The organism is Acidovorax kalamii (genome assembly GCF_002245625.1).
Lineage (GTDB): Bacteria > Pseudomonadota > Gammaproteobacteria > Burkholderiales > Burkholderiaceae_C > Acidovorax > Acidovorax kalamii.
In genome coordinates this window covers 1-57671 of sequence record NZ_NOIG01000010.1, presented here as the reverse complement: position 1 = coordinate 57671, position 57671 = coordinate 1, and the positions used below count along the sequence as shown (strand labels likewise).

The following is a 57671-nucleotide window of genomic DNA, read 5'->3' as shown; positions in this document are numbered from 1 at the left end:
ATGTTCTGCTCGGGCGGCAACCTGCAGCGGCTGCTGGCCAACCGCCAGCAGCCGCACGAGGTGCAGGCCCAAAGTATCGAAGGGCTGCACAACTGGATCGAGACCATCCGCACCTACCCCAAGCCGGTGATTGCGGCGGTGGAAGGCGCGGCGGCCGGCGCGGGTTTTTCGCTGGCGCTGGCCTGCGACTTCATCGTGGCGGCACGCAATGCCGTGTTCGTGATGGCCTACAGCAACGTGGCGCTGTCGCCCGATGGGGGGGCGAGCTGGAGCCTGTCGCAGGCACTGCCCCGCCAGATTGCCACCGAGATACTCATGTGCGGTGACCGCATTGGTGCAGAGCGCCTGCATGCCCTGGGCCTGGTCAACCGCGTGGCCGAGGCGGGCTCTGCACTGGATGCTGCGCTCGCCCTGGCCGAACAGCTCAACGCCAAGGCCCCCAACGCCCTGGCCAGCATCAAGGAGCTGCTGAACGAAGCGCCCCACGCCAGCCTGACTCAGCACCTGGGCCATGAACGCGACCACTTCGTGAAGAACCTGCACCACGCCAACGGTGGCGCAGGCATTTCCGCCTTTCTCGAAAAACGCGTGCCGCGCTACGAGTAAGCCGCTACCCATTCACCCTCCCAAGCCCCTGGCAGTCGAACCGGCCGCCAGGGGCTTTTTGCTGAGCGGCTGCGCAGACGCGCAGGTGACAACCCTGACGCTTTGCGCAGGTCCCTCACGCGACAATGGGCCCGTTACCAGTCACGCAAAAGACAGACCATGGACGACCCGATTCTTACTATCGAAGAACGTGAAGCGATCAACTCCGGTCGCTGGTTTTCTTCCCTCTCACCTTCGCTACGCCACGACATCCTCCGATGTGCATACGTCAAACGTTTCAAGGACGGCGCCCTGATCTGCGCACGCGGCGATCCACCCGAGGAGTGGATTGCCTGCGCACGCGGTGCGGTGCGGGTGAGCTCCACCTCCATCTCGGGCAAGCAGATCACGCTGACTTACGTGGAGCCGGGCATCTGGTTCGGCGATGTGGCGATCTTCGACGGGGACCGGCGCACGCACGACGCGTATGCGCACGGCGACACCACGATCCTGTGCGTGGCCAAGTCCGACTTCAAGAAGATCCTGGCCTCGCACGTGGAGTTCTACGAAGCCATGCTGCGCCTGCACGCGCGGCGCATTCGCCAGCTCTACGGCCTGGTGGAAGACCTCAACACCCTGCCCCTGCGCGCGCGGCTGGCCAAGCAGCTGGTGCACCTGGTGCGCAGCTACGGCATTCCCAGCCTGTCGGACGGCAGCGAGATGCGCATCGGGCTGCAATTGGCGCAGGAAGAGCTGGCACAGCTGCTGGGCGCATCGCGCCAGCGCGTGAATCAGGAGCTGAAAGCCATGGAGCGCGAGGATGCCATCCGCATCGAGCCGGGCGGCCTGGTGGTGCGCGACCGCGAGGCACTCATGCGCATTGCGGAAACCGACAACTGAAGAGCAACAACAACAAACTCTCCGCCCTCTCATGAGCAACTTTGACCACTTCGTGGGCACCCGGCCCGTTTCCGAGCAGCACGCGTTCGACACCGCCGCGCTAAGCACCTGGCTCTCGCAGAACATGAAGGGCTTTGCGGGCCCCCTGACGGTGGAGATGTTCAAGGGCGGGCAGTCCAACCCCACCTACAAGCTCATCACGCCCACCACCAGCTATGTGATGCGCGCCAAGCCCGGGCCCGTGGCCAAGCTGCTGCCTTCGGCCCACGCCATCGAGCGCGAATTTGCGGTGATGAGCGGCCTGTACGGCACCGATGTGCCCGTGGCGCGCATGTTCGTGCTGTGCGAGGACGAGTCTGTGATCGGCCGCGCCTTCTACGTGATGGAGTGCATGCAGGGCCGCGTGCTGTGGGACCAGTCCCTGCCCGGCATGTCGCAGGCTGAGCGCGGCGCCATCTACAACGAGATGAATCGCGTGATTGCCGCGCTGCACACCGTGAAGTTTGCCGAACGGGGCCTGGCCAGCTACGGCAAGCCTGGCAACTACTTCGAGCGCCAGATCGGCCGCTGGAGCAAGCAGTACGTGGCTTCCATCACGCAGCCCATTCCCGAAATGGACAAGCTCATGGAATGGCTGCCCGCCCACATGCCCGCCAGCGCGCGGGATGAAAGCCAGGTGTCCATCGTGCATGGCGACTACCGGCTGGACAACCTCATGTTCCACCCCACCGAGCCGCGCGTGATCGCCGTGCTCGACTGGGAGCTGTCCACCCTGGGCCACCCGCTGGCCGACTTCAGCTACCACTGCATGAGCTGGCACATCCCCGCCGCCATGGGCCGGGGCATTGCGGGCCAGGACCTGGCCGCGCTCGGCATCCCCAGCGAAGACAGCTACATCCGCCTGTATTGCGAACGCACCGGCATCGCCACGCCCGAGGCGCTGCGCGCCGACTGGAACTTTTACCTCGCCTACAACATGTTCCGCATCGCGGCCATCCTGCAGGGCATTGCCAAGCGCGTCGAAGCGGGCACCGCGTCCAGCGCGCAGGCCAAGGCCTCGGGGGACACCGCACGGCCCATGGCCGAGCTGGCCTGGTCGTTTGCACAGCGCGGCTGAGAAGAACAACACAGGCAGAAGAACAGGCGCCGCCCCACGATTACCAACGGAGAAGAAACCCATGGACTTTGACTACTCGCCCAAAACCAAGGAACTGCAGGCCAAGCTGCTCCAGTTCATGGACGACCACATCTACCCGAACGAAGCCACCTACACCGCTGAACTGGCGGCCAACACGGCAGCGGGCAAACGCTGGAGCGCGCTCAAGACCATCGAAGACCTCAAGCCCAAAGCCCAGGCCGCCGGTTTGTGGAACCTGTTCCTGCCAGTGGACAGTGCCGCCGCCTCGGGCTACGAAGGCGCGGGCCTCACCAACCAGGAGTACGCGCCCCTTGCCGAAATCATGGGCCGCGTGCAATGGGCCAGCGAAGTGTTCAACTGCTCGGCCCCCGACACGGGCAACATGGAAACCATCGCCCGCTACGGCGACGAGGCCAACAAGGCCCGCTGGCTCAAGCCCCTGCTCGAAGGCAAGATCCGCTCGGCCTTCGCCATGACCGAGCCCGATGTGGCATCGAGCGACGCCACCAACATCGAGACGCGCATCGAGCGCCAGGGCGACGAGTACGTGATCAATGGCCGCAAGTGGTGGATCTCCGGCGCGGCCGACCCGCGCTGCGCCGTGTTCGTCACCATGGGCAAGACCGACCCCGAGGCGCCCAAGCACTCGCAGCAAAGCATGGTGCTGGTGCCCGCCGACACCAAGGGCATCACCATCATCCGCCCGCTGAACGTGATGGGCTATGACGACGCCCCCCACGGCCACGTGGAGATGACTTTCGAGAACGTGCGCGTGCCCGTCTCCAACATCCTGCTGGGCGAAGGCCGTGGCTTCGAGATCGCACAAGGGCGCCTGGGCCCCGGTCGCATCCACCACTGCATGCGCCTCATCGGCCTGGCCGAACGCGCGCTGGAGCTGATGTGCAAGCGCGCCTCCTCACGCACCGCCTTTGGCAAGACCGTGGCGCAGCAGACCGTGACGCAAGAGCGCATTGCCGAAGCCCGCTGCAAGATCGACATGGCCCGCCTGCTCACCCTCAAGGCCGCCTGGCTGATGGACGTGGCTGGCAACAAGGTCGCCAAGACCGAAATCGCCATGATCAAGGTCGTCGCCCCCAGCATGGCCTGCCAGGTCATCGACTGGGCCATGCAGGTGCACGGCGGCGGCGGCATGTGCGACGACTTCCCGCTGGCCTATGCCTACGCCGGTGCACGCACGCTGCGTTTTGCCGACGGTCCTGACGAAGTGCACCGCAACGCGATCGCCAAGTGGGAGCTGGGCAAGTACGGCACCTACGGCCGCGATGCGGGGGTGCCGATCACGCGCGGGGCTTGATCGCACGGGCAACACAATGAACAACGGGGCCACAGGCCCCGTTTGCTTTTTGGGTCGGCATGGCGAGGGGGTTTACCGCTCCAGATTCGGTAAATCATCCGGCCCCGCCACCGACATGGGCGGCAGGTTCTGCATCGCGGCCTGGGCGCCTATCAGCAGCATCTGGGTGGCGTGTTCAATTTCGGGCAGGCTGCGCTCGGTGTGTTCCATGCGCAGGTAGACCTTGCCGCGCACCAGCATCAGCACCAGGGGAGACTGCGCACGCGCGGCGCTGTGTTCGCCTTCCAGGAAGTTGAGCAGCTGCGACACCACGGGCGCGTGGATCCAGCGCTGGGCCACCTCGATGCGCTCGGCAATCACCGCGAAATGCTGGCGGAAGGACGCGGGCAGGCCGGGCCAGGTCATCTCTTCGTACATGGCCAGCCAGCGCATTTCTTCGGGCAGGTTGGTGTTCACCGTGGTCTGCAGCGTGTCGGTGATGGCGTTGTAGGCGCTGCCCTCCAGTGCCTCGTGCAAGGAGCGGTTGAGCACCATCACGGCGGCGTCCGGGTCGGCGCCCACGTCGGCGCGACCGCGCAGCTCCAGGCCCCGCACATAGTCGCGTGTGGGGGCACCACATTCCAGGCGCCAGGGGTGGCCGCCCACGTCGCCCCCCAGGTCGAAGTGCCCCTCGGTGGCCGACGGCACGATGGCCAGCTGTTGCGACGCGGCCCAGCGGGCCACTTCCTTGTTGGTGACGGGCCGGGCGGCGGAGCCGCTGGACGGGCTGAAGGCTTTGCGCAGGCGATCGAACATGGCCAGGGGGAAGCGGAGTGCTTCGCAAGAGTCACGGGTACGGGCATTATTGGGGGCATTCGCTGCCGGAGAAAGCCCCCCGAGGGAAAAGCCGCCCTGAGTCGCCTGCGGCGCCCTCCCCGAAGGGGGACGCACCCGGTGGCCCGACACAGCAAGCCCCACGGGTGCACTGGCCTTGCGCCGCGCCGGTTTCGTCGGCCGTGGATGGGGCACAGCGTTTGGCTCACTTGCATGTTTTCACCATGAACCGCCGTCTTGCCTTTTCCGCCCTGGGTTGCACGCTGGCCTCGGCGCCGCTGGTCGCCCTGGCGCTGCCCGCCGATGCCTCGGCCACGGCACGGCAGCTGGTGCGCTGGGCCACGGAGACGGGCGACCACCAGCGCTTGCCTTTTGCGGTGATTGACAAGCCCTGGGCCCGCATCCATGTGTTTTCGGCCCAAGGGCAGTGGCTGGGCAGTGCGCCGGTGCTGCTGGGCGCGGCACGGGGCGACCGGTCGGCGCCCGACCTGGGCACGCGGCCGCTGGCGCAGATCCGGCCGGAGGAGCGCACCACGCCCGCAGGCCGTTTTGTGACCGAACCGGGCCGCAACCTGCGCGGGGAAGACATTGTGTGGATCGACTACGACTCGGCCGTGTCGCTGCACCGGGTGCGCAGCGTCAGCGCCTCGGAACGCCGCCACCAGCGCCTGGCCAGCGGCAGCACACGCGACAAGCGCATCAGTTATGGCTGCGTGAATGCGCCCGAGGCGTTCTACAACAAGCACATCGCCCCGCTGTTCGGGCAGGGGCCCGGCGTGGTCTATGTGCTGCCAGACACGGAATCATTTGCTACATTTTTTATAGCTGCAAGCGCTTATCCTTAGCGCGGAGACGGCACTTTTTACTCAAATTCTTGCCCCCTCCCGGGCCCCGAGGGGCCTCAGCCCGTCTTCTGCAGCCTGAACACCGCGCGGCGCCCGCCCACCGTGAGCCCTCGGGCGTTGACGATGTGCGCAGAGCGCCGCCGCGCCAGGGCCTCGCGCTGGCCAGCATCCAGCCAGTCGAGCTGGTCCATCACTTCCACGGCGGCAGCCACCTGGGCGACCATGTTGCCGTCCATGATCTTGAGCGCAAAGGCCTCGCCCCGGCTGCGGCTACCCACCACCTGCACACCGTCAGCGCCCGTCTTGGACACCCAGTCGCCCTGCCCCACCTGCATGAACTCCAGGTCGTGCCGCCCTGTGCCTGAGCCCAGCTCGGGCCGCGCCACCATGGCGTCGGCCAGCGTGGTCAGGCTTTCGTGCAGGTCGGTGTCGGGCGCGCCACCCGCCAGCCGGGCATAGCCCCGCGCCAGGTGCGCCAGCGGCATGGCGTAGTTGGGCGCCGAGCAACCGTCGATGCCCATGGCCAGTTGATCGGGAGCGAGCCCCACCGCCTGCGCCACGTGGTCGCGGATGGCCACCTGCAGCGGATGGGCGGGGTCCAGGTGATCCTCCAGCGGCAGCCCCTGCTGCACACAATGGGCGACAAAACCCGCGTGTTTGCCGCTGCAGTTGTTGTGGCGTTCGTCGGGCACAAAACCCGGGGGCAATGTGCCCAGGCCCAGCTCGGCGAACAGGGGGCGGTGGCAGCCGCAGCGCAGCGCGTGGTAGTCCTGCCCCACGCTGGCCAGCATGCGGCTGGCCTGTTCCACATGCATGGGCTCGCCGTTGTGGCTGGCGCACAGCAGCGCCAGTTCGCCCGGCCCCCAGCCCAGCGCGCGGGCCCCGCCCGACTGCATGAAGGGCAGCGCCTGAAACGCCTTGATGGTGGAGCGGGTGAAGGTGACCGTATAGGGATCTCCCACCTGCGCCAGCACCTGGCCCTGGCGGTTGGCCACAGCCACGGCGCCCCAGTGCTGGCACTCGGGCAAGCCGCCCCGGCTGACTTCGATCAACGGAACAAAACCCATGGCGATGATTCCTGGCAGCGGCCTTAGCGTGCGGTGGTGGGAGGGGTTACGGGGGCCAGCGTCAGGCTGTGGGCCCAGCGCGCGGGCTGGCGCTGCAGGGCGCGGTAGCCGGTGTCGGCCCAGGTGGTGCTCATGTCGCGGTAGCGCGGCGAAAACACCAGGCCGCTCTGGCCCGTCTGGTAGATGAAGCGTGACTGCTCCAGGTCCGCCAGGTCATACACCGCGCGCAGAGAGGCGGCATGGCGGTTCACATACGGCCCCTTGGCCTCGCCGGCGTTGTACTGGCCCACGTTCACGGTGTACGAGTCTCCGTGCGATGGCACGCTCACGTCAAAGAAGCGCGCCAGCGCGGGCACATTGCCAAAAGGCCGGTGCACGCTGAGCGCGGGGTGGGCTGCGCCCCAGCGCCACTGGGCAGGGTCTGCGCCGTAGGTGGCCTGCAGGCGGTCGAGCGCGCGCCCCAGGGCGGCGGCGGATTGCTCGGCGCAGGTCGCGGGCTGGCACCACCAGTTGTCGTTGCGCTCCAGGATGCCTTCGATGGCCGCACGGTAATCGCGCTTGCCATAGGTGGCCTTGAAGCGGCCCTCGCCAATGCGCGGGATGATGAGGCCCCGCGCCAGCTCGTCCGTCCAGGCCACAAAAATCAGCGGCGCAGCGCGGCCCGCGTCCATCACGCCGTCAAAGCCCTGCAGCTCTTTCTGCGCCGCAGCGGCGAGCGGGTGCGCGGACTGCGCCTGCTGCAGGTGCGGCAGCAGGCGCCGCGTGGCGAGCGAGGCCACGTCGCGGTGGATGGCCTGCATGCTGGCCGCGTCGTGCTTGGGGGTGGCTTCGATGAGCTGAGCGATGCGTTCGTAGCGGTACGGCAAGGCCCAGTCCTGCGTGAGGAAGTGCGGGTAGCCGGGTGCCGTCACGCGCTGGTTGGCGGTGGCCACCCAGCCCTTGTTGCCATCGTCCTGCGGGGTCTGTTCGTAGGGCAGCCAGCCCTTCCAGTCGTAGCGTGCGTCCCAGCCGGGTGATGGCGCCACGCCCCGGATGTCGTTGGCCGCATCGCGCACTGGCACCCGGCCAGCGGCCTTGAAACGGATGTTGCCCTGGTCGTCGGCCGCCACCACGCTCTGCATGGGTGAGTGGTAGTGGGCCAGGCCTGCAAAGAGCTCGTCCACGCTCTTGGCCTGGTTGGTCTTGAAGCCTGCCAGCACCGTCTGGTTGTCGTCGTCCAGCGCGCTCCAGCGCAGCGCCAGCACGTACTTGCCCAGGTCCAGCACCTCGGCGTGCGACTTCTGCACGTCGCTCAGCACCGGTCCGTGGCGGGTGCTGCGCAGCTGCAGCACCACGTCGGCCTCGCCCTTGACGCGGATGGTCTCCTTGCGCATGGTGAACGGCGCCCAGCCCTCGGGCGTGCGGTACTGCGTGGCGTCGGCCGGGTTGATCTGCTCCAGGTACAGGTCCTGCACATCCGGGCCGGTGTTGGTAAAGCCCCAGGTCACCTTGTCGGTGCGGCCCAACACCACAAAGGGCAGACCTGGCAAGGTGGCGCCCACGGCGTCGATGGCAGCAATGGGCGTGCCGTCCGAGGCCTGCCCTGCGGGCGCCTGCAGCCCGGCGAAGTACCAGATGGCCGGGGCCGACAGGCCCAGGTGCGGGTCGTTGGCGAGCAGGGGTTTGCCGCTCACGGTGCGCGAGCCCGCCAGCACCCAGTTGTTGCTGCCCTTGCCTTCGTTGGTGCCCGCGTTGCGGGTCAGCTCGTCGGCCCAGGCCAGCATGCCGGTGCTGATCTGCCGGGCCAGCGGGCCTTCCGACTTGCGGCTGACCGCGTCCGCCGCACTGCCCTGCGCCGCCGCAGTGGAGCCCGCATCGGCCGCGCGGTACACGCCCAGCTGCCGGTACAGCGCTGCCAGGTCGGCCGTGGCGGCAGGCTTTTCGCCCGGATAAGGCGGCATCAGCTGCCAGAGGCGGTCGGTGTCGAGCGTGCGCGCCACCGACAGGCGCGCAAATTCGGTGCCCCAGTTGCCACCCAGGTCCAGCGCCATCATCAGCGCCCACCCCACGCTGTCTTCGGGCTCCCACACCGTGCCCTGCGCGCCGCCGGGCTGCACTCCCAGCACATGGAACTCGGGCGGCAGCGCCTGCGGGCGGTTTTTGTGGAAGGCGTGGATGCCCTGGCTGTAGGCCTGCAGCGCGTCCTTGGCGTACTGGGGCAGCCCTGCATACTGGCGCTTGGCCACGCCCGCAATGTCGAGCGCGCGCATGAGCTTGTCGGTCTCGACCGTGGCGGGGCCAAATACCTCGGACAACTCGCCGTGCATGACCCGGCGGTTGAATTCGAGCTGCCAGGTGCGCTCCTGCGCATGCACGTAGCCCATGGCAAACCAGGCGTCCTGCGGGGTCTGTGCGTGCACATGGGTCACGTCCGATGGGTCTCGCTGCACACGCACGGCTTCGCGCAGCCCCGGCACCTGCAGCGTGCCATCCACCACCGCAAAGCTGCGCTGCACATACACCGCCGCGCCCGTGCCCGCCAGCAACGCCGCCACCACCAGCCCGACGGCCGTCCGCTTCATCCACGCCATGTCTTGTCTCTCCTGCTGTTGTGTTGTGTCATCTGAGTGTTTAGCCGCACGTCCCTTGGCACGCCTGCAGGCCAGCAGCCTGCGGCATCGAACCTGCAGTGGGCAAAACGATCAGCCCAGGTGCACGCTGGTGCCCACCACCTGGAAGCTCATGACCGGCGCGCTGGGTTCTGTAAAAGGCACGCCCAGCGCTATCTGCCCATTGCCGTGCAGGATGCAGGCATCGCGGCGCAGCCGCACGGGCGAATCGCTGCCTTCAAACCGCACCCAGGTGCCAAAGCTGCTCATGTCGGTGAGCACAAAACCGCTGTTGCGCCAGTCGATGCGTGCATGCAGGCGCGACACCCGGGGATCATTGATGCACAGCTGCGCATGGTTGGCGCGCCCCACATGCACGGGGGCGTCCGACGAGGTGAACGACATGTTCACCCCATGCCACGAAAACTGGATTTCCCCCAGGATCGGGTCCACCGGGGCAAAGCTGCTGGCCAGCGCCGCCTGCATGGTGAGGGAGTCGGGTTCCTCGTTCTCGCGCCACTCCACCTGGTAGAGCATGAGGAGTTCGGCCTTGCCCCGGATCTCCATGTGGCCGAGCTTGCGGTACCAGGCATCGGGCGCCGAGCCAGCGAGCAGCACGGTGGTCTCGGTGGCCCAGATTTCGGCGGGCCCGGCCCGCTCGCACAGGCGGGAGGCCACGTTGACCGCGTCGCCATAACAATCGCCATCCACATCCACCACCTCGCCACTGGCCACGCCCACGCGGATGTCCATGCGCAGCGGCTGCGGCCAGCGGCCCAGCCGCTCCTGGTGCTGGCGCAGCATGGTGGCGGTGGCCGAGACGGCCCCGGCCGCGTCGCCAAACACGCACAACACGCCGTCGCCCAGCTTTTTGACCACCCGCCCCCCGTGGGTTTCGATGGTGTCGGCAATCCACTGGGTGACCTGCGTCACGGCTTCCGTGGCACGCTCGTTGCCCAGCGTTTCGTACAACGAGGTACTGCCCGAAATGTCCGCGAAGACCACCGTTGACAGCACGCTCATGAACGGTGGCCTATTAGTAACATCATGTGAATCAGTTTAGTGCAAGCTCAACGAAGACGCACCCACCCAAGCGTCAACAATCCTGAGCCGGGTGTGGCGCCTCCACCAGCGCGCTCCAGGCCACCCACCTCCGGGCACCTGGCCAGGGGCAAAAGGGAACGCATGCACCTTCAAGCCCCACCCACACACCATTCAGTACATGGCATGCCCAAGCGGTGTCAGGGCATTGCAAGCAACTGCGCGAAATACGTAAAAGTTCGCAACAAACGGGGTTGGCGTGTTGTCTTTATACAAAAACAGGAGCACCACCCTTGCGTCAATCCTCGCTCCCGCTTAATTTGACCGACCCTGTTACAAAAACCGTTGTGCGCCCTGCCCATGCGCTGGAACAAACCCAATCTCCGCAACAACCTGCACGACCTGCTTGGCCGTGACAAGCCGTCTTCGACGGCCTGGGTGCGCGACCAGGGGCTGGAGGAAGTGCGCAAGGCGATGCTGCAAGGCCTGATGGGCGTATCGGGCTGCGAAGTGGCGCGCATGAACATGCGGCTGCGGTATGCGGGCGACATCGAAGCGCTGTGGTATCTGCGCATCGATCTGTTTGACACCCTGGTGCCCTTGCGGGGCGAGGCCGTCGCCCAGAAGGTGCTGGACCACGTCACCCCCTTGTTCCAGGGTCAATTGCCGCTGTCCCTGCGCACCCCCCAGGCACCACAGGAACCCCGGTTCCGGAATTTCTAAGCCAGCCTAGCGGCCCCTTGGGCCACACTCTCCGGCCCGGTCCACTTGCCTCAGTGGCCTCAGTGCTGGTGCCCCCAGTAGATCAGCGCATCACGCGCCTCCACCGACAGCGACACCGTGGCCCCCACCGGCAGCAGCACCTTGGTCTCGACATGCCCGAACGGCAGGTTTGTGAGCACCGGCGCCTTGATCTGGCTGCGCAGCCAGTCCACCACCGACTGCAGCTTGTAGCCCTTGTCGTGCGGCGCCAGCTTGAAGTTGGTGAACTGCCCCAGCACCACGGCCTTTTGCTGGGCGAGCACACCAGCGTGCAGCAACTGGGTGAGCATGCGCTCGATGCGGTAGGGGTGCTCGTGCACGTCCTCGATGAACAGCACCCCGCCCTTGATCTGCGGCAGATACGGCGTGCCCACCAGCGCAGCCAGCACCGACAGGTTGCCGCCCCACAGCGTGCCGCTTTTCACATACACATTGGGCACGGCAGGCTTGCCCGTGGTGGCATTGGGCTTCTCGTTGTGCATGCGCCAGCCCGTGCCTTCACCGTGGCCGGTGAGCAGGTCGTCAAAGCAGGCTTCCATGATGTCGTCGGGCTCGCCCGCCACGCCAAAATCCGCACCCAGCGAGGGGCCAGCCCAGGTGGTGGCGCCGGTCTTGGCCAGCACTGCAAGCTGGAAGGCGGTGAAGTCGCTCACCCCCACAAAGTGCATGCCCTTGTCGATGGCCTTGGCTACGGCCTTGTAGCGGATACCCGGCAGGATGCGGGTGAGGCCATAGCCCCCGCGCGAGATCAGCGCCACGTCGGCCCCGCTGGCGGCAGCGCGGTGGATGGCGGCCAGCCGCGTCTCGTCGTCGCCTGCAAAACGCGTGTGGGTGACCAGCGCATCGGCGTCCACCTCGACCTCGTGGCCCAGGGCCTTGAGCCGCGCAATGCCGCGCTTGAAGGCCGCCTTGTCGCGCACGGCGCTGGAGGGCGAATAGATGTAGATGTGCTTGGGACCGTGGTCGTGGTGGCACTGGGAATGGTCGTGATCGTGGTCGTGCAAAGCGCTCAGACCCGCCGAGGGCCTGCTCCGTCAAAAAGAGAGGTCTGGCGCTGTGTCAGCCGTTAGAGCTGCCAGTGCCAGGAAACGAGAAGTATTCCACAGCCCGTGCGGCGATCACCTCGCCATGCTCCTGCACAAAGTGGCCCGCATCCGGCAGCACCACGGGCTCGGGGCAGCCCTGGATGGTTTGCTGCAGGGCCCGCATGGTGGGCAGGCCCAGCACCGGGTCTTGGGCACCCACCACCATCAGGCTCTGGCCTTGCCACTGGTGCTGCCAGAAATCGCGGGCCGCGCGCGACAAGGCCGCGCCCGGGTCTTCGGTGGCGGCGGGCACGCGTTCGGGGAACGCGCGCAGCGCGGCACGGTAGCCTTTGTCGGGGAACGGCGCATCGTAGGCTGCGCATTCGGCGGGGCTCAGGTGTGGGTTGCCACGCGCCAGCAGGCGCCCTACCCCATACAGCGGCTTGCCGCGACACATCGCACGCCAGTCTACAAAACCCTTTGGCAGGGGCGCGTCGCCCGTGGCCAGCAAGGTGTTCATCACCAGCACACCGTTGAACCGCTCGGGCATCGCCATGGGCAGCGTCAAGCCCAGAATGCCGCCCCAGTCCTGCACCACCAGCACCACGTTGCGCAAATCGAGCCTTTCAATCAACTCCAGCAGCACCTGACGGTGCCATTCGAACTGGTGGGCGCCCTCCTTCTTGGGCTTGTCGCTTTTGCCAAAGCCGATCAGGTCGGGCGTCACCACGCGGTCGCCTGCAGCCAGAAAGGCGGGCAGCATGCGGCGGTACAGGTAGCTCCAGGCCGGGTTGCCGTGCAGGCACAGCCAGGTGCGAGGCGCCATCGCCGGGTCTGGCGGGCCTTCGTCCAGATAGTGCAAACGCAGGCCCGCCAGGCTGGGCAGGTCGCTGATGTACTTCGGCGCCCACGGGTAACCGGGCAAATCGGCAAACGCTGCATCGGGCGTGCGCAGTGCATCGTCGCGCAGCGGGTGGCGGGCCAGCGCTTCGGCGCGCTGCTGGCGGCGGCGCTCTACAAAAAAGCCGCTCAGCAGGCTGCCACATTCGTCGGCCAGCACGCTGCCCAGTACCTCGGTCTGGTGGTTGATCTCGGCGTGAGCGAACAGGTTGAGCACTGAGCCAGCGGCGCCCGTCTTGGGTTCCTCCGCGCCATAGACCACGCGGGCCAGGCGCGCATGCAGCATGGCGCCGCTGCACATGGCGCAGGGCTCCAGCGTCACATACAGGCTGCAGCCGTCGAGCCGGTAGTTGCCCAGCTGCTGGGCTGCGGCGCGCAGCGCCACGATTTCGGCGTGGGCTGTGGGGTCGTGGGCCTGCACTGGGGCATTGCGGCCCGTGGCAATCACCTTGCCGTCCTTCACCACGATGGCGCCCACAGGCACCTCGCCCGCCTGCGCGGCCGCCTGCGCCTCGGCCAGGGCCAGGCGCATCCAGTGGGTGTCGTCGGGGTTTTTGCCTATCATTTCAATATTAATAGCAATAAAATGAATACAGCCGCGCGGAAGCGGCCATTTTTATTCATTATTTGGCGGCATCCTCGGGCATGGGGCGCGCCTGCTGCATCAGGCCTTCCATTTGCTGCTTGACCTGTTGCTGCACCTGCTGGCTTTGCTCGCGCACGGTGGCCGGGGGTGCCGATGCGGGTGCGGCTCCCGGGGCCGTCTGCAGCGCGGGCACCGGGGCGCGCGTGGCCGACAACTGCTTTTTGGCCAGCAGGCCCACGATGGCCAGCACCACAACCAGCCCCACCAATCCAAACACTGCACGCATAAGACCGCTCCTTGCCGGGCACCAGCCGCCCGTTGGCTCAGCGACCGACTGTAAATGCAAACCCCGCACGCAAAAACGGCCGCACGCGGCGGCCGTTGAAGGTGTCGCTAACGCAGCGGGCCTCAGTTCAGCGCCACGCGGCTGCCGTCCTTGAAGGTATAGAGCGTCACTGCGGGCGTCGTCAGCTCGCCCTTGGCGGTGAAGGCGATGTTGGCCGTCACGCCCTTGTACTCGGTCTTGGCGAGGAAGGGGGTGAACACCTTGGGGTCCACCGAGTTGGCGCGTTTCATCGCGTCGGCCAACACCATGGCGGCGTCATAGGCATAGGGGCTGTAGATCTGGAACTGGCCGGGGAACTTGGCGTCGTAGCGCTTCTTCCAGTCGGCGCCGCCCTGCATCTTGTCCACCGATGCGCCGCCCGTGGCGCAGGTCACGTTCTTCAGCGCGGGGGTCTTGCCCGACAGTTCGGGCAGCTTCTCGGTGCACAGCGCGTCGCCACCAAAATACTTCACGTTGCCCAGGCCCAGCTGCTCCATCTGGCGCAGCATGGGGCCGGCTTGCGCGTCCAGGCCGCCGTAGAAGATCGCGTCGGGCTTCTTGTTCTTGATGGCGGTGAGGATGGCCATGAAGTCGGTGGCCTTGTCGTTGGTGAACTCCTCCGCCACCACCTTCAGACCCTTTTGTTGGGCCGTGGCCTTGAACACCGAGGCCACCCCCTGGCCGTAGGCCGTGCGGTCGTCGATGATGGCCACACTCTTGAGCTTCTGGTGGTCGGCACCGAACAACGCCAGCGCTGCGCCCAGCGCGTTGTCGTTGGCGATCAGGCGGAAGGTAGTCTTGTGGCCGGGCTTGGTCAGGTCGGGGTTGGAGGCCGAGGCCGTGATGTGGGGCAGGTCGCACTTGGCATAGATCGCCGATGCAGGGATGGACGTGCCCGACTGCAGGTGCCCCACCACGCCCGCCACCTTCTGGTCGCACAGTTTTTGCGCCACGGCGGTGGCCTGGCGTGGGTCGCCTGCGTCGTCTTCGGCCGCAATTTCAAACTTGATCTTCTTGCCGCCGATGACGAGGTTCTGGGCGTTCAGGTCGTCAATGGCCAGGCGCACGCCGTTTTCAGTGTCTTTGCCAATGTGGGCAATGCCACCCGACACAGGGCCCGCGTGGGCGATCTTGACGGTTTGCACGTCTTGCGCAGAGGCCACGCTGGCGGCCAGCGCAACAGCAGTCAGGGCAGAAATGCGGAACAGGGGCGAGGAAGCAGAAGCGGGGCAAAACACGGTACGAGGTCTCCAGAATCATTCAATGCGGGCTTGTTGTGCACCGATCTTGTACACAACAAGCCCCGCATCCTAGCCATGCCAGCGGCCATTTGCCGCATTTGCTATGCAAACTTAGCAATTTGCTCCGGCATTAACCACGCTAATGAGGCCGGCGCCCACCGCCCGGCAAGGCACGCTGGGATAATCACGTCCCATGTCTCTCCTGCCCCACCAGCTCGAACTGCTCTCCCCCGCGCGCGATGCCGACATTGGCATCGAAGCCGTCAACCACGGTGCCGATGCCGTCTACATCGGCGGCCCCGCGTTTGGCGCACGCGCCAGCGCGGGCAATGACATCCGCGACATCGAGCGCCTGGTGAAACACGCGCACCGCTTCAACAGCCGCATCTTCATCACGCTCAACACCATCCTGCGCGACGATGAACTGGAGGCCGCGCGCCAGATGGCCTGGCAGGTGTACGAGGCGGGCGCTGACGCGCTCATCATCCAGGACATGGGCCTGCTCGAAATCGACCTGCCCCCCATCCAGCTGCATGCCAGCACCCAGACCGACATCCGCACGCCCGAGAAGGCGCGTTTTCTGCAGGACGTTGGCCTCTCGCAAATCGTGCTGGCACGCGAGCTGACGGTGCAGCAGATTGCGGCCGTGCACAAGGCGCTGGGCCCGGTGGATGCGCCGGGCCGCGCCAACATCGAGTTCTTCATCCACGGTGCGCTGTGCGTGGCCTACAGCGGCCAGTGCAACATCAGCCATGCGCAGACGGGCCGTAGCGCCAACCGCGGCGACTGCAGCCAGGCCTGCCGCCTGCCCTACCAGGTGACAGATGCGCAGGGCCGCTTCATTGCGCACGACAAGCATGTGCTCAGCATGAAGGACAACAACCAGAGCGACAACCTGCGCGCCCTCATCGACGCGGGCGTGCGCAGCTTCAAGATCGAAGGGCGCTACAAGGACATGGGCTATGTGAAGAACATCACCGCCCACTACCGCACGCTCATCGACGAGATCCTGGAAGAGCGTGAAAGCGCGAGCCGGCCGCTGTCGCGCTCGTCCAGCGGCGCCACTACCTTCACCTTCACGCCCGACCCGCTACAGAATTTCAACCGCGAGTTCACCGACTACTTCGTGACCGGCCGCAAGGAGGACATCGGCGCCTTCGACAGCCCCAAGAACCCCGGCCAGGCCATTGGCTGGGTGACCAAGGTGGGGCCCGACTTTGTGGAGCTGGAAGTGAGCGACCCCGCCACCGTGCTCCACAACGGCGACGGCCTGTGCTACTACGACCTGCACAAGGAGCTGGTGGGCATGGCCATCAACGTGGCCGAGCCCGTGTCGGCACGCAGCGTGGGCCAGTGGCGCGTGTATCCGAAAGACCCGATGGAAGGCTTCAAGGATCTGCGCAAAGGCACCGAGATCAACCGCAACCGCGACATGGACTGGGTGCGCACGCTGGAGAAAAAGTCCAGCGACCGCCGCATCGGCCTGTGGGCGCACCTGAGCGAGACACCTTCCGGCTTCAGCCTGATGCTGACCGACGAAGACGGCAACGTGGGCTGTGCCGAAGTGCAGCAGCCGCACCAACCCGCCACCGACGCAGCCAAGGCCGAAGCCAGCCTGCGCGAGCAACTGGGCCGTTTTGGCGCCACCGTTTTTGCGGTGCACGACATTGCGCTGCAGCTTTCGCAGACGTGGTTTGTGCCCGCCTCGGTGCTCAACGCGCTGCGCCGCGATGCGCTTGCCGACCTGGAAGCCAGCCGCGCCCACAACTTCACGCGCCTGCAGCGCGCCACGCCGGTGGAGCCCCCCGCGCCCTACCCTGAGGACACGCTCTCGTTCCTCGGCAATGTGTTCAACCACAAGGCGCACGACTTCTACGTACGCCACGGTGTGAAGGTGATCGACGCGGCCTACGAGGCGCATGAAGAGGAAGGCGAAGTCAGCCTCATGATCACCAAGCACTGCGTGCGCTTCTCCATGAGCCTGTGCCCCAAGCAGGCCAAGGGCGTGACGGGTGTCCAGGGCACCATCAAGGCAGAACCCTTGATGCTGATCAATGGAAAGGAAAAGCTGACCTTGCGCTTTGACTGCAAACCCTGTGAAATGCACGTGGTGGGCAAGATCAAGCGCCAGGTGCTGAACCAGGTGCCGGAAGCCCCGCTCCAGTTCTACAAAGCCCGGCCGCAGAACGCGCATTGATCCCCCGGCATGCGGCCTCTGTCCAGATTGCCGCATGCCCCCTACCCAAGCCCCCCACCTGCATCCCGCCGAGGCTGTGGCCCAGGCCCATGGCGTCAACCCGGACGCAGGCCTGCATGCTGACGAGGCCCGGCGCCGCAGTGCCACCCATGGCGCCAACGAACTGGCCGCATCGCAAGACCGCCCCTGGTGGCGCCTGCTGGCCGACCAGTTCAAGGACTTCATGGTGCTGGTGCTGCTGGGCGCGGCCGTCATCTCGGGGCTGGTGGGTGAGGTCACCGACACGCTGGTGATCCTCGTCATCGTGGTGCTCAATGCTGTCATCGGCTTCGTGCAGGCATGGCGCGCCGACCAGGCCATGGCTGCATTGCGGCAACTGGCGGCTGCGCACGCCACCGTGCTGCGCAGCGGTGCGGTGCAGGTGGTGCCTGCCACCGTGCTCGTGCCCGGCGACATCGTGCTGCTGGAGGCAGGCAACCAGATCCCCGCCGACCTGCGGCTCATCGAGATCGCGCAGCTGCAGGTGGATGAATCGGCCCTCACGGGCGAATCCGTCACCGTGGCCAAGCAGACCGAGGCCCTGGCGGCCGAAGATGTGGGCGCACTGGGCGACCGCACCAACATGGCCTTCAAGGGCACCACGGCCACGCATGGCCGGGCGCGCGGGCTGGTGGTGGCCACCGGCATGCACACCGAGCTGGGCAAGGTGGCCACGTTGCTTGACACCGGCGACCGCAGCACGCCGCTGCAACTGCGCCTGGCGGCGTTTGGCAAGCGCCTGGCGATTGCGGTTCTGGGCATCTGCGCGGTGATCTTTGTGGTGGGCGTTCTGCGCGGCGAGGCACCGCTGCTGATGGCCCTCACGGCCATCAGCCTGGCCGTGGCAGCCATCCCCGAGGCGCTGCCCGCCGTGGTGACCGTGCTGCTGGCCCTGGGCGCACGCCGCATGGTGGCCGTGCATGCGCTGGTGCGGCGGCTGCCGTCGGTCGAGACGCTGGGCTCGGTCACCACCATCTGCTCCGACAAGACGGGCACCCTGACCCAAAACCGCATGCATGCCGAGCTGCTGCTGGCCCAGGGCATGCGCTGGGTGCCCGGCGACCCCCTGCCCGGCCCCGCCCATGCCGAAGCCCTGCGCGCCGCCGCGCTGTGCAACGACGCCACGCGGCAGGCGCAAGGCGACGGCGACGCCCCAGGCACGCAGTGGCTGGGCGACCCCACCGAAACTGCGCTGGTGCTGGCCGCCCACGCGGGCGGGCTGGACAAGGCTCAGCTCGACACTGCCAGCCCCCGCGTGCAGGAGCAGCCCTTTGACTCCGACCGCAAGTGCATGACCACCTTCCACCGCGATGCGCACGGGTTTGTGGCCTACACCAAGGGCGCGCCGGAATCGCTCTTGCCCCGCTGCACCGCCCACTGGACACCCGACGGCGCTGCCGCACTCGACACCGCCAAGGTCCTCGCCACTGCCCAGCAACTCGCCGCCCAGGGCCTGCGGGTGCTCACCCTCGCCCGCCGCAGCCACGCCCGCCTGCCGGACACCAACGATATCGACGCGGTGGAAAACCAGCTGGAACTGCTGGGCCTCATCGCCCTCATCGATCCGCCCCGCGCCGAGGCGCAGGCGGCAGTGCGCGACTGCCTCAGCGCCGGCATCACGCCGGTGATGATCACGGGCGACCACCCCGCCACCGCGCGCGCGATTGCGCACCGCCTGGGCATCGTCGACAACGCCGATGCGCCGGTGCTGACCGGCGCCGACCTGGCCACGCTGGACGATGCCGAGCTGCAGGCGAAGGTGGAGCAGGTGCAGGTCTACGCCCGCGTGGACCCGGCGCAGAAGATCCGCATCGTCGAGGCGTTGCAGGCCCGGGGCCACTTCGTGGCGATGACGGGTGACGGTGTGAACGACGCTCCGGCCCTCAAACGCGCAGATATCGGCGTAGCCATGGGCCAGGGTGGCACCGACGTGGCGCGCGAGGCATCCAGCCTGGTGCTGCTGGACGACAACTTCGCCACCATCGTCGCGGCGGTGCGCGAAGGCCGCCGCATCTACGACAACATCCGCAAGTTTGTGCGCTACGCCATGACGGGCAACTCGGGCGAGATCTGGACCATCTTTCTTGCGCCGCTGTTGCTGCTGCCCATCCCGCTGCTGCCCATCCACATCCTTTGGGTCAACCTCGTCACCGACGGGCTTCCGGGTCTGGCGCTGGCGGCCGAGCCGGCCGAGCGCGGCATCATGCAGCGCCCGCCCCGCGCGCCGCGCGAGAGCCTGTTTGCCCACGGCATGTGGCAGCACATCCTGGGCGTGGGCCTGCTGATTGGCGGCCTGTGCCTGGCGGTGCAGGCCTGGGCGCTGCACACCGGGCGCGCGCACTGGCAGACGATGGTGTTCACCGTGCTCACGCTGGCGCAGATGGCGCATGTGATCGCCATCCGCTCCGAGTCCGAGCCCATCTGGCGCCTGGGGCTGTTGAGCAACCGCCCGCTGCTGGGCGCGGTACTTCTCACGTTTGCGCTGCAGATGGCGACCATCTATGTGCCCTGGCTCAACCCCATCTTCCGCACCGAGCCGCTGAGCCTGGGCGAGCTGGCGCTGTGCATTGGCGCCGCGCTGGTGGTGCTGGTGGTCGTGGAAATCGAAAAGGCCTGGCGGCGCAGCCAGCAACAGCGGCGCACTGCACCAGAGCCCATAGACAACGCACTGGATGAGCCCGCAGCGTGAACACGCACAGGGCCCCTGGACGCACAAGAACCTCATAAGCACATAGCCAACGATTCGATGACGCCAGGGGCCTGCGGTGCCAGAATGGCCCGCGCCTTCGGCACATCGAGCAACGCCCGCCGTGGGTGGAACGCGGTTGCTCCACTCCCTTCCCTTCAACGAAAGAGACAGCCTTCATGAAAATCGAGACCCTGGCCGTACACGCAGGCTACAGCCCCGACCCCACCACCAAGGCCGTGGCCGTGCCCATCTACCAGACGGTGGCGTATGCGTTTGACAGCGCCCAGCATGGCGCAGACCTGTTCGACCTGAAGGTGCCGGGCAACATCTACACCCGCATCATGAACCCCACCACCGACGTGCTCGAAAAGCGCGTTGCGGCGCTCGAAGGCGGCATTGCCGCGCTGGCCGTGGCCTCGGGCATGGCGGCCATCACCTACGCCATCCAGACCATTGCCGAGGCGGGCGACAACATCGTGTCGGCCAGCACGCTGTATGGCGGCACCTACAACCTGTTTGCCCACACGCTGCCCCAGCAAGGCATCACCACCCGCTTTGCCGACCCGCGCGACCCGGCTAGCTTTGCGCAGCACATCGATGCGCGCACCAAGGCGATCTTCATCGAATCCATCGGCAACCCGTTGGGCAACGTGACCGACATCGCGGCCATCGCCAAGGTGGCGCATGACCACGGCGTGCCGCTGATCGTGGACAACACCGTGCCCAGTCCCTACCTGCTGCGCCCCATCGAGCACGGCGCCGACATTGTTGTGCATTCGCTCACCAAGTACCTGGGCGGCCACGGCAACAGCGTGGGCGGCGCGATTGTGGACAGCGGCAAGTTCCCGTGGGCACAGCACAAGGCACGCTTCCCGCACCTGAACGAGCCCGACGTGAGCTACCACGGCGTGGTGTACACCGAAGCCCTGGGCCCCGCCGCCTTCATTGGCCGTGCGCGCGTGGTGCCGCTGCGCAACACGGGCGCGGCGCTGTCGCCGCAAAGCGCGTTCCTGATCCTGCAAGGCATCGAGACCCTGGCCCTGCGCATGGACCGCATCTGCGACAACACGCTGGCGCTGGCCCAGTACCTGAAAAGCCACCCCAAGGTGGAATGGGTGCGCTACGCGGGCCTGCCCGACCACCCGGACCACGCCATCGTGCAACGCCAGCTGGGCGGCCGCGCCTCGGGCATCCTGAGCTTTGGGCTCAAGAGCACCGACGCCGACCCGCGTGCGGCCGGGGCGCGCTTCCTCGACGCTCTGCAGCTCTTCACGCGCCTGGTCAATATCGGTGACGCCAAGTCGTTGGCCACGCACCCGGCATCCACCACCCACCGCCAGCTCAACCCCGAAGAGCTGGCCAAGGCGGGCGTGAGCGAGAACATGGTGCGCCTGTCGGTGGGCATTGAACACATCGACGACCTGCGGGCCGACCTCGTGCAGGCCCTCGACGCCGTCTGAGCCGTCGGCAACAGCCAGCGCAGGTTGCGGGATACTGGAGGGTCTGCCCCGCAGATCGCGGGGTGCCCTGATTCAAGATCGCCATGTCCCGCCTATCCTCTCTTGCTCCGGCCACGCTCGGCCTGCTGATTCTGGTCGGCTGCAGCTCCACACCGTCCATCCCGCCGCGCGGAGCGGATGTGACCGATTCCCACGTCGCCAGTTTTCGCCAGAAGGAGGACGAGCAACTGCTGCAAAAGCAGGTGTCGCCTCCGCTGGATGCGCCTTTGTCGCTGCTAGAGGCACCGCTGCCGCGCTACCCGTCCTTCCTGCTGAATGACACATCATCCAAAGCACGCGGCGATGTGACGGTGTCGTTCGAGATCATGCCCAGCGGACTTGTCGGCACCGTTCGTGTGCTGTCTGGCACAGGGGATGATGCCTTGCACAAGCCGGCGATCGATGCGGTGCGCCGCTGGAGATTTGCGCCGCTGCTACGCAACGGGGAACCCGCCCGCCTGGTCCTGCAGCACACCTTCCGCATGGAACCTGAGCGCGTCAGATAGCGCGGTGAGGCCACTCATGCGTCACGCGCCAGCCGCAGCCCGCTGTATTGCCAGCGTGCAGTGGCAGGAAAGAAGTTGCGGTAGGTGCTGCGCGCGTGCCCCGGCGGCGTAGCGCACGAACTGCCGCGCAGCACGTACTGGTTGACCATGAACTTGCCGTTGTATTCGCCCACCGCGCCTTCGGCCGGGTGAAAGCCGGGATAGGCGGCGTAGCTCGACTGGGTCCACTGCCAGGCGGTGCCAAACAGCTGCTCCAGTCCAGGGCTGCCGGTTGGGGCGGGCTGCGCGGCGTGTTCCCATTCGGCCTCAGTGGGCAGGCGCGCGCCTGCCCAGCGGGCATAGGCGTCGGCTTCGTAATACGAGAGATGCAACACCGGCAGCGCCGCCTGCAAAGGCTGCAGCCCCGCCAGCGTGAACACCTGCCAGAGGCCGTCGCCAACGGGGCGATGCCAGTACAGCGGGTGCTCCAGCCCCTGGGCCACGCGCCAGTCCCAGCCTTCGGCCAGCCAGTGGGCGGGTTGCTGGTAACCCCCGGCCTGCACAAACGCCAGCCACTCGCCGCAGGTCACCAGCCGCGAGGCCAGCGCATACGGCGCCAGGTAGCAGCGGTGGCGCGGGCTTTCATTGTCGAAGGCGAAACCGGTGCCGCCGTGGCCGATGTCCACCAGCCCTCCTCCCAGACGCACCCAGCCCGGGGGCGCAGTGGCGGGGGTGATGGCGGGATCGCCCACCGGGGTGGTGGCATCGCCATAGGCCGGAAAGATGGGGTTGCACCACAGCAGGTGCTTGATGTCGGTGAGCAGCAGCTCCTGGTGCTGCTGCTCGTGCTGCAAGCCCAGCTCAACCAGTGCGCGCAACGTATCGCTCTGCAGCACGGCGGGCATAAGCCGCGCGATGCGCTGGTCCACATCGGCGCGGTAAGCCTGCACCTCGGCCAGCGGCGGCCGCGTGAGCAGGCCCCGCTGCGGGCGCGGGTGCCTGGCGCCCACGCCGTTGTAGTAGGAGTTGAACAGCACACGGAACGCCGGGTTGAATGGCGCAAACATCGGCTCGTGCGGTTCCAGCACAAAGGTCTCGAAGAACCAGGTGGTGTGCGCCAGGTGCCACTTGGCGGGGCTGGCGTCGGGCATGGACTGTGCGCCGCAATCCTCGGCCGACAGGGGGGCAACCAGGGCCTCTGTGTGGTTGCGCACAGCGGTGTAGCGGTGCAGCAGCCCGGTGAGTGGAGAACCAAAATCCATGTTGGTCATACCAGAAATCTTCAGGGCCTGGCGTGCACCACGGCAAACCAGCCCCGGTCGTCGGTCCAGGCCTGGGCCTGCGAAAACCCGGCGCGCTCCAGCATGTCGGTGAACACGCGCAGGGGGTACTTGTAGCTGTTCTCGGTGTGGATGCGCTCGCCCTGCTCAAACCGACGGCCGCCGCCGGGCCATTGCACATCGAAGTCCGCCATGGCCTCCAGGTGCATCTCTATGCGCGACGCACCCTGGTTGAAAAATGCGCGGTGCTGCCACTGCTCCACGTCGAAGTTGCTGCCGATGAGCCGGTTCACATGCCGCAGCACGTTGCGGTTGAAGGCGGCCGTCACACCCGCCGCATCGTCGTACGCGGCTTCGAGCACGTCCACGTCCTTGGGCAGATCGATGCCAATCAACAAGCCGCCGTCGTCGTCGATCAGCTCGCGCATGTGGGCCAGCAGGTCGAGCGCGTGGGGCGGGTCGAAGTTGCCGATGGACGAGCCGGGGTAGAACACCAGCCTACCAGTGCGCGGGATGTCGTCGGGCAGGGCCACGCCCTGCGTCATGTCGCCGCCCACGGCCCGTGCATCGAGGCCCGGGAAGTCGTCACGCAGGCCCTGCACCGCCGCCTGCAAAAAGTCGGCCGAAATGTCCACCCCCACAAAACATGCGGGCTGCACCAGCCGGCACAGGGTGCGGGCCTTCTGGCAGTTGCCCGCACCCAACTCGACCAGCGTGCGCCCCACCCCCACGGCGCGGGCAATGTCGGCCGCATGCTGCTGCATGAGCGCGGTTTCGGTGCGGGTGGGGTAGTACTCGGGCAGGCGGGTGATTTCTTCAAACAGGCGGGAGCCGTGCTGGTCGTAGAAATACTTGGGCGAAATGCTCGCGGGCCGCTGGCTCAGGCCGCGCGTGATGTCGTCGGTGGGGCTGGGCAAATGCATGGGTTGTGTCGAGGCGTCTCACGCGGCGCACATGCGCCGCTGGTTCATCCAACAGAACGGCCCCGAGGCCCTGGGGGCTCCCGCAGACCATCCCGCACCCAGGCGGGGGTGCCAAACAATCACCCCACCGCCAGCAGGCCATTGTGCGCCGCCTGGATGACATTGTGTACACGCCATTTCTGCCGCAGCCCGCGCCTGGCACGGTGCTCCATTGCCATTTTTGTGGGCACTTTCGCCCGGGGCCCCGCTCCAACGCCGCTGTGCCCACCTTTTTTTGCAGGAGTGCCCCATGCCCACCCGCACCGGTCCAACGCCATCCAGCCCCCGCCCTTGCCCCTCACCGGGCATCGACACGCGCCCCTCACCGGACTCGGGGCCCACGCGGCGGCGCCTGCTGCGGCAAGGGCTCTGGGGCAGCGCCCTGGTGGTGGCCCCGGCCCTGGTGCCCGCCGCCTTGGCGCAAGGGGCCTTGGCCCCCACGCCGCGCCAGACCGAGGGGCCGTACTACCCGGTCCGGTTCCCATCGGACAGCGATGGCGACCTGCTGCGCAACGGCCTGATGCGCTATGTGGATGGTCAACCCGTGTGGGTGGAAGGCCGGGTCACGGACACGCAGGGCGTGCCCCTGGCGGGTGGCACGGTCGAGATCTGGCAATGCGATGCAGACGGCCACTACCACCACCCTGGCGATGGTGACAAGGCCGCCCCGGCCTTCCAGGGCTTTGGCCGCGTGGTGCTGGGCCGCGACGGGCGCTACCGCTTCCGCACCATCCGGCCCGCGCCCTACGCGGGGCGCACGCCCCACATCCACTTCAAGGTGCGCCTTCCCGATCGCGAGCTGCTGACCACGCAGATGTATGTGGCGGGCGACCCAGGCAACGCGAACGACTTCCTCTGGCGCCGCCTGACCGCGGCGGAGCGTGCGGCCCTCACAGTGCCGTTTTCGCCGTCGGCCGATGGCTTGCGGGCCGAGTTTGCACTGGTGGTGCAGGCCTGAATGGCCGCCACCCACCACAATCCACTACCCCATCTGCCCAGCCCACCTTCTCCACCGCATGGATTCCGTCACCCAACTCGTTCTGGGCTCCGCCGTCAGCATCGCCACCCTGGGCCGCCGCACCGCCGTGTGGAAGGCCGCGCTCTGGGGCGGCATTGCCGGCACGCTGCCCGACCTGGACGCCCTCATCGACCATGGCGACGCCATTCTCAACATGGTGCTGCACCGCGCAGAAAGCCATGCCCTGCTCTACCTCACCCTGCTGTCGGCGCCGCTGGCCTGGCTGGTGTCGCGCCTGCACCGGGAGCCTGATCTGTTTACCCGCTGGTGGCTGGCGTTGTGGCTGGCGCTGGTCACCCACCCCTTGCTCGACTGGATGACGGTGTACGGCACACAGCTGCTGCTGCCCTTGACCAACACGCCGTACGCCGTGGGCAGCGTGTTCATCATCGACCCGCTCTACACCCTGCCGCTGCTATTGGGCGTGCTGCTGGCGCTGCTGCTGCGCCACGGGCGCGGCATTGCCTGGGCGCGCGCCGGGCTGGTGCTGAGCACGGCCTACCTGGGCTGGAGCGTGGCCGCGCAGCAGATGGCCACGCAGCGGTTTCTGGCACACGCCCCGGTGCCGCAACTGGCGCCCGGCAATTTGCTCGTCACGCCCGCGCCCTTCAACACCCTGCTGTGGCGCGCCGTGGCCGTGACGCCCACGCACTACTACGAGGGCTACTACGGGCTGCTGGACGGCGACCGCCCTGTGCACTGGACCGCCCACGAACGGGGCGCAGACCTGTATGCGCGCTACCAGGGCAACGCCCTGGTGGACCGTATTACACGGTTCAGCCACGGTTTCTTCAAGATGAGCGAGGCCGGGGGGGAGGTCTTCATCACCGACCTGCGCATGGGCAACGAGCCCACCTACACCTTTCATTTCAACCTGGGCAGCCCGGCAGAGATGGCTGGGGGCCAGCGCCCGACCACCCAGCAGTGGCAACGGCCCGACCTGGCCACCGCCCTGCCCTGGCTGTGGGCGCGCATGTGGGGGGCCGATGTGGCGCTGGCACCACCACAGGCCGTGCGCGGGCAGCCATCGGGGAGCAGGCCATGAAGCGCAGGTGTACTGCCCAAAATTGCGGCATCTGTGCCTTGTGAAAGGGCTGCCTGCGGCCTACGCTGGGTCCATACATCCCGACCACACCATGCCATGTCCTCCATGCCCCGCCACAGCACAAAGAGTCACAGGAACCAATGGCCCGGTAACACCGGCATCCGCATCAGCAACGTGAAACCCGCCACCGGTTGTGGGATGGCGGCATGACACTCGCCACCCTGCTGGTCTTCTCGCTGGTGGCACTGGTGGCCATTGCCACGCCGGGCCCCACGGTGCTGCTGGCGCTGACCAATGGCGCGCGCTACGGCGTACGCCGGGCCCTGCCGGGCATGCTGGGTGCGGTCACGTCCGACTTCGTGCTTGTAGGCGCGGTGGCGTTGGGCCTGGGCGCGCTGCTGGCCGCGTCGGAGTTCTGGTTCTCGGTGGTGAAGTGGCTGGGGGCGGCCTATCTGGCCTGGCTGGGATGGCGGCTGCTGCGCTCGCACGGGGGCCTGGATGTTGCATCCGCAGGGGGCGAACCGGGCGCTGGAGGGGCGGCAGCCACGCCGCGCAGCATCTTCCTGCGTTCGTTTCTGGTGGCGGTCACCAACCCCAAGGGCTATCTTTTCTGCTCGGCGCTGTTGCCGCAGTTCATCAATGCCAATGCACCACATTGGCCGCAGTACGCAGCCATTGCGGTGGTGTTTGCCAGTCTCGATGCGGTGGTGATGCTGGCCTATGCGCTGGTCGGCGCACGTGCCATCCGGCTGCTGCACCGCCGTGCCGTGCGGTGGCTGGACCGCTGCTGCGGGGGGGCATTGCTGGCGCTGGCCGCCTCACTGGCGTTGTACCGCCGCAGTGCGGGCTGACCAGCGCCGCCGCAAAGGCGCTTTCCGGGCACAGCCCGCCATCGCCGGGGCGATGGCGGGCGGCACCTCAGAAGCGCCAACCCAGACCCACGCCCACCAGAACAGGGTCTACTTTGAAGGTGCCCAGCTTGGCACCACCCGCAGTCACATCGGTCTTGATGAAGACCTTCTTCACGTCAAAGTTGAGGTAAAGATTCTTGGCCAGCGGGATGTCCACACCCACTTGCAGCGCGGGGCCGAAGCTGTTGCGGTCGATGTCCACACCGGCAGGCAGGTTCACGCTGGAAAAGCGCGTGTAGTTGAGGCCCGCGCCCACATAAGGTTTGAAGCCTGGGGCATCAAAGTGGTACTGCGCCAGCAGTGTCGGTGGCAGGTGCTTGAGCGTGCCGATGGCTGCGCCGCCGGCGCGCAACGTGTGCTTTTGCGGCACCGTGAGGATCAGCTCGGCAGCAATATTCTTGTTGAAGAAGTACGTGATATCGACTTCAGGAATCGCCTTGTTGTTGACCGTGAGGCCCAGGGGCGTGCTGTCATTGTTGGCGCTGTCCAGGTGCACCGCACGTGCACGGACCATCCAGGGGCCTTCAGCCTGTTGCGCCAGGGCAGCGCCAGAAGACAGGACACACAGGGCAGCTACAGCCAGCAGGTTCTTTTTCATGGTGATTTCGCATCGGTTGGACGGGGACGACCCCCGTGCATGTATTGAACCGTTGCACCTGCCCACCGGCCTTGCCTTAACTCAAGGCCCTGGTACTAACCCTTAGATCTACATCAAGGCATGCCCATTCTTAGAACGTGTTTACGCTGTGGACTTGCCGCGCAGGCGCTGCACCAGCGTGACACCGGCCAGCACCAGGCCCCCGGCCACAATGCCCACCACGGCGTTGAGCAGGTTCTCGGCCACCACCTTCCACACCCCGCCTGCGGGCCACTGGCCTGCTGCGTTGGCTGCGGCCTCGACGGCGTGGTGCAGCGCAGGCACGCCATGCACCAGGATGCCGCCGCCCACCAGGAACATCGCTGCCGTGCCCGCCACGGACAGGCCCTTCATCAGCCAGGGCGCCGCGCGCACAATGCCTGCCCCCAGCGCCCGAGCCGCGCTGCTGGCCTTGTTGCTGAGCCACAGGCCCAGGTCATCGAGCTTGACGATGCCCGCCACCAGGCCATACACGCCGATGGTCATGATGATGGCGATGCCCGACAGCACGGCCACCTGCTGCGCGAAGGGCGCGCTGGCCACCGTGCCCAGGGTGATGGCAATGATTTCGGCCGACAGAATGAAGTCGGTGCGCACGGCGCCTTTGATCTTGTCTTTTTCAAACGCCACCAGGTCCACCGCCGGGTTCGCGTTGGCCTTGGCATGGCTTTCATGTTCGGCTGCGTCTTCATGCTCGGAATGCAGCAGCTTGTGGGCCACCTTCTCAAAGCCCTCGAAACACAGGAAAGCGCCCCCCACCATCAGCAACGGCGTCACAGCCCAGGGCGCAAACGCACTGATGAGCAGCGCAGCGGGCACCAGGATGACCTTGTTGATCATCGAGCCCTTGGCTACGGCCCAGACCACCGGAATCTCGCGCTCGGCGCGCACCCCGGTCACCTGCTGGGCATTGAGCGCCAGGTCATCCCCCAGCACCCCTGCGGTTTTCTGCGCCGCCACCTTGGTCATCACGGACACGTCGTCGGCCATGGCCGCACTCTTCTTGGCCGCCACTTTGGTCATCACGGCCACGTCGTCCAGAATGGTGGCGATATCGTCGAGCAGGGCAAGCAGGCTGCCAGAGGCCATGGGGAGTCCTTGGAATGGATGAAAAGCGCCGACTATAGCAATGACCCGCGTCAATCCTGCTGATATCAACGCCCCATGAAAAACGGGGCCGAAGCCCCGTTCCCAGTCACGCGTGCTGCCTGAACGGCAACCAGGGTCAGCCTACCCACTTGCGCGCGTTGCGCCAGATGCGCATCCAGCCGCTGTACTGGGCCTTGTCCTCGCTGGTCCAGCTCATCTGCACGTTGCGGAACACGCGCTCGGGGTGCGGCATCATGGCCGTGAAGCGGCCATCGGCGGTGGTCACGGCCGTCAGGCCACCCGCGCTGCCGTTGGGGTTGAACGGGTACTGCTCGGTCGCACGGCCGTGGTTGTCCACGTAGCGCATGGCGGCAATGGCCTTGTCGGCGTTGCCCCGGTACTTGAAGTTGGCATAACCCTCGCCATGCGCCACGGCAATCGGCAGGCGGCTGCCCGCCATGCCTTGCAGGAACAGGCTGGGAGATTCGAGCACTTCCACCAGCGACAGGCGGGCCTCGAAGCGCTCGCTCTGGTTGGTGGTGAAGCGTGGCCAGTCTTGTGCGCCGGGGATGATGTCGGCCAGCTCGGCAAACATCTGGCAGCCGTTGCAAACGCCCAGGCCGAACGTGTCGGTGCGACCGAAGAAGCCCTGGAACTGTGCGGCCAACACCGGGTTGAAGGTGATGGACCGCGCCCAGCCAATGCCAGCGCCCAGCGTGTCGCCATAGCTGAAGCCGCCGCAGGCCACCACGCCCTTGAAGTCTTCGAGCTTGACGCGGCCGGTCTGCAGGTCAGTCATGTGCACGTCGAAGGCCTCGAAGCCCGCCTCGGTGAAGGCATAGGCCATCTCGACGTGCGAGTTCACGCCCTGCTCGCGCAGGATGGCCACCTTGGGTTTGGCAAGGTTGAGGTATGGAGCGGCCACGTTATCGGCCGCGTCGAACGTGAGGTGCACGTGCAGGCCGGGGTCGGTGGGCTCGCCTGCGGCCGCGTGTTCGGCATCTGCGTTGGCGGGGTTGTCGCGCTGCTGGCAGATCTTCCAGCTCACGGCATCCCACACCTGGTGCAGATCGGCCAAAGGCGCGCTGAACACGGCCTTGGCGTCACGCCAGACCTGCAGTTCGCCCTTGCCAGCGTCGATTTCGGACGACACTGGGCGGGTTTTGCCCACGAAGTGGCTGAACTTGGACAGACCGTGCTCGCGCAGCACCTGCATCACGTCGTTGCGCTCTGCCGTGCGCACCTGCAGAAGCACGCCCAGCTCTTCGTTGAACAGGGCCTTGAGCGTGAGTTCTTCGCGGCGGGCGCTGACCTGCTGCGCCCAGTTCTTGGCGTCGCCGGTTTCCATGCGGCTGTCGTTGATGCCGTCGCCTTCGGTGACCAGCAGGTCCACGTTGAGCGCCACGCCCACATGGCCCGCAAAGGCCATTTCGGCCGCGGCCGCCAGCAGGCCGCCATCGCTGCGGTCGTGGTAGGCCAGGATCTGGCCCTTGGCGCGCAGGGCGTTCACGGCGTTGACCAAGTTGACCAGGTCTTTGGGGTCGTCCACATCGGGCACCACATTGCCGCTTTGCTCCAGCGTCTGGCCCAGGATGCTGCCTCCCATGCGGTTCTGGCCCTTGCCCAGGTCGATCAGCACCAGCGTGGTGTCGGCCTCAGTGGCGTTGAGCTGTGGCGTGAGCGTGCCGCGCACGTCGGACAGCGATGCGAAGGCGCTCACGATCAGGCTGACGGGGGAGGTGACCTTCTTCTTGTCCGCGCCTTCACTCCACTGCGTGCGCATGGACAGCGAATCCTTGCCCACAGGGATGGACACGCCTAAAGCGGGGCACAGCTCCATGCCCACAGCCTTCACGGTTTCGTACAGCGCGGCGTCTTCGCCGGGCTCGCCACAGGCGGCCATCCAGTTGGCCGACAGCTTCACGCGCGGCAGCTCGATGGGTGCCGCCAGCAAGTTGGTGATGGCCTCGGCCACGGCCATGCGGCCCGATGCGGGCGCGTTGATGGCGGCCAGCGGCGTGCGCTCGCCCATGCTCATCGCCTCACCCGCAAAGCCCTTGTAATCGGCAAGCGTCACAGCGCAATCAGCCACGGGCACCTGCCAGGGACCGACCATCTGGTCGCGGTGGCTCAGGCCGCCCACAGTGCGGTCGCCGATGGTGATGAGGAAGCGCTTGGACGCCACGGTGGGGTGGGCCAGCACGTCGATCACGGCCTTTTGCAGCGGCACGCCGGTTAGTTCCATCGGCGCGAACTGGCGCTCCACGGTTTTCACGTCCCGGTGCATCTTGGGCGGCTTGCCCAGCAGCACGTTCATGGGCATGTCCACGGGCAGCTTCTGGTCTTCGGCCGTGGCAGCGGGGTCGTGCAACACCAGCTGGCGCTCTTCGGTGGCCGTGCCGATCACGGCGAACGGGCAGCGCTCGCGTTCGCAAAAGGCTTTGAACTGTTCCAGCGACTCGGGCGCAATCGCCAGCACGTAGCGCTCTTGCGACTCGTTGCTCCAGATTTCCTTCGGGCTCATGCCAGACTCTTCGAGCTGCACGGCCCGCAGGTCAAAACGGGCGCCACGGCCCGCGTCGTTGGTCAGCTCAGGGAAGGCGTTGGACAAACCACCCGCGCCCACGTCGTGGATCGCCAGGATGGGGTTGTTGCTGCCCTGCGCCCAGCAATGGTTGATGACCTCCTGCGCACGGCGCTCGATCTCGGGATTGCCGCGCTGCACCGAGTCAAAGTCCAGCTCGGCCGCATTGGTGCCGGTGGCCATGGAGCTGGCCGCGCTGCCGCCCATGCCGATGCGCATGCCGGGGCCGCCCAGCTGGATCAGCAGCGAGCCTGCAGGGAATTCGATCTTTTTGGTCAGCTCGGCGTCGATCACGCCCACGCCGCCCGCGATCATGATGGGCTTGTGGTAGCCGCGCTGCACGCCGCCCACGTTCTGCTCGTACTCGCGGAAGTAGCCGTTGAGGTTGGGGCGGCCGAATTCGTTGTTGAACGCCGCACCGCCCAGGGGGCCTTCGACCATGATCTGCAGCGGGCTGGCAATGTGCTCAGGCTTGCCCACGGTGCTGCCCCAGAGCTTGGACACCGTAAAGCCCGTGAGGCCCGCCTTGGGCTTGGAGCCCCGGCCGGTGGCGCCCTCGTCGCGGATCTCGCCGCCCGCGCCGGTGGAGGCGCCTGGGAAGGGCGAGATGGCCGTGGGGTGGTTATGCGTTTCCACCTTCATCAGCACATGCTGGGTAACGCTACTCTTTTGATAGCTATTAGCGCTTGATGGATGCGCGGTAGCAGCCATTTTTGCCACAAATCGCTCGACCTGATGGCCTTCCATCACCGAGGCGTTGTCCGAATACGCGATCACTGTGTGCTGCGGCGCCAGCTGGTGGGTGTTGCGGATCATGCCGAACAGGCTCTTGTCCTGGGCCACACCGTCGATGGTGAACTGGGCATTGAAGATCTTGTGGCGGCAGTGTTCGCTGTTGGCCTGCGCGAACATCATCAGTTCCACGTCGGTGGGGTTGCGCTTGAGGCCCGTGAACGCGGTCACGAGGTAGTCGATTTCATCATCGGCCAGAGCAAGGCCGAAGCGGGTGTTGGCGGCTTCCAGCGCAGCGCGGCCACCGGCCAGCACATCCACATGCTCCATGGGCGCGGGCTGCAGTTCGGTGAACAGCGCGGCGGCGGCGCTGCGGTCGGCCACCACGGACTCGGTCATGCGGTCGTGCAGCAGGGCGGCAATCTGGCCCAGCTGCTCGGCGGTCAGCTCGGGCGCCTTGCCCAGCAGGCCCGCCTTGAGCGTGATGCGGTATTCGGTGATGCGCTCCACGCGGCGGATGGCAATGCCGCAGTTGCGCGCAATGTCGGTGGCCTTGGAGGCCCAGGGTGACAGCGTGCCCAGGCGGGGCGTGACGATGAGCACGGCACCGTCTTCGGGGCCTGCATACGGGTCGCCATAGGTCAGCAGTGCTGCCAGGCGTTCTTGATCGGTGGGTGTGGGGGCCGCGTCGGTGGCGACCAGGTGCACGAAACGCGCTGCAATGCCACTGATCTTGGGGTGGATCGCCTCCAGGGCGGGTTGAAGTTGCTGGGCGCGGAAGGAGCTGAGGGCGTTGCCGCCCGCCAGCGTGGTCATGTGCAAGGTCACGGTAGCGGCCTGTTGGGGGATGTCAGGGGTAGAGGGTGGCTCCGGGCGCCAGCGTGCAGCCAGGACCGGAGCCCGCCATTTTACCGGGCATGGCCGCACCGCCTGCGTGGCGCGGGGGCCAATGGGATAATCCGGGGATGAGCATCACCATCAAAAGCGCTGAGGACATCGAGGGCATGCGCCTGGCCTGCCGCCTGGCCTCCGAAGTGCTGGACTACATCGCCCCCCACATCAAGCCTGGCATCACCACCAAGGAGATCGACCGCCTGGGCGCCGAATGCATGGCGCAGCAAGGCACCATCTCGGCCACCGTGGGCTACCAGCCGCCCGGCTACCCGCCCTACCCGGCTTCGCTGTGCACCTCGGTCAACCATGTGGTGTGCCATGGCATCCCCAACGACAAACCGCTCAAGAAGGGCGACATCGTCAACGTGGACGTGACCGTGATCACCAAGGACGGCTGGTACGGCGACAACAGCCGCATGTACCTGATCGGCGAATGCTCGATTGCCGCCAAGCGCCTCACAGCCCTCACGTTTGAGGCCATGTGGCACGGCATCGTGCAGGTCAAGCCCGGCGCCCATCTGGGCGACATCGGCCACGCCATTCAGAAGTTCGCCGAAGGCCATGGGTTCTCCATCGTGCGCGAGTTCTGCGGCCACGGTATTGGCAAGAAGTTCCACGAAGAGCCGCAGGTGCTGCACTATGGCCGCCCCGGCACCCTCGAAAAGCTGGAGCCCGGCATGGTCTTCACCATCGAGCCCATGATCAATGCGGGCCGCCGAGAGGTGAAGGAACACGGCAACGACGGCTGGACCATCGTGACCAAGGACCACAGCCTGTCCGCCCAGTGGGAGCATACGGTGCTGGTCACAGAAACGGGGTACGAGGTCATGACCCTGTCGGCCGGATCGCCCCCGCTGCCGTCCTTTGTGACAGCGACCAAGACCTGAGGTTACGGCGGGGCCAACCGCGCACCAGGCCGCCGCTCGCACAACTCTTGCATGGCTTTTTCATGGCCTCCCACGATACTTACCGACCATGACCGAACTCCATGCCCTGCGCGACGCCTACCGCAGCGACAAGGCCGCCCTGCTGGCGGCAATGAAATCCACGGGTGCATCGACGCGAGGCATCCGCGTGCTGCTGCGCAAGCTGTCGTCGCTGGCGGGCAACCTGCTGCAAACCCTGTGGCAGCGAGCCCAGTTGCCCGACGACATGGCCCTGGTGGCCGTGGGTGGCTTTGGGCGCGACCAGCTGTTCCCCTATTCCGACGTCGATGTCCTGTTGCTGCTGCCCGATGGCACCGCGCCCGAAGCAGGCAGTGCCTTGCGCACCAAGCTCGAAGGCTTCATCGGCAGTTGCTGGGACACGGGGCTGGAGATCGGCTCCAGCGTGCGCACCGTGGCCGAATGCCTGGCCGAAAGCGCAGGCGATGTCACCGTACAGACCTCGCTGCTCGAATCCCGCCTGGTGTGCGGCAACGCAGCACTGTTCGCCGAGTTCCAGCGCCAGTACCGCGCGCAGATGAACCCCCAGGCGTTTCTGGTCGCCAAGACGCTGGAGATGCGCCAGCGCCATACCAAGTACGAGAACACGCCTTACTCGCTCGAGCCCAATTGCAAGGAGTCGCCCGGCGGGCTGCGCGACCTGCAGATGATCCTGTGGGTGGCACAGGCAGCGGGCCTGGGCCGCAACTGGAAGGAGCTGGCCGCCAGCGGCATGGCCACCGCCTTCGAGGTGCGCCAGATCGAGCGCAACGAAGCGTTGCTGTGCCTGATCCGCGCACGCCTGCATGCGGCGGCTGGGCGGCACGAAGACCGGCTGGTGTTCGACCTGCAGACGGCCGTGGCCGAGTCGTTCGGCTACCGTTCGCAGGCACCCGACGGCTCGCGCCTGCCCATGCGCGCCAGCGAAAGCCTGATGCGCCGCTACTACTGGGCAGCCAAGGCCGTGTCGCAGCTCAGCCAGATCCTGCTGCTCAACATTGAGGAGCGCCTGAACCCCTCGACGCACGAGCCGCGACCGATCAACGAGCGCTTCTTCGAGAAGGCGGGCCTGATCGAGGTGGCCAGTGACGACCTCTACACCCGCGACCCGCACGCGATCCTGGAAACCTTCCTGCTCTACCAAACCACGGTGGGGCTCAAGGACCTGTCGGCGCGCACCCTTCGCGCGCTGTACAACGCACGCGGCGTGATGGACAGCGCCTTCCGGCGCGACCCGGTCAACCGCGACGCCTTCATGCGCATCCTGCAGCAGCCCTCGGGCATCACCCACGCCATGCGGCTGATGAACCAGACCTCGGTGCTAGGGCGCTACCTGTGGCCGTTTCGCCGCATCGTAGGGCAGATGCAGCATGACCTGTTCCACGTTTACACGGTGGATCAGCACATCCTGATGGTGTTGCGCAATGTGCGCCGCTTCTTCATGGCCGAACATGCGCACGAGTACCCGTTCTGCTCGCAGCTTGCGGGCGGGTGGGACAAGCCCTGGATCCTGTACGTGGCCGCCCTGTTCCATGACATTGGCAAGGGCCGGGGGGGCGACCATTCGCAGATTGGCGCCGAAGAAGTGCGGCGCTTTTGCCGGCAGCACGGCGTGGCCCGCGAGGACGCCCGGCTCATCGAGTTCCTTGTGCGCGAACACCTGACCATGAGCACCGTGGCGCAAAAGCAGGACCTGAGCGACCCCGATGTGATCGGCGCCTTTGCGCGCCGCGTGGGCAACGAGCGCAACCTCACGGCCATGTACCTGCTCACGGTGGCCGACATCCGCGGCACCAGCCCCAAGGTCTGGAATGCGTGGAAGGGCAAGCTGCTGGAAGACCTGTACCGCGCCACGCTACGCACCCTGGGTGGCCGCGCGCCCGATGCCGCCGCCGAGATCGAGGCCCGCAAGCGCGAAGCGCTGGTGCTGCTGGCGCTCAACGCCTTGCCGTTCGAGGCCCACAAGGCACTCTGGGCCACGCTCGACGTCAGTTATTTCATGCGCCATGACGCCGCCGACATTGCCTGGCACACACGCCACCTATCGCGCCATGTGGGCACGGCGAAACCGGTGGTGCGCGCCCGCCAGTCACTGGCCGGCGATGGCTTGCAGGTGATGGTGTATGCCGCCGACCAGGCCGACCTGTTTGCGCGCATCTGCGGCTACTTCGACCGCGTGGGCTTCAGCATCCTGGATGCGCGCGTGCATACCGCCAACAACGGCTATGCGCTCGATACGTTCCAGGTCGTCGCCTCTTCGGCATCTGAACAGCCTGGGCACTACCGCGAGCTGACCCACATGGTCGAGAGCGATCTGATGCGCGTGATCGAAGAAGGCGGCCCGCTGCCTGAGCCCGCGCGCAAGCGGGTCTCGCGCCGGGTCAAGAGCTTCCCGGTCGCGCCCCGCGTCACCCTGCGACCCGATGAAAAGGCCCAACGCTGGCTGCTCGCGATCTCGGCCAGCGACCGTGCGGGCCTGCTCTATCTGGTGGCACGCATCCTGGCGCAGCACCACCTGAGCGTACAGCTGGCCAAAGTCAGCACCCTGGGCGAACGGGTGGAAGACACCTTCCTCATCCAGGGCCCCGAGCTGCAGAACAACGCACGCCAGATCCAGATCGAGACGGAGCTGCTGCGCGAGCTGTCGTCCTGACACCGGCCCTGCTCACCCTCCGTCAGTCGTCTTCCGTGGCGCTGATTTCCGGGAACAGCACCTCGGTAAACCCGAACTGCGTGAAGTCCCGCACCCGCATCGGGTAGAGCTTGCCGATGAGGTGGTCGCATTCGTGCTGCACCACGCGGGCATGGAACCCCTCGACGGTGCGGTCGATGGGATCGCCGTACGGGTCGAAGCCGGTGTAGCGGATGCGGGACCAGCGCGGCACCTTGCCGCGCAGACCGGGCACCGACAAACACCCTTCCCAGTCCTCCTCTTCTTCGTCGCCCAAAGGGGTGATGACCGGGTTCAACAACACGGTCGGGGGCACCAGGGGCCGGTCCGGGTAGCGCGGGTTGCGGTCGTTGGAGCCAAAGATCACCAGTTGCAGATCCACCCCGATCTGGGGCGCCGCAAGGCCTGCGCCGTTGACGGACCGCATGGTGTCGAACATGTCCCGCACAAGAAGATGCAGGGCATCGGTGTCAAACTCGGTCACAGGCTGGGCCACGCGCAGCAGGCGCGGGTCGCCCATCTTCAGGATGGTGTGGATGGTCATTGATGGAGCAGTAATTTCAGCAGAGGCCAGCGCAAAGATGTGCGCATGGTTCACGGGGCCCATGCAGCATAGCGCGCGGGCAAGCACTGCGCAGCACCAGCCCCGCCCCATCACAATACCCCCATGGCCACGACGCCCCCAGACGCCCCCATCACAGAGCCCCCCGAACCTTCGCCACGGCCCCTGCCCTGGCCCGCGCGCTGGCTGCTGCAGGTTTTTGCCGTGCTGTGCCTGGTGATGGGCGCCATCGGTGTGATTGTTCCCGGCCTGCCCACTACCGTGTTCATCCTGATGGCAGCCTGGGCTGCGGCGCGCAGCTCGCCACGGCTGTACCGCTGGCTCTGGCACCACCGGCTGTTTGGCCCCCTGCTGCGCAACTGGGCCCAAGGCGGCAAAGTCAGCCGCCGTGCCAAGTGGAGCGCAGCCCTCGTGATGTCCTTGAGTGCCGTGGTGCTACTGCTCACAGTGTCACGCCCATGGATCGTGGCGGTGGCGATCGGGAGCATGGCCTGCGTGCTGGCCTGGCTCTGGCGCCGCCCCGAGCCATCGTGACAGCCCGGCTGCGGTACTCAAATGGCCTCTGCGAAATCAGCCCGATGGCACAAACCTACTGCAAATGCTTTTTGGGCTGATTTTTGTGTATATAATCTAAGTCTTGTTCCTCGATAGCTCAGTCGGTAGAGCGCCGGACTGTTAATCCGTAGGTCCCTGGTTCGAGCCCAGGTCGAGGAGCCAAGATTTTGCAGGCCCTGCATGAGTGAAGCGGGGCCTTTTACATAGACAGATACCGATTATTCCTCGATAGCTCAGTCGGTAGAGCGCCGGACTGTTAATCCGTAGGTCCCTGGTTCGAGCCCAGGTCGAGGAGCCACTCTAATAGCCCTGCATCGTCATTCGGTGCGGGGCTATTTTTTTGCCCGCAGCGGCTCCAACCGACACCCGAGGCCACATGCCGGACAATGGTGTCTTTGTGTTCTGCCACCATGCCCCCGCAACTGCCCTGGCTGGAAATCGAAGACCCCTTCCCCGCTCCCGCCCTGGCCTGGGGACCTGAAGACCCCGCACCCGGCCTGCTGGCTGCCGGAGGTGCACTGGACATAGAGCACTTGCGCGCGGCATATGCGCAAGGCACCTTCCCCTGGTATGGTCCCGGGCAGCCCATCCTGTGGTGGGCGCCAGACCCGCGCATGGTGCTGCCAGTCGCCGAGTTTCGACTGCACCGCTCACTGCGCAAGACGCTACAGGCCTTCCGTACCCAGGCGCACTGCGAAATCCGCGTGGACCACGCCTTCAAGCAAGTCATCACCGCATGCGCCAGCAAGGAGCGTGAAGGCCAGGCAGGAACCTGGATCGTGCCGGAGATGGTCGAGGCCTATACCCGGCTCCATGCCGCAGGCCATGCCCATAGTGTCGAAACCTGGGTCCACGGAGAACTGGTCGGCGGGCTGTACTGCGTGGCGCTTGGCCGGGCGGTGTTTGGCGAATCCATGTTTGCCCATGCCACGGACGCCTCCAAAATCGCGCTTTCGGCTCTGGTGGCGCTGTGCCGCCACCACGGCATCGGCCTGATCGATTGCCAACAGAAAACCGGGCATCTGGCCTCTCTCGGCGGGCGAGAGATCCCCCGCTCCGAATTTCTTCTGCAGATCGAAAAGGCCCGCGTACAACCCGCCATCCGCTGGGAGTTTGAACCCGTATACTGGAATGAGCTGCTGCCCACCAAGACACCGAAGGCATGACGCAACTCAACGACCTCCCGCTGCAGACCCTGCAGTTCTATGCGACCGCTCCCTACCCCTGCAGCTATCTGCCGGACAGGCAGGCACGATCGCAGGTCGCAACGCCCAGTCACCTGATCCAGAGCGACCTGTACTCCGACCTGGTCGCCAAGGGCTTTCGCCGCAGTGGCATGTTCACCTACCGGCCGTACTGCGATGGCTGCCAGGCATGCACGCCGCTCCGGGTACTGGCCCACGAGTTCAAACCCGATCGCAGCCAAAGGCGTGCTGCCGCCCGCCATGCAGGGCTGCAGGCGCGGGTGTTGCGCCTGTGTTTTGTGCCCGAGCACTACCAGCTCTACCTGCGCTACCAGAACGGCCGCCACGCGGGCGGGGGCATGGACCATGACAGCATCGACCAGTACACCCAGTTCCTGCTGCAAAGCCGCGTCAACTCGCGACTCGTGGAGTTTCGTGAGACCGACGCGTCAGGAGAGCCGGGCGCCCTGAAGATGGTTTCCATTCTCGATGTGCTCGATGACGGCCTGTCGGCGGTCTACACCTTTTACGAGCCCGAGCCCCACTGCAGCTACGGCACCTACAACGTCCTTTGGCAGATCGAGCAGGCGCGCTCGCTGGGGCTGCCCCATGTGTACCTGGGCTACTGGATTGAGGCCAGCCCCAAGATGAACTACAAGGCTCGCTTTCATCCCCACGAGATCCGCACGGACGGCCAGTGGCATCGCATGCATGCGGCCCCGCCTCACGGCGCCTGAACACCTGGCAACATTTCACAAGGTAAGATGCAGCGGCTTTTGCCTCACTGCCGCCCATGAAAAAAAACGATCCCAGCATTCCCGTCAAACCCAGCGTTCAAGTGCTGGAGCGCATGTTTACGCTGATCGACGTGCTGGCCTCCCGTGAAGACGCAATCTCCCTCAAGGAAATCAGCGAAAAGACGGGGCTGCACCCGTCCACCACCCACCGTATCCTGAACGACCTGACCATTGGGCGGTTTGTGGACCGCCCGGAATCCGGCAGCTACCGGCTGGGTATGCGGCTGCTGGAGCTGGGCAACCTCGTCAAGGCCCGTCTGAGCGTGCGCGACGCCGCCCTGACCCCCATGCGCAACCTGCACAAGCTGATCCAGCAACCGGTCAACCTGAGCATGCGGCAGGGGGACGAAATCGTATATGTGGAGCGCGCCTACAGCGAGCGCTCGGGTATGCAGGTAGTGCGTGCCATCGGGGGCCGCGCACCCCTCCATCTCACATCCACCGGCAAACTGTTCCTGGCGCTGGACGACCCCCAACGCGTGCGCGCCTACGCCACTCGCACGGGCTTGGCAGGCCACACACGCAACAGCATCACCCAATTGCCGGTACTGGAGCGCGAACTGGCGAAAGCCCGCCAGTACGGCATTGCCCGCGACAACGAAGAGCTGGAGCTGGGCGTGCGCTGCATGGCTGCGGGGGTTTATGACGACCAAGGGAAGCTCGTGGCCGGTCTGTCGATTTCTGCCCCCGCCGACCGGCTGGACGAGGGCTGGATGCCCAAGCTGCAGGCCACCGCCAACGAAATATCCCTGGCCCTGGGCTACGTGTCCACAGCAGACGCCAGCCACGACACAGCGGCAAGCAACCACGGTGACTTGCGCTGACTTCTGCGCCTTTCTCCAGTCTCCCCCTGCAGAAATCTGCAGAAACTCAAGCCACACCCCACGCCGCCAAGCGGAAGCGTTGCGAGCGGACGATCACCCCCTAAAAACAAAACACCCGATGGCAGCCCGCCAGTCGGGTGTTTTTTCAAGCCCTGGGGCAACGAAGCTGGTCAGCCGTTGCCCCCCCGGGCAGAGCGCAAAGGCGCAGCCAGCGTCGGCGTGGATTCCACCCACTGGCGCACCCGCTCGGCATCACCCAGGCGGCTGAACTTGCCCGCCGAATCGAGGAACACCATGATCAGCTTGCGCCCGGCCACTTGGGCCTGCATGACCAGACAACGTCCTGCTTCCGAGATATAGCCGGTCTTCTGCAGGCCAATATCCCAGGTCGGGTTCTTCACCAGACCATTGGTATTGTTGTATTGCAGCGTTTTGCGCCCCACAGCCACTTCATAACCCGGCGACGTGGAGAGTTCGCGCAGCAACGGATCGCCATGCGCCACATTCACCAGTGTCGCCAGATCGCGGGCGCTGGACTGGTTGCGGCTGGACAGCCCGGTGGGCTCCACATACCGCGTGTCGGTCATCCCCAGCAGGCGGGCTTTGGCATTCATCTGGGCGACAAAAACCTCCAGCCCACCCGGGTAGGTGCGGCCCAAGGCATGGGCAGCCCGGTTCTCACTGGACATGAGCGCCAGATGCAACATTTCGCCCCGCGTCAGCGTGGTCCCGACCGTCAGGCGCGAGCGACTGCCTTTTTCGGTATCCACATCGTCCTGGGTGATTGTCAATGGCTCATCCATGGGCAATTTGGCCTGGGAAATAAGCATGCCCGTCATGAGCTTGGTCAGGGACGCAATCGGCAACACCGCATGGTCGTTCTTGCTGAGCAGGACCTCGTGCGTATCCTGGTCCATCACCAGCGCTACGCTGGACTTGAGGTCCAAGGGATCGTTGACTTCATGCAGGCCTGCAATCTGACCAAACGACTGCTTGGCCGGCACAAAAGCCACCCGGGTGGGCGCCTTCGCCGTCTTGGCGGCTACCCGCACGGCCTTGGCATTGGTGTTGGCTGCCGCCTTGCGCGGTGCGACGGCACGCTTAGCGTTTGCCGAACTTACCTGCTGCTTTTTGGCAATGGATTTTTTTTGTTCGCCCGCATGTACCAGGGGGCTGACGAGGGCTGCACTCACGACGGCAAAGCCCAGAAACTGAAAAAATCGAGTCACTGCAGAGCGGTGGCGATGGTGCATCAAAGTGCTCCAAACGGTAAGAAGTGTTGAGCAGTGTACAGAATCAAAAAAAGTCGCGCAAGATCAATATCTTGCGCGACTTTCCCAGAAAGTGAGTGAAATTATAAGACGGTCAATCAGCCCTGTGCGGCCACGCGGTCGGCTTTACTTTGTAACTTGTTCAACGCGCTCAGATAAGCCTTGGCAGATGCGACCACGATATCAGGATCTGCCCCCACACCATTCACCACCCGGCCGCTGTTCTGCAGGCGCACGGTGACCTCCCCCTGGCTCTCGGTAGAACCGCTGATCGCATTGACCGAGTAGAGCACCATCTCGGCACCGCTCTTGACATGCGACTCAATGGCCTTGAGCGAGGCATCCACCGGGCCGTTGCCCTCGGACTCGCCGCGCACCTCCTGGCCATCGACGGTGAAAACGATGCGCGCGCGGGGCTGCTCACCGGTTTCGCTCTGCTGGAACAGCGAAACGAAACCGTACTGCTCCTTTTCGGCCGTCACGCTCTCGTCGCTGACCAGCGCCAAGATATCTTCGTCAAAGATTTCGCTCTTGCGGTCGGCCAGCTCCTTGAACTTGGCAAATGCCACATTGATCTCGGTTTCGCTGTCAAGCTGCACGCCCAACTCCTGCAGGCGCTGCTTAAAGGCGTTGCGGCCGCTGAGCTTGCCCAGCACGATCTTGTTGGCCGACCAACCCACATCCTCGGCGCGCATGATCTCGTAGGTATCGCGGGCCTTGAGAACGCCATCCTGGTGGATCCCACTTGCGTGGGCAAAAGCGTTCGCCCCCACCACGGCCTTGTTGGGCTGCACCACAAAACCCGTGGTCTGGCTCACCATGCGGCTGGCGGCCACAATATGCTGGGTGTCGATACCCAGATCCAGCCCGAAATAATCCTTGCGGGTCTTCACGGCCATCACGATCTCTTCGAGCGAGCAGTTGCCAGCGCGCTCGCCCAGGCCGTTGATCGTGCACTCCACCTGGCGCGCGCCGCCGATCTTCACACCGGCCAGCGAGTTGGCCACGGCCATGCCCAGGTCGTTGTGGCAATGCACCGACCAGATCGCCTTGTCGCTGTTGGGAATGCGTTCGCGCAGGGTCTTGATGAAGTTGCCGTACAGCTCTGGCACGGCATAGCCCACGGTGTCGGGCACGTTGATGGTGGTGGCGCCTTCGGCGATAACGGCTTCGAGCACGCGGCAGAGGAAGTCCGGGTCGCTGCGGTAGCCGTCTTCAGGGCTGAACTCGATGTCAGCCACGAGGTTTCGCGCAAAACGCACGGATTGCTTGGCCTGCTCCAGCACCTGCTCGGGGGTCATGCGCAGCTTCTTTTCCATGTGCAGCGCGCTGGTGGCGATGAACGTGTGGATGCGCGCACTGTTGGCACCCCTCAGAGCCTCGGCCGCCCGCGAAATATCACGGTCGTTGGCACGCGAGAGCGAGCAGATGGTCGAGTCCTTGATCGCGTTGGCGATGGCCTGCACCGCCTCAAAATCACCGTTGGAGCTGGCGGCAAAACCGGCCTCGATCACATCCACCTTCAGGCGTTCCAGCTGGCGCGCGATGCGCAGCTTTTCGTCCTTGGTCATCGAAGCGCCGGGGGACTGCTCGCCATCGCGCAAGGTGGTGTCGAAAATGATCAGTTTGTCAGCCATGTTGTTCTCCTGGTATCGGTGGGTGGGGACCCGCAACGTCAAAATTCTGGCGCCCAAAACAAAAGGCCCGCTGCGGGTGCATACGGGCCTTTGTGGAAAAAGTGTGCGCGTGCGCCTACTGTCTCCGCCCGTTGGGAGGTAGCAGTAGAGCCAGAGCAAACATGTTCATACAGCGCAATGTAGCACAACTGCGCTGCCGTGGCGGCTGTCACTTGTGCAACCCGCGTTCGTCCGGTTCGTCTGTCGAGGTGCTGATCACGCTGCTGTGCTGCCCCTTGGCCTTGCGCCAGGCATACACGGCGTAGCCAGAAAGGCCATAGAAAACGAACACACCGAACAGCACGATGGGCGGATGGATGTTGATGATGGCGATGACCAGCGCAATCAGCACGATGGCTGCGAAGGGCACGCTCTTTTTCATCTGGATGTCCTTGAAGCTGTAGAACGGCACGTTGGTCACCATGGTGAGCCCCGAATACAGCGTGAAGGCGAACATCAACCAGGTGATCTGCGACCAGGTGAGCCAGGAATCCTCACCAGGCCGCACACCCAACTCTGTCATCAGCCAGATGAAACCTGCGACCAGCGCAGCGGCCGCAGGGGAAGGCAGGCCCTGGAAGTAACGCTTGTCCACCACCCCCGTATTCACATTGAAGCGCGCCAGCCGCAAGGCCGCACAGGCGCAGTACACAAAGGCCGCGATCCAGCCCCAGCGCCCCAGACCCTGCAGCGACCACTCATAAGCAATCAGCGCGGGCGCGGCGCCAAAGGACACCATGTCGGACAGCGAATCCATCTGCTCGCCGAACGCGCTTTGCGTATTGGTCATGCGGGCGACACGCCCATCCAGGCTGTCGAGCACCATGGCACAGAACACCCCCACGGCGGCCATGTCGAAACGACCATTCATCGCCATGACGATGGAATAGAACCCCCCAAACAACGCGGCCAGCGTGAACAGATTGGGCAGGATGTAAATGCCCTTGCGCCGTTTGCGCACCATCACACCAGGGTTGTCGGTGGATTCGTTGCCGTCATGCATCAAAAAAGACCTCCAGCGCCCGCCCATCATGCGCAAGACGCTACTGAATTTATAGTGTTTCGCGTCTGCCTGCGGCGCACACAGGCCACCACACGCGCACAAGGCGAAGGCCGCAGTGTAGCGCCTGCACACTGGTGCACCCGGCAACAAAAAAGGCCACCGAAGTGGCCTTGGGATGCTTCGCTCGGAAGTATCAGTTGCGGGTCTGGTCAACCAGCTTGTTCTTGGCGATCCAGGGCATCATGGCGCGCAGCTGGCTGCCCACCTTCTCGATGCTGTGGTCGGCCGTGTTGCGGCGGCGGGCCGTCATCGATGGGTAGTTCAGGCGGCCTTCCTGGATGAACATCTTGGCGTAGTCGCCGTTCTGGATCCGCTTCAGGGCATTGCGCATGGCGGCGCGCGACTGCTCGTTGATCACTTCAGGGCCCGTCACGTACTCGCCGTACTCGGCGTTGTTCGAGATCGAGTAGTTCATGTTGGCGATGCCGCCTTCGTAGATCAGGTCCACGATGAGCTTGAGCTCATGCAGGCATTCGAAGTAGGCCATTTCTGGGGCATAACCGGCTTCGACCAGGGTTTCATAACCCATCTTGATCAGCTCGACGGCGCCGCCGCACAGCACGGCCTGCTCGCCGAACAGGTCGGTCTCGGTTTCTTCCTTGAAGTTGGTCTCGATGATGCCGGCCTTGCCGCCGCCATTGGCAGCTGCGTAGCTCAGGGCCAGGTCACGGGCCTTGCCAGACTTGTCCTGGTGCACAGCGACCAGGTGGGGCACGCCCCCGCCCTGGGTGTAGGTGTTGCGCACAGTGTGGCCGGGGGCCTTGGGGGCGACCATCCACACGTCCAGGTCAGCACGGGGCACGACCTGGTTGTAGTGCACGTTGAAGCCGTGGGCAAACGCCAGCGAAGCACCTTGCTTGATGTTGGGCTCGACGTTGTTCTTGTACACGGCAGCGATGTCTTCGTCGGGCAGCAGGATCATGACCACGTCAGCGGCCTTCACGGCGTCGTTCACTTCCATCACCGTCAGGCCTGCCTTACCGACCTTGTCCCACGATGCACCGCCCTTGCGCAGGCCGACCACCACCTTCACGCCGCTGTCGTTCAGGTTTTGTGCGTGGGCATGGCCCTGCGAGCCGTAGCCAATGATGGCCACGGTCTTGCCCTTGATCAGGCTCAGGTCGGTGTCTTTGTCGTAGAAAACTTTCATGGGTCGCTCCGGTTGAAATGCGTTGTTGGGGGGTTGAAATAAGAAAAACGGGGTGAATTGTCTTACACGCGCAAAATGCGCTCGCCCCGGCCGATGCCGCTGGCGCCCGTGCGCACGGTTTCCAGGATGGCCGTGCGGTCGATGGCTTGCAGGAAGGCGTCGTTCTTGGACTGGTCGCCCGTCAGCTCGATGGTGTAGCTCTTCTCGGTCACGTCGATGATGCGGCCACGGAAGATGTCGGCCATGCGCTTCATCTCCTCACGCTCCTTGCCCACGGCGCGCACCTTCACCATCATCAGCTCGCGCTCGGTGTAGGCACCTTCGGTCAGGTCCACGACCTTCACGACTTCAATAAGGCGGTTCAGGTGCTTGGTGATCTGCTCGATCACGTCGTCGGAGCCCGTGGTCTGGATAGTCATGCGCGACAGCGATGCATCCTCGGTGGGCGCCACGGTGAGCGATTCGATGTTGTAACCACGGGCCGAGAACAGGCCCACGACGCGGGAAAGAGCACCAGGCTCGTTTTCCAGCAGAACAGCAATGATGTGTTTCATAAGATGAGATTCCTCTTTTCGCTGCCCTCCCCCGTGCACGGTAATGCACGGGCTTGGCAGGCAATAGATTCGTCAAAAAGCAATAGCTATCAAATTAATAGCTACCAGCGCTTGATGGACAGGCGCAGAAGGCCGATTTTGCTTCTTAAAGGTCTTCCGACCCCAGCAGCATCTCGGTGATGCCCTTGCCGGCCTGTACCATCGGGAACACGTTCTCGGTGGGATCGGTCCGGAAGTCCAGGAACACGGTGCGGTCCTTGAGCTTGCGGGCTTCGCGCAGGGCGGGCTCGACATCCTTGGGGTGCTCGATCAGCAGGCCCACATGGCCATAGGCCTCGGCCAGCTTCACGAAGTTGGGCAGCGCATCCATGTAACTGTGGCTGTAGCGACCGGAGTATTCAATCTCCTGCCATTGGCGCACCATGCCCAGGTAGCGGTTGTTCAACGAGCAGATCTTGATAGGCGTGTTGTACTGCAGGCAGGTGGACAGCTCCTGAATGTTCATCTGCACCGAGCCTTCGCCGGTGATACAGAACACTTCGGACTGTGGCTTGGCCAGCTTGATGCCCATGGCGTAGGGAATGCCCACGCCCATGGTGCCCAGGCCGCCCGAGTTGATCCAGCGGCGCGGCTCATCAAAGCGGTAGTACTGCGCGGCCCACATCTGGTGCTGCCCCACATCGGACGTGATGTAGGTGTCCGCGTCCTTGGTCATGTTCCACAGCGTCTCGACCACGTACTGGGGCTTGATGACGTCGGGACCACCCATGTCGTACTTCAGGCACTCGCGCTTGCGCCAGCCTTCAATGGTGTCCCACCACGCGGCCAGGGCGCCTGCGTCGGGGCGGGTGCTGCTCTCGCGGATCATGGAGATCAGCTCCGTGAGCACGTCCTTCACGTCGCCAACGATCGGGATATCGACTTTCACGCGCTTGGAGATGCTCGACGGGTCGATATCGACGTGGATGATCTTGCGATCGTTCTGTGCAAAGTGCTTGGGGTTGCCGATCACGCGGTCATCAAAGCGCGCGCCCACGGCCAGCAGCACGTCGCAGTTCTGCATGGCGTTGTTGGCTTCGATGGTGCCGTGCATGCCCAACATGCCCAGGAACTTGCGGTCGCTGGCCGGATAGGCACCCAGTCCCATCAGGGTGTTCGTGACCGGATAGCCCAGCATGTCCACCAGCGTGCGCAGCTCGTTGGTGGCATTGCCCAGCAACACGCCGCCGCCGGTGTAGATGTAGGGACGCTTGGCCGCCAGCAGCAATTGCAGCGCCTTGCGGATCTGGCCGCCGTGGCCCTTGCGCACGGGGTTGTAGGAGCGCATTTCCACGCTCTGTGGGTAGCCGGTGTAGGGCACCTTCTTGAAGGACACGTCCTTGGGCACATCCACCACCACAGGGCCGGGGCGGCCGGTGCGGGCAATGTGGAAGGCCTTCTTCATCGTGGCCGCCAAATCTCGGGCATCCTTGACGAGGAAGTTGTGCTTGACGATGGGGCGGGTGATGCCGACCGTGTCGCATTCCTGGAAGGCATCCAGCCCGATGGCGGGCGTGGGCACCTGGCCGGAGATGATCACCATCGGGATGCTGTCCATGTACGCCGTGGCGATCCCGGTCACCGCGTTAGTGAGGCCTGGGCCGGACGTGACCAGCGCCACACCCACTTCGCCCGTAGCGCGGGCGTAGCCGTCGGCGGCATGCACGGCCGCCTGCTCGTGACGCACCAGCACGTGCTGGATGGTGTCTTGCTTGTAGAGCGCGTCGTAAATGTAGAGGACTGCGCCACCGGGGTAGCCCCAGATGTACTGGACGTTCTCAGCCTGGAGCGACTTGATGAGGATCTCGGCCCCCATGAGGTCCTGCGAGCCGGAAGCGGGGGAGGTGTTGCCCTGCGAAGCAGCGGCCGCTGAAGAGATTTCAGCCTTGGAGATTTCCATGATCGATCAACCTTTGTGAATTTCTCTGACGAAAAACCTTGGGTGCTCCTCGCACGCGCTCTTGTGAAGCCAGCTTGGAACTTGAGGCCAAGGACATGAGCGAGATGATTGCCCGCCGGACCGTGACCCGTTTGCCTTTTGAATTGCAACGCCAATTATCGCACTGCAACACACTCAAAACCCACCCCAACCGAAAAAAACCCCTGCGGATGCGATAATCACGGGCTTTACGGTGCCAAACAGCCACAATTCACAGCGTTTTGTGCACCGCCCACCCCGGACCACCCCGTCTTGGCCACCGAACAAGAACTCTCCGACTTCCTCAAAAGTGTAGAAAAGCGCGCCTTCAAGCGCTCGCTCTACCATGTTCGCAATGAGGAAGCGGCGCTGGACATCGTGCAGGACAGCATGCTCAAGCTGGCCGAACATTACGGGGACAAACCTGCCGCAGAGCTGCCCATGCTGTACCAGCGCATCCTGTCCAACTGCACGCTGGACTGGTTCCGGCGCCAGAAGACACGCAATGCACTGTTTTCGAGCATGAGCGACTTCGAAGGCCCGGGCGAAGATGGCATGGATTTTGATCTGCTGGAAGCCTACTCCGGCCCGGACGATGGCGACAAGGCCGAAAGTGCGGAGGACCTCACCCGCAGGGCCCAGATCTTTCGCGGCATCGAAGCTGAAATCGCCGAACTGCCACCACGTCAACGGGAAGCCTTCCTCATGCGTTACTGGGAAGAAATGGATGTAGCAGAAACGGCAGCCGCCATGGGCTGCTCGGAAGGCAGCGTCAAAACGCACTGCTTTCGCGCCATACAAACCCTCAGCAAGGCACTGAAGGCCAAAGGAATCGAGCCATGAAGAACACTACACAGCACCCAACGACCTCTGCCGAAGCGGCTGCCGAGCGTTTTGCGCTGCGCGTGACGGCCCGCCTCTCCAGCGGCACGGCTGAACTGCCCTACGACATTTCTGAACGCCTGCGCGCCTCGCGCATGCAAGCGCTGGCCAAGCGCAAGGTGACCGCCCCCGTGCGGCGCACAGCGGCAGCCACCGTGGTGGTGGGTGCTGGCCCTGCGGCCACCCTGGGCCGTGGCAGCGAGGGCGGCGGCTGGTGGAATGCCCTGGTGTCGGCCATTCCGCTGCTGGCCCTGGTGGTGGGCCTGGTGGTCATCAATGCCGCCCAGGACGAACGCAGCGCCAACGATGTGGCCGAGGTCGATGCAGCCCTGCTGACCGACGACCTGCCACCAGCGGCGTACGCCGACCCTGGCTTCGTACAATTCCTCAAGACCTCTGCGCAGCCCAACTGAACTGCCTGAACCAGGACTGCATGCCCCCACGCCCCCCTGATGCCTCCACCCCTTTGCCAGCCTTTGTGCTGGCTTTGGCGCTTCTGGGCGCGTTCGTCGCCATCGGTGGTCAGGTGTGGGTGCAGATGCGCATGGCCCCCGGCACGCTGCTGCCTGCCGGTGCAGAAGCGGCTGTCGCCAGTCCCAACAACGCGCGCTCGCCAGTCACCTCCGGCATGGCCCTGCAGCCCCAGACCGAATCCGGCCCGGGCTGGGAAACCCTGAACACCCCCCAGAAGCTGGCCTTGTACCCGCTGGCCGAACGCTGGGCCCTCATCAGCGAAGCACAAAAGCGCCGCTGGCTGACCCTGGCGTCCAACTACTCCACACTGTCGGAAGACGAGCAAAAGAAATTCCACGACCGCATCACCGAATGGGCCAGCCTGAGTGCTCAGCAACGCAACCAGGCCCGGCTCAACTACGCCGTCACCAACCGGCTGGCAAGGGATGACAAGCGCGCACAGTGGGAGGCGTACCAGGCCCTGTCCGAGGAAGAACGCAGCGCGCTGGCCGCTCGGGCCGTGCCCAAGCCCGCAGGCGCAGCCACAGCACTGCGCCCCGTCTCGCCCAAGAAGCTGGCCCAGGTGCCTGCGGCCACCGAGGCCAACCCCAGCCGCCCGAACGCCCCCAAGATCCCGCCCGTGACCGAGCACGGCCCCCGAGTGGCGGCCCCCGTGACGCCCATTCCCTCCCCGGCAGCAGCCCCTTCACCATCGCCCACCAGCGCGGCATCCACCTCCACCGGAGTGGAAACCGCGCCCGTGGCCGTGCCGGTGGCCGTACCGGCCGCGCTGCCCCCCCTGGGCGCGGGCCCGGTCGAGCCCCCTGCCGCCACGGCGTCGCAACCCGTTACGCCCGACACCTCAGGCCTGTATCCTCAGTAGGTTTACAACCTGCCCGGCCCGACGGGCATGACACCTGGAATGCCCGCATCACCCTCCCCCCACTCTTCGCAGGCTGAGGCCCGCACCACCCCCGCCCACTTGGCCGAAGCCATCGCCCCCAACCTGTGGCGGCGCATGGCCTGCTGGCTCTACGAGGGCATGCTGATGTTCGGCGTGGTGTTCATTGCGGGTTACCTGTTTGGCACACTCAGCCAGACCCGCAACGCCATGGACAACCGCCATGCGCTGCAAGCGTTTCTGTTTGTGGTGTTCGGCATCTACTTCACCTGGTTCTGGGCCAGGGGCCAGACCCTGGCCCAGAAGACCTGGCACATCCGCGTGGTAGGCCAGGACGGCCAGCCCATCACCCAGGCGCGTGCGCTGCTGCGCTACGTGCTGAGCTGGCTGTGGTTTCTGCCTCCCCTGGCCGCCTACATGTTTGGCGTGCCCGCACTGGAAGTGCTGGTGCTGCTGGGCGGCTGGGTCGCCATCTGGGCCATCCTGAGCCGCTTTCACCCCACCCGGCAGTTCTGGCACGACGCACTGGCGGGCACCAGGCTGGTGCACTACGAATTCCCCAAAAAATAAGTCCATGCCTGCATCCCCCACCCCCTCGGCAGCCCCTGCCAACCCGCAGAAGGCCCGCACCGGCCTGAACCGCATCTGGCACGCTGCTGGCTACTCCATCGAAGGCCTGCGCGCTGGCTGGAACGAAAAGGCCTTCCGCCAGGAGGCCATCGCCGCCGTGGTGCTGCTGCCGCTGTCGCTGTGGCTGGGGCGCAGCTGGGTCGAGGTGGCGCTGCTTGCCGGTTCGGTCGTGATCGTGATGATTGTGGAGCTGCTCAACACCGGCATCGAGACCGCCATCGACCGCATCGGCCCCGAGTGGCACGACCTCTCGAAGCGCGCCAAGGACATGGGCAGCGCGGCCGTGCTGCTGGCACTGCTGCTGTGCATTGGCATCTGGGCTGCGGCTCTTTTCCAGAGATTTTTCCATGGCTGAACCGGCTTTTTCCGTCTGCGTGTACTGCGGCTCCCGCCCCGGCGAGAACCCCGCCTTTGCCGAGGCCGCCAAGGTCGTCGGCACCTGGATCGGCCGCCATGGCGGCCAACTGGTCTATGGCGGGGGCCGCAGCGGGCTCATGGGCACCGTGGCCGAGGCCACGCGCCAGGCCGGTGGCCGGGTGGTGGGCGTGATTCCCCAGGCGCTGGTGGACAAGGAACTGGCCAACCGCCAATGCGACGAGTTGCACATCGTGCAGACCATGCACGAGCGCAAGGCCATGATGGCCGAACGCAGCGACGCTTTCATCGCCCTGCCCGGCGGCATTGGCACCTTTGAAGAACTGTTTGAAGTGTGGACCTGGCGCCAGCTGGGCTACCACGACAAACCCTTGGGCCTGCTCAATGTGGCGGGGTACTACGACGGACTCGTGGGCTTCCTGAACCACAGCGTGGCCAGCGGCTTCATGGGCGAATGGCAGATGGGCCTGCTGCACGCGTCTGCCGATGCCGAGGCGCTGCTGCGCACCCTGGTGCAGTCGGCCGGGCCCGACCACGCCCCCGTGCCACTGCGCGAGGTGATCTGACCCCAGCACAGCGGTCACCCATAAATAAGGGCGGATGAGAAATCCGCCCTTTTTGTTTTCTCAATGGTCCCAGGGCCATGGCCTCGTCAGGCCAAAGCCGAAACCAGCCAGCGTCAGACCGCCGCGTCGTCCAGATCCCCGGTGCGGATGCGCACCACACGCTCCACGGCCGTCACAAAAATCTTGCCGTCGCCGATCTTGCCGGTGCGCGCCACGTTCACGATGGCATCCACGCAGCGGTCCACGTCCTCGGACTTCACCACCACATCGACCTTCACCTTGGGCAGGAAGTCCACCACATACTCGGCGCCCCGATACAGCTCGGTATGGCCCTTCTGGCGGCCAAAACCCTTCACCTCGGTCACGGTGAGGCCGGTCACGCCACATTCGGCCAGGGCTTCGCGGACTTCTTCGAGCTTGAAGGGCTTGATGACGGCGGTGATCATTTTCATGGCGGGTCTCCTGAAGGATGTGAAAGATAGAGGAAAGCAGGTGGCGCGACGGTGGAACGGTCAGAAACCCGCCGTCAGGCGCGGAATTTATTGGTGATAGGGTAACGCCAGTCCTTGCCGAAGCTGCGGCGTGTCACTCTAATCCCTACGGGCGCCTGGCGGCGCTTGTACTCGTTGAGCTTGATGAGGCGCGTGACCCGCTCCACATCGGCGCGTGCAAAGCCGCTGGCGATGATGGACTCGATGGGCTCATCGTTCTCCATATAGCGCGCCACGATGGCGTCCAGCACCTCATACGGCGGCAGGCTGTCCTGGTCCTTCTGGTCGGGCCGCAGCTCGGCGCTGGGCGGGCGGGTGATGATGCGCTCGGGGATCGGATTGGCGCCCGTGCCATACGGGTCGTTGGCATTGCGCCAGCGCGCCAGGTCAAACACCCGCGTCTTGGCCACGTCCTTGATCACCGCAAAGCCGCCCGCCATGTCGCCATACAGAGTGCAGTAGCCGGTGGACATCTCGCTTTTGTTACCCGTGGTCAGCACGATGGCGCCAAACTTGTTGGACAGCGCCATCAGCAGCGTGCCACGAATGCGCGCCTGCAGGTTCTCCTCGGTCGTGTCCTCGGGCAAGCCTGCAAAATCGCCGGCCAGCGCGGCCTTGAACGCCTCGAACTGGGGTTTGATGGAGATTTCGTCGTATCGCACGCCCAGGCGCTCAGCCATGTCGCGCGCATCGATCCAGCTGATGTCGGCCGTGTAGGGCGACGGCATCATCACCGTGCGCACCTTGTCGGCCCCCAGCGCGTCCACCGCAATCGCCAGCACCAGGGCCGAGTCGATGCCACCGGACAGGCCCAGCAGCGCACCGGGGAAGCCGTTTTTGCCCACATAGTCGCGCACCCCCAGCACCAGGGCGTCCCACAGGTCGGCCTCCAGGCTTTTCTCGGGCGCAATGTCCGCTTCAATTTTGATAGCTGCTTGCGCATGATGGACGCGCGCAAACACCAGTTTTTCTTCAAAACCTGGGCCACGCCCGGCCACCGAGCCGTCGGCGTTCAGCGCAAACGAGCGGCCCTCGAACACCACCTCGTCCTGCCCGCCCACCAAGTGGGCGTAGACCAGCGGCAGGCCCGTCTCGGCCACGCGCGCGCGCATGGTGGCCTCGCGCTCGGCGCTTTTGCCAAGATGGAAGGGCGATGCGTTGATGACGGCCAGCAGCTGCGCGCCCGCCGCCGCCGTGCTGCGCGCGGGCTCGGCAAACCAGGCGTCTTCGCAGACCAGCAGGCCCACGCGCACTCCCTCCACCTCAAACACGCAGGGCTCCGTGCCCGCCACAAAATAGCGGCGTTCGTCAAACACCTGGTAATTGGGCAGTTCGCGCTTGGCGTAGGTCTGCTCGATGTGGCCGTCACGCAGCAGGCTGGCCGCGTTGTGGCAGGCGCTGAACGCAGGCGCATCGTGCGCCAGGGCCTGGGGATGGCCCAGCACGATGGCCAGGCCCTTCAACCCCGCAGTCTCGCGGGCCACGGTTTTCACGGCATCATCACAGGCCGCAATGAAGGCGGGCCGCAGGAACAGGTCTTCGGCCGCATAGCCGCAAATGGCCAGCTCGGGGGTGAGCAACAGCCGCGCGCCCTGGGCGTAGGCCTCGCGGGCGGCGGCAATGATCTTCTGCGCATTTCCGGGCATGTCGCCCACGACAAAGTTGAGCTGCGCAGTGCAAATGGAGAGCGTCATGGAACTGGAGTCGGCACTTTTGGCCGGGTTGGATACCGCCCATACAGCCCCGGGCTGCAGTGGGCGGCACGGGAGAGCGCATGGCTGAGGAAGCTGCCATTATCGCCCGCGTGCTTGCGTCCCCGCTGGATGTGGATGCTGCGGCCTGGAACGCCCTGCTGGCGCAACAAAGCCACCCCACGCCCTTCCTTCGGCACGAATACCTGGCCGCCCTGCACGAAAGCGGCAGCGCCACGCCCCGCACGGGCTGGATGCCCCGCTTCATGACCCTGTGGGAGGGCGACACCCTGGTGGCCGCCTGCCCGCTGTACCTCAAAAACCACTCGTACGGCGAATACGTGTTCGACTGGGCCTGGGCCAGCGCCTACGAGCAGCACGGCGTGCCCTACTACCCCAAGGCCGTGGTCGCCGTGCCCTTCACGCCCGTGCCCGGCACACGGCTGCTGGCGCGCGACGGGGCCACGCGGTCGCTGCTGCTGCAGGCGGTGCGCCAGTGGTGTGAGCAAGAAGGTGTGTCGTCGGTGCACATGCTGTTTGCGAGTGGCGACGATGTGCAGTCCGGCGCCGAGCAGGACTGGATGCTGCGGCACACCGTGCAGTTTCACTGGAAGAACGACCACTACCAGAACTTCGACCACTTCCTCGCCAGCCTCTCTCAAGACAAGCGCAAGAAGATCCGCCAGGAGCGCCGCCGCGTGGCAGAGGCCGGGGTCCGCTTCCGCTGGTCACGGGGTGCAGGCATCAGCACTGCCGACTGGGATTTTTTCTACCGCTGCTACGAGCGCACCTATCTGGAGCACGGCAACCCGCCCTATCTCACGCGGGACTTCTTTGCCCGCATGGCGGCGCACCTGCCCGAGGCCTGGCTGCTGTTTGTGGCCGAGCGTGATGGGCGCCCCATTGCTGCCAGTTTGATAGCTATTGGGGCAAGCCCATCAGGCGGCAACGGCCTAAAAGACCAAAACCTGGTGGCCTATGGCCGCTACTGGGGCGCTTTGGAGCGTGTGGACTGCCTGCACTTCGAGGCCTGCTACTACCAGCCGCTGCAGTGGTGCATAGACCACGGCGTGCAACGGTTTGAAGGCGGTGCCCAGGGCGAACACAAGATGGCCCGGGCCCTGCTGCCCGTGCAGGCCACCAGCGCCCACTGGCTGGCGCACCCGGCCTTTGCCGAGGCTGTGGAGCGCTTCCTGGAGCGCGAAGGCGCGGGGGTCGAGGGCTATCTGCAAGAGCTGCAGGCGCGCAGCCCGTTCAAGACGATGGCCTGAGCGCCTGCCCCTGGGGGGCGCAGTGCGCCCGCCCTGCCTGCGCAAGGGGTCTTAAAAACTCTCCCAATCGTCTTCCGCCCCTGCCGCCACCGGCTTGCGTGCCTGGGACGCAGGTGCAGCGGGGGTCGGGGCCGCGGGGGCCTTGTGCGCAGGACCGGTGGGCGCGGCCCGCAAAGCCAGTGTTTTCTTCGGGGCCATGCTGCCCGCGCCACCACCACGGGCCGCACCGGAGGGCGCGGCGACGGGTGCTGGATGTGTTGCCGGGGTGCCGCCCTGCGAGGCCCGCGCCTGGTCGGTCGATAGCTTGAACACCGCCACGGCCCCCACCAGGGCCTGGGCCTGGTGGCTCAGGCTGCTGGCGGCGGCGGCCATTTCTTCCACCAAAGCCGCGTTCTGCTGCGTGACCTGGTCCATCTGCGTCACGGCCTCGCCCACCTGCGATACGCCAGTGCTCTGCTCGCTGCTGGCGGCGCTGATCTCGCCCATGATGTCGGTCACGCGACGGATGGCGCCGACCACCTCGGTCATGGTGGTGCCGGCCTTGTCCACCAGCAGCGTGCCCTGCTCCACGCGCTCCACGCTGGCGGTGATGAGCGACTTGATCTCTTTGGCCGCCTCGGCGCTGCGCTGGGCCAGGTTGCGCACCTCGCCCGCCACCACGGCAAAGCCACGGCCTTGTTCGCCTGCGCGGGCCGCCTCCACGGCGGCGTTCAGCGCGAGGATGTTGGTCTGGAAGGCGATGCCGTCGATCACGCTGATGATGTCGGCGATCTTCTTGCTGCTGTCGTTGATGCCCTTCATGGTGGTCACCACCTCGGCCACCACGTCGCCGCCCTGACCTGCGACGGTGGATGCGCTCATCGCGAGCTGGTTGGCCTGACGGGCGTTGTCGGCGTTTTGCTTGACGGTGGAACTCAGCTCCTCCATCGACGCGGCTGTCTCCTGCAGCGCACTGGCCTGCTGTTCGGTGCGGATCGACAGGTCGTTGTTGCCCGAGGCGATCTCGGCGCTGGCCGAGGCCACGCCCTGCGCATTGCCGCGCACACCCGACACCACATGGGCCAGGTTGTCACGCATGGTGGTCAGGCCGCCCAGCAGCTGGGCGATCTCGTCCTTGCCCCGTGCGTGGATGGGCACCGTGAGGTCGCCCTGCGCGACCGAGTCGGTGATCTGCACTGCGTTGTCCAGCGAGCGCGAGATCTGCCGGATCATCGCCCCGCCCATCAGCACCGCCAGCAAAATGCCCAGCACCACCGCCGTGAGCGCGAGCGCCCGGATGGTCTGAAAACTCGCCGCTGCGCGGTCATATTCGGCCTTGGCGTAGTCCAGCTGCACTTGCATCAGCTGGCCCAGCACCTCCTGCAGCGGGTCGATGGCGGGGTACATCTCCTTGGCCGCATAGGTGGTCAGCGCGGCCATGTCGCCCCCCTTGAAGAGCCCGACCAGGGTGTCGGTGGCCGTATCGGCCTTGGCCTGCAGGGGCTTGAAGCGCGCCACCAGCTGGGTTTCCTCCGGCGCCAGGCGGGTGGCCAGGTAGGCCTTCCAGTTGCTGTCGATGGCCTTGCGTGCATCGGCCACCGACTGCACGCCCTGCGCGGGGGTCATGGCGCCGTCGCGCACCTTGTGGGCGGTGTCCACCACGTTGACGGCATACATGTCCGCCACGACCTTGATCTGCTTGAGCGGCACCACCCGGTCGTCGTACACCGATTTAAGCCCGGCGTTGGACTGGCCCATGCCAAACAGCCCGGCCCCTCCCACCAGCAGCACCAACAGACACAAGGCGGTGAGCAATCCGGCAAGGCGGGTGGAGATCTTGAACTGGCTCATGGCAATTCTCCTGGTAGGGACGCCGTCCACCCAGCCAACCCATTGACCGGGCAACGGTTCCAGCATAGCGTTTTGTGTTACGTTTGAATACAACCTCAAGCCAGCCAGGGGGTGGGTTGTCGCTTGAAAACCTCACAAAAAAGCACGCCGAAGGATGCCCCCTCTGCGTGCTTTTTGGTTGTGCAGTGCTGCCCCGCGTTGC

General features: G+C 65.5%; 49 protein-coding genes and 2 tRNA genes (1 of these 51 running past the window's edge). 28 read left to right on the top strand and 23 right to left on the bottom strand.

Going from position 1 to position 57671, the window contains the following annotated elements; all coding sequences use genetic code 11:
• From CBY09_RS15530 to CBY09_RS15515, 4 genes are all read left to right on the top strand, one after another.
• On the top strand, positions 1–606 hold the 3' portion of the coding sequence (locus CBY09_RS15530) for an oxepin-CoA hydrolase, alternative type (protein WP_094290503.1). The gene continues 174 nt to the left of window position 1, outside the view; 606 of the gene's 780 nt are visible here — the last part of the coding sequence; its start codon lies off the left edge, out of view; it ends in the stop codon at positions 604–606.
• A gap of 159 nt (positions 607–765) precedes the next feature.
• On the top strand, positions 766–1485 hold the full coding sequence (locus CBY09_RS15525) for a Crp/Fnr family transcriptional regulator (RefSeq protein WP_063460954.1): 720 nt from the start codon (positions 766–768) through the stop codon (positions 1483–1485).
• A 31-nt stretch (positions 1486–1516) separates the two neighbouring features.
• On the top strand, positions 1517–2602 hold the full coding sequence (locus CBY09_RS15520) for a phosphotransferase (protein WP_094290502.1): 1086 nt from the start codon (positions 1517–1519) through the stop codon (positions 2600–2602).
• Positions 2603–2663: 61 nt separating this feature from the next.
• On the top strand, positions 2664–3938 hold the full coding sequence (locus CBY09_RS15515) for an acyl-CoA dehydrogenase family protein (protein WP_094290501.1): 1275 nt from the start codon (positions 2664–2666) through the stop codon (positions 3936–3938).
• Positions 3939–4010: 72 nt separating this feature from the next.
• Here CBY09_RS15515 and CBY09_RS15510 read toward each other — a convergent pair whose 3' ends face one another.
• Positions 4011–4733 (bottom strand): hypothetical protein, encoded by a 723-nt coding sequence (locus CBY09_RS15510; protein ID WP_094290500.1) that lies wholly within the window; start codon positions 4731–4733, stop codon positions 4011–4013.
• A gap of 242 nt (positions 4734–4975) precedes the next feature.
• Here CBY09_RS15510 and CBY09_RS15505 point away from each other — a divergent pair, with 242 nt between their 5' ends.
• A complete protein-coding gene (locus CBY09_RS15505; RefSeq protein WP_094290499.1) occupies positions 4976–5596 on the top strand; it encodes a hypothetical protein in 621 nt (206 codons plus the stop codon).
• Positions 5597–5652: 56 nt separating this feature from the next.
• On the opposite strand, the gene CBY09_RS15500 is transcribed toward CBY09_RS15505, so the two are convergent.
• The 3 genes from CBY09_RS15500 to CBY09_RS15490 form a co-directional block, all read right to left on the bottom strand.
• Positions 5653–6663, bottom strand: a complete 1011-nt coding sequence (locus CBY09_RS15500; RefSeq protein WP_094290498.1) for an asparaginase — start codon at positions 6661–6663, stop codon at positions 5653–5655.
• Between the two features lie 23 nt (positions 6664–6686).
• Entirely contained in the window at positions 6687–9233 is a 2547-nt protein-coding gene (locus tag CBY09_RS15495; RefSeq protein WP_094290497.1) for a penicillin acylase family protein, read from the bottom strand.
• 111 nt (positions 9234–9344) lie between these two features.
• The gene (locus CBY09_RS15490) at positions 9345–10274 is read right to left on the bottom strand and encodes an adenylate/guanylate cyclase domain-containing protein (RefSeq protein WP_205734150.1); all 930 of its coding nucleotides are present in this window, start codon (positions 10272–10274) and stop codon (positions 9345–9347) included.
• 378 nt (positions 10275–10652) lie between these two features.
• On the opposite strand from CBY09_RS15490, the gene CBY09_RS15485 reads away from it, so the two are divergent.
• Positions 10653–11015 (top strand): hypothetical protein, encoded by a 363-nt coding sequence (locus CBY09_RS15485; RefSeq protein ID WP_094290721.1) that lies wholly within the window; start codon positions 10653–10655, stop codon positions 11013–11015.
• A 59-nt stretch (positions 11016–11074) separates the two neighbouring features.
• On the opposite strand, the gene CBY09_RS15480 is transcribed toward CBY09_RS15485, so the two are convergent.
• From CBY09_RS15480 to CBY09_RS15465, 4 genes are all read right to left on the bottom strand, one after another.
• Positions 11075–12058, bottom strand: coding sequence for an LD-carboxypeptidase (locus tag CBY09_RS15480; protein WP_094290496.1), 984 nt, complete (start codon positions 12056–12058; stop codon positions 11075–11077).
• Between the two features lie 55 nt (positions 12059–12113).
• Entirely contained in the window at positions 12114–13544 is a 1431-nt protein-coding gene (gene tadA / locus CBY09_RS15475) for a tRNA adenosine(34) deaminase TadA (RefSeq protein WP_094290495.1), read from the bottom strand.
• 58 nt (positions 13545–13602) lie between these two features.
• The gene (locus CBY09_RS15470) at positions 13603–13851 is read right to left on the bottom strand and encodes a hypothetical protein (protein WP_094290494.1); all 249 of its coding nucleotides are present in this window, start codon (positions 13849–13851) and stop codon (positions 13603–13605) included.
• A gap of 122 nt (positions 13852–13973) precedes the next feature.
• A complete protein-coding gene (locus tag CBY09_RS15465) occupies positions 13974–15098 on the bottom strand; it encodes a branched-chain amino acid ABC transporter substrate-binding protein (RefSeq protein ID WP_205734153.1) in 1125 nt (374 codons plus the stop codon).
• A gap of 226 nt (positions 15099–15324) precedes the next feature.
• Here CBY09_RS15465 and CBY09_RS15460 point away from each other — a divergent pair, with 226 nt between their 5' ends.
• The 4 genes from CBY09_RS15460 (at position 15325) to CBY09_RS15445 (ending at position 22061) form a co-directional block, all read left to right on the top strand.
• Positions 15325–17328 carry a peptidase U32 family protein gene (locus CBY09_RS15460; protein ID WP_094290492.1) on the top strand — a complete coding sequence of 668 codons (2004 nt, stop codon included), beginning with the start codon at positions 15325–15327 and terminating at the stop codon, positions 17326–17328.
• Positions 17329–17362: 34 nt separating this feature from the next.
• Positions 17363–20056, top strand: a complete 2694-nt coding sequence (locus tag CBY09_RS15455) for a cation-translocating P-type ATPase (protein ID WP_094290491.1) — start codon at positions 17363–17365, stop codon at positions 20054–20056.
• Between the two features lie 176 nt (positions 20057–20232).
• Positions 20233–21516: an O-acetylhomoserine aminocarboxypropyltransferase/cysteine synthase family protein gene (locus CBY09_RS15450; RefSeq protein WP_094290490.1), complete on the top strand. Its 1284-nt coding sequence runs from the start codon at positions 20233–20235 to the stop codon at positions 21514–21516.
• 83 nt (positions 21517–21599) lie between these two features.
• Positions 21600–22061, top strand: a complete 462-nt coding sequence (locus CBY09_RS15445; RefSeq protein ID WP_094290489.1) for an energy transducer TonB — start codon at positions 21600–21602, stop codon at positions 22059–22061.
• A gap of 14 nt (positions 22062–22075) precedes the next feature.
• Here the strand turns inward: CBY09_RS15445 and egtB are convergent, their stop codons facing one another.
• On the bottom strand, positions 22076–23311 hold the full coding sequence (egtB, locus tag CBY09_RS15440) for an ergothioneine biosynthesis protein EgtB (protein ID WP_094290488.1): 1236 nt from the start codon (positions 23309–23311) through the stop codon (positions 22076–22078).
• 11 nt (positions 23312–23322) lie between these two features.
• The gene (egtD, locus tag CBY09_RS15435) at positions 23323–24243 is read right to left on the bottom strand and encodes an L-histidine N(alpha)-methyltransferase (protein ID WP_094290487.1); all 921 of its coding nucleotides are present in this window, start codon (positions 24241–24243) and stop codon (positions 23323–23325) included.
• Positions 24244–24532: 289 nt separating this feature from the next.
• Between egtD and CBY09_RS15430 the strand changes: the two genes are divergently transcribed.
• From CBY09_RS15430 to CBY09_RS15420, 3 genes are all read left to right on the top strand, one after another.
• Positions 24533–25240 carry a dioxygenase family protein gene (locus tag CBY09_RS15430; protein ID WP_205734149.1) on the top strand — a complete coding sequence of 236 codons (708 nt, stop codon included), beginning with the start codon at positions 24533–24535 and terminating at the stop codon, positions 25238–25240.
• Between the two features lie 58 nt (positions 25241–25298).
• The gene (locus CBY09_RS15425) at positions 25299–26345 is read left to right on the top strand and encodes a metal-dependent hydrolase (protein ID WP_094290486.1); all 1047 of its coding nucleotides are present in this window, start codon (positions 25299–25301) and stop codon (positions 26343–26345) included.
• Between the two features lie 206 nt (positions 26346–26551).
• Positions 26552–27196: a LysE family translocator gene (locus CBY09_RS15420; protein ID WP_094290485.1), complete on the top strand. Its 645-nt coding sequence runs from the start codon at positions 26552–26554 to the stop codon at positions 27194–27196.
• A 67-nt stretch (positions 27197–27263) separates the two neighbouring features.
• On the opposite strand, the gene CBY09_RS15415 is transcribed toward CBY09_RS15420, so the two are convergent.
• The 3 genes from CBY09_RS15415 to purL all read right to left on the bottom strand — a co-directional run bounded on the left by CBY09_RS15415 (position 27264) and on the right by purL (position 33126).
• Positions 27264–27854, bottom strand: coding sequence for an OmpW/AlkL family protein (locus CBY09_RS15415; RefSeq protein WP_094290484.1), 591 nt, complete (start codon positions 27852–27854; stop codon positions 27264–27266).
• Positions 27855–27995: 141 nt separating this feature from the next.
• Complete coding sequence (locus CBY09_RS15410; RefSeq protein ID WP_094290483.1) at positions 27996–28982, bottom strand: DUF808 domain-containing protein; 987 nt, start codon at positions 28980–28982, stop codon at positions 27996–27998.
• 136 nt (positions 28983–29118) lie between these two features.
• Positions 29119–33126 carry a phosphoribosylformylglycinamidine synthase gene (gene purL, locus CBY09_RS15405; protein WP_094290482.1) on the bottom strand — a complete coding sequence of 1336 codons (4008 nt, stop codon included), beginning with the start codon at positions 33124–33126 and terminating at the stop codon, positions 29119–29121.
• Positions 33127–33263: 137 nt separating this feature from the next.
• On the opposite strand from purL, the gene map reads away from it, so the two are divergent.
• Positions 33264–34079 (top strand): type I methionyl aminopeptidase, encoded by an 816-nt coding sequence (map, locus tag CBY09_RS15400; protein ID WP_094290481.1) that lies wholly within the window; start codon positions 33264–33266, stop codon positions 34077–34079.
• An 88-nt stretch (positions 34080–34167) separates the two neighbouring features.
• On the top strand, positions 34168–36768 hold the full coding sequence (locus CBY09_RS15395; RefSeq protein ID WP_094290480.1) for a [protein-PII] uridylyltransferase: 2601 nt from the start codon (positions 34168–34170) through the stop codon (positions 36766–36768).
• A 22-nt stretch (positions 36769–36790) separates the two neighbouring features.
• On the opposite strand, the gene def is transcribed toward CBY09_RS15395, so the two are convergent.
• Positions 36791–37330, bottom strand: coding sequence for a peptide deformylase (gene def, locus CBY09_RS15390; RefSeq protein ID WP_094290479.1), 540 nt, complete (start codon positions 37328–37330; stop codon positions 36791–36793).
• A gap of 123 nt (positions 37331–37453) precedes the next feature.
• Between def and CBY09_RS15385 the strand changes: the two genes are divergently transcribed.
• The 6 genes from CBY09_RS15385 (at position 37454) to CBY09_RS15360 (ending at position 40708) form a co-directional block, all read left to right on the top strand.
• The gene (locus tag CBY09_RS15385; protein WP_094290478.1) at positions 37454–37882 is read left to right on the top strand and encodes a YbaN family protein; all 429 of its coding nucleotides are present in this window, start codon (positions 37454–37456) and stop codon (positions 37880–37882) included.
• A gap of 107 nt (positions 37883–37989) precedes the next feature.
• A tRNA-Asn gene (locus CBY09_RS15380) sits at positions 37990–38065 on the top strand.
• A gap of 60 nt (positions 38066–38125) precedes the next feature.
• A tRNA-Asn gene (locus CBY09_RS15375) sits at positions 38126–38201 on the top strand.
• Positions 38202–38313: 112 nt separating this feature from the next.
• Entirely contained in the window at positions 38314–39069 is a 756-nt protein-coding gene (gene aat / locus CBY09_RS15370; protein WP_094290477.1) for a leucyl/phenylalanyl-tRNA--protein transferase, read from the top strand.
• On the top strand, positions 39066–39824 hold the full coding sequence (locus CBY09_RS15365) for an arginyltransferase (RefSeq protein WP_094290476.1): 759 nt from the start codon (positions 39066–39068) through the stop codon (positions 39822–39824). The genes aat and CBY09_RS15365 overlap by 4 nt, the downstream gene beginning before the upstream one ends.
• Positions 39825–39880: 56 nt before the next feature.
• A complete protein-coding gene (locus tag CBY09_RS15360) occupies positions 39881–40708 on the top strand; it encodes an IclR family transcriptional regulator (protein WP_094290475.1) in 828 nt (275 codons plus the stop codon).
• Between the two features lie 170 nt (positions 40709–40878).
• Here the strand turns inward: CBY09_RS15360 and pbpG are convergent, their stop codons facing one another.
• The 6 genes from pbpG to CBY09_RS15330 form a co-directional block, all read right to left on the bottom strand.
• Complete coding sequence (pbpG, locus tag CBY09_RS15355) at positions 40879–41961, bottom strand: D-alanyl-D-alanine endopeptidase (RefSeq protein WP_094290474.1); 1083 nt, start codon at positions 41959–41961, stop codon at positions 40879–40881.
• Between the two features lie 116 nt (positions 41962–42077).
• The gene (locus CBY09_RS15350; RefSeq protein ID WP_094290719.1) at positions 42078–43616 is read right to left on the bottom strand and encodes a 2-isopropylmalate synthase; all 1539 of its coding nucleotides are present in this window, start codon (positions 43614–43616) and stop codon (positions 42078–42080) included.
• 208 nt (positions 43617–43824) lie between these two features.
• A complete protein-coding gene (gene pssA / locus CBY09_RS15345; RefSeq protein WP_094290473.1) occupies positions 43825–44658 on the bottom strand; it encodes a CDP-diacylglycerol--serine O-phosphatidyltransferase in 834 nt (277 codons plus the stop codon).
• A 193-nt stretch (positions 44659–44851) separates the two neighbouring features.
• Entirely contained in the window at positions 44852–45868 is a 1017-nt protein-coding gene (ilvC, locus tag CBY09_RS15340; RefSeq protein ID WP_015013660.1) for a ketol-acid reductoisomerase, read from the bottom strand.
• Positions 45869–45930: 62 nt separating this feature from the next.
• Positions 45931–46422: an acetolactate synthase small subunit gene (gene ilvN / locus CBY09_RS15335; RefSeq protein WP_015013659.1), complete on the bottom strand. Its 492-nt coding sequence runs from the start codon at positions 46420–46422 to the stop codon at positions 45931–45933.
• A gap of 145 nt (positions 46423–46567) precedes the next feature.
• Entirely contained in the window at positions 46568–48361 is a 1794-nt protein-coding gene (locus tag CBY09_RS15330; protein ID WP_094290472.1) for an acetolactate synthase 3 catalytic subunit, read from the bottom strand.
• A 291-nt stretch (positions 48362–48652) separates the two neighbouring features.
• On the opposite strand from CBY09_RS15330, the gene CBY09_RS15325 reads away from it, so the two are divergent.
• Genes CBY09_RS15325 through CBY09_RS15300 form a run of 6 tightly spaced genes read left to right on the top strand, consistent with a single transcriptional unit; the run spans position 48653 to position 52186 of the window.
• The gene (locus CBY09_RS15325; protein ID WP_063459591.1) at positions 48653–49222 is read left to right on the top strand and encodes an RNA polymerase sigma factor; all 570 of its coding nucleotides are present in this window, start codon (positions 48653–48655) and stop codon (positions 49220–49222) included.
• The gene (locus tag CBY09_RS15320; RefSeq protein ID WP_094290471.1) at positions 49219–49674 is read left to right on the top strand and encodes a DUF3619 family protein; all 456 of its coding nucleotides are present in this window, start codon (positions 49219–49221) and stop codon (positions 49672–49674) included. Before CBY09_RS15325 ends, CBY09_RS15320 begins: the two co-directional genes overlap by 4 nt.
• A gap of 20 nt (positions 49675–49694) precedes the next feature.
• The gene (locus CBY09_RS15315) at positions 49695–50597 is read left to right on the top strand and encodes a DUF3106 domain-containing protein (RefSeq protein ID WP_094290470.1); all 903 of its coding nucleotides are present in this window, start codon (positions 49695–49697) and stop codon (positions 50595–50597) included.
• 39 nt (positions 50598–50636) lie between these two features.
• Positions 50637–51185 (top strand): RDD family protein, encoded by a 549-nt coding sequence (locus tag CBY09_RS15310; RefSeq protein ID WP_094290469.1) that lies wholly within the window; start codon positions 50637–50639, stop codon positions 51183–51185.
• A 4-nt stretch (positions 51186–51189) separates the two neighbouring features.
• Positions 51190–51600 (top strand): diacylglycerol kinase, encoded by a 411-nt coding sequence (locus CBY09_RS15305; RefSeq protein ID WP_094290468.1) that lies wholly within the window; start codon positions 51190–51192, stop codon positions 51598–51600.
• Entirely contained in the window at positions 51593–52186 is a 594-nt protein-coding gene (locus CBY09_RS15300) for an LOG family protein (RefSeq protein ID WP_094290467.1), read from the top strand. Before CBY09_RS15305 ends, CBY09_RS15300 begins: the two co-directional genes overlap by 8 nt.
• A gap of 113 nt (positions 52187–52299) precedes the next feature.
• Here CBY09_RS15300 and CBY09_RS15295 read toward each other — a convergent pair whose 3' ends face one another.
• Both CBY09_RS15295 and CBY09_RS15290 read right to left on the bottom strand, forming a co-directional pair.
• Positions 52300–52638: a P-II family nitrogen regulator gene (locus CBY09_RS15295; protein ID WP_094290466.1), complete on the bottom strand. Its 339-nt coding sequence runs from the start codon at positions 52636–52638 to the stop codon at positions 52300–52302.
• Positions 52639–52712: 74 nt separating this feature from the next.
• A complete protein-coding gene (locus CBY09_RS15290) occupies positions 52713–54371 on the bottom strand; it encodes an NAD+ synthase (RefSeq protein WP_094290465.1) in 1659 nt (552 codons plus the stop codon).
• An 80-nt stretch (positions 54372–54451) separates the two neighbouring features.
• On the opposite strand from CBY09_RS15290, the gene CBY09_RS15285 reads away from it, so the two are divergent.
• Entirely contained in the window at positions 54452–55639 is a 1188-nt protein-coding gene (locus tag CBY09_RS15285; RefSeq protein ID WP_094290464.1) for a GNAT family N-acetyltransferase, read from the top strand.
• 51 nt (positions 55640–55690) lie between these two features.
• On the opposite strand, the gene CBY09_RS15280 is transcribed toward CBY09_RS15285, so the two are convergent.
• On the bottom strand, positions 55691–57469 hold the full coding sequence (locus tag CBY09_RS15280) for a methyl-accepting chemotaxis protein (protein ID WP_094290463.1): 1779 nt from the start codon (positions 57467–57469) through the stop codon (positions 55691–55693).
• Positions 57470–57671 lie beyond the last annotated feature (202 nt).

Bases quoted from the DNA above. Each gene is read 5' to 3' on its own strand.
- map (WP_094290481.1), top strand. From the start codon at position 33,264: ATGAGCATCACCATCAAAAGCGCTGAGGACATCGAGGGCATGCGCCTG.
- egtD (WP_094290487.1), bottom strand. From the start codon at position 24,243: ATGCATTTGCCCAGCCCCACCGACGACATCACGCGCGGCCTGAGCCAG.
- CBY09_RS15415 (WP_094290484.1), bottom strand. From the start codon at position 27,854: ATGAAAAAGAACCTGCTGGCTGTAGCTGCCCTGTGTGTCCTGTCTTCT.
- ilvN (WP_015013659.1), bottom strand. From the start codon at position 46,422: ATGAAACACATCATTGCTGTTCTGCTGGAAAACGAGCCTGGTGCTCTT.
- CBY09_RS15485 (WP_094290721.1), top strand. From the start codon at position 10,653: ATGCGCTGGAACAAACCCAATCTCCGCAACAACCTGCACGACCTGCTT.
- CBY09_RS15455 (WP_094290491.1), top strand. From the start codon at position 17,363: ATGCCCCCTACCCAAGCCCCCCACCTGCATCCCGCCGAGGCTGTGGCC.
- CBY09_RS15285 (WP_094290464.1), top strand. From the start codon at position 54,452: ATGGCTGAGGAAGCTGCCATTATCGCCCGCGTGCTTGCGTCCCCGCTG.
- pbpG (WP_094290474.1), bottom strand. From the start codon at position 41,961: ATGCACCATCGCCACCGCTCTGCAGTGACTCGATTTTTTCAGTTTCTG.
- CBY09_RS15430 (WP_205734149.1), top strand. From the start codon at position 24,533: ATGCCCACCCGCACCGGTCCAACGCCATCCAGCCCCCGCCCTTGCCCC.
- def (WP_094290479.1), bottom strand. From the start codon at position 37,330: ATGACCATCCACACCATCCTGAAGATGGGCGACCCGCGCCTGCTGCGC.
- CBY09_RS15445 (WP_094290489.1), top strand. From the start codon at position 21,600: ATGTCCCGCCTATCCTCTCTTGCTCCGGCCACGCTCGGCCTGCTGATT.
- CBY09_RS15425 (WP_094290486.1), top strand. From the start codon at position 25,299: ATGGATTCCGTCACCCAACTCGTTCTGGGCTCCGCCGTCAGCATCGCC.
- CBY09_RS15395 (WP_094290480.1), top strand. From the start codon at position 34,168: ATGACCGAACTCCATGCCCTGCGCGACGCCTACCGCAGCGACAAGGCC.
- CBY09_RS15520 (WP_094290502.1), top strand. From the start codon at position 1,517: ATGAGCAACTTTGACCACTTCGTGGGCACCCGGCCCGTTTCCGAGCAG.
- aat (WP_094290477.1), top strand. From the start codon at position 38,314: ATGCCCCCGCAACTGCCCTGGCTGGAAATCGAAGACCCCTTCCCCGCT.
- ilvC (WP_015013660.1), bottom strand. From the start codon at position 45,868: ATGAAAGTTTTCTACGACAAAGACACCGACCTGAGCCTGATCAAGGGC.
- CBY09_RS15500 (WP_094290498.1), bottom strand. From the start codon at position 6,663: ATGGGTTTTGTTCCGTTGATCGAAGTCAGCCGGGGCGGCTTGCCCGAG.
- CBY09_RS15470 (WP_094290494.1), bottom strand. From the start codon at position 13,851: ATGCGTGCAGTGTTTGGATTGGTGGGGCTGGTTGTGGTGCTGGCCATC.
- CBY09_RS15490 (WP_205734150.1), bottom strand. From the start codon at position 10,274: ATGAGCGTGCTGTCAACGGTGGTCTTCGCGGACATTTCGGGCAGTACC.
- CBY09_RS15300 (WP_094290467.1), top strand. From the start codon at position 51,593: ATGGCTGAACCGGCTTTTTCCGTCTGCGTGTACTGCGGCTCCCGCCCC.
- CBY09_RS15505 (WP_094290499.1), top strand. From the start codon at position 4,976: ATGAACCGCCGTCTTGCCTTTTCCGCCCTGGGTTGCACGCTGGCCTCG.
- CBY09_RS15330 (WP_094290472.1), bottom strand. From the start codon at position 48,361: ATGGAAATCTCCAAGGCTGAAATCTCTTCAGCGGCCGCTGCTTCGCAG.
- CBY09_RS15360 (WP_094290475.1), top strand. From the start codon at position 39,881: ATGAAAAAAAACGATCCCAGCATTCCCGTCAAACCCAGCGTTCAAGTG.
- CBY09_RS15385 (WP_094290478.1), top strand. From the start codon at position 37,454: ATGGCCACGACGCCCCCAGACGCCCCCATCACAGAGCCCCCCGAACCT.
- CBY09_RS15525 (WP_063460954.1), top strand. From the start codon at position 766: ATGGACGACCCGATTCTTACTATCGAAGAACGTGAAGCGATCAACTCC.
- CBY09_RS15420 (WP_094290485.1), top strand. From the start codon at position 26,552: ATGACACTCGCCACCCTGCTGGTCTTCTCGCTGGTGGCACTGGTGGCC.
- CBY09_RS15495 (WP_094290497.1), bottom strand. From the start codon at position 9,233: ATGGCGTGGATGAAGCGGACGGCCGTCGGGCTGGTGGTGGCGGCGTTG.
- egtB (WP_094290488.1), bottom strand. From the start codon at position 23,311: ATGACCAACATGGATTTTGGTTCTCCACTCACCGGGCTGCTGCACCGC.
- CBY09_RS15365 (WP_094290476.1), top strand. From the start codon at position 39,066: ATGACGCAACTCAACGACCTCCCGCTGCAGACCCTGCAGTTCTATGCG.
- CBY09_RS15305 (WP_094290468.1), top strand. From the start codon at position 51,190: ATGCCTGCATCCCCCACCCCCTCGGCAGCCCCTGCCAACCCGCAGAAG.
- CBY09_RS15320 (WP_094290471.1), top strand. From the start codon at position 49,219: ATGAAGAACACTACACAGCACCCAACGACCTCTGCCGAAGCGGCTGCC.
- CBY09_RS15510 (WP_094290500.1), bottom strand. From the start codon at position 4,733: ATGTTCGATCGCCTGCGCAAAGCCTTCAGCCCGTCCAGCGGCTCCGCC.
- CBY09_RS15350 (WP_094290719.1), bottom strand. From the start codon at position 43,616: ATGGCTGACAAACTGATCATTTTCGACACCACCTTGCGCGATGGCGAG.
- CBY09_RS15460 (WP_094290492.1), top strand. From the start codon at position 15,325: ATGTCTCTCCTGCCCCACCAGCTCGAACTGCTCTCCCCCGCGCGCGAT.
- CBY09_RS15450 (WP_094290490.1), top strand. From the start codon at position 20,233: ATGAAAATCGAGACCCTGGCCGTACACGCAGGCTACAGCCCCGACCCC.
- CBY09_RS15295 (WP_094290466.1), bottom strand. From the start codon at position 52,638: ATGAAAATGATCACCGCCGTCATCAAGCCCTTCAAGCTCGAAGAAGTC.
- CBY09_RS15315 (WP_094290470.1), top strand. From the start codon at position 49,695: ATGCCCCCACGCCCCCCTGATGCCTCCACCCCTTTGCCAGCCTTTGTG.
- CBY09_RS15515 (WP_094290501.1), top strand. From the start codon at position 2,664: ATGGACTTTGACTACTCGCCCAAAACCAAGGAACTGCAGGCCAAGCTG.
- pssA (WP_094290473.1), bottom strand. From the start codon at position 44,658: ATGCATGACGGCAACGAATCCACCGACAACCCTGGTGTGATGGTGCGC.
- CBY09_RS15290 (WP_094290465.1), bottom strand. From the start codon at position 54,371: ATGACGCTCTCCATTTGCACTGCGCAGCTCAACTTTGTCGTGGGCGAC.
- tadA (WP_094290495.1), bottom strand. From the start codon at position 13,544: ATGATAGGCAAAAACCCCGACGACACCCACTGGATGCGCCTGGCCCTG.
- CBY09_RS15410 (WP_094290483.1), bottom strand. From the start codon at position 28,982: ATGGCCTCTGGCAGCCTGCTTGCCCTGCTCGACGATATCGCCACCATT.
- CBY09_RS15310 (WP_094290469.1), top strand. From the start codon at position 50,637: ATGCCCGCATCACCCTCCCCCCACTCTTCGCAGGCTGAGGCCCGCACC.
- CBY09_RS15280 (WP_094290463.1), bottom strand. From the start codon at position 57,469: ATGAGCCAGTTCAAGATCTCCACCCGCCTTGCCGGATTGCTCACCGCC.